55 protein-coding genes and 1 pseudogene are annotated in these 51,332 nt (G+C 37.8%); 19 read left to right on the plus strand and 37 right to left on the minus strand.

The window, feature by feature from the left end; translation table 11 throughout:
- Positions 1-77: 77 nt before the first annotated feature.
- Positions 78-272 carry a hypothetical protein gene (locus M3226_RS10430; RefSeq protein WP_098526974.1) on the minus strand — a complete coding sequence of 65 codons (195 nt, stop codon included), beginning with the start codon at positions 270-272 and terminating at the stop codon, positions 78-80.
- Between the two features lie 284 nt (positions 273-556).
- Here M3226_RS10430 and M3226_RS32710 point away from each other — a divergent pair, with 284 nt between their 5' ends.
- From M3226_RS32710 to M3226_RS10445, 3 genes are all read left to right on the plus strand, one after another.
- Complete coding sequence (locus M3226_RS32710) at positions 557-685, plus strand: DUF1054 family protein (RefSeq protein WP_374110577.1); 129 nt, start codon at positions 557-559, stop codon at positions 683-685.
- A 70-nt stretch (positions 686-755) separates the two neighbouring features.
- Positions 756-1,373: a YktB family protein gene (locus tag M3226_RS10440; RefSeq protein WP_251565035.1), complete on the plus strand. Its 618-nt coding sequence runs from the start codon at positions 756-758 to the stop codon at positions 1,371-1,373.
- 285 nt (positions 1,374-1,658) lie between these two features.
- Positions 1,659-1,877, plus strand: a complete 219-nt coding sequence (locus M3226_RS10445; RefSeq protein WP_251565037.1) for a hypothetical protein — start codon at positions 1,659-1,661, stop codon at positions 1,875-1,877.
- A 412-nt stretch (positions 1,878-2,289) separates the two neighbouring features.
- Here the strand turns inward: M3226_RS10445 and M3226_RS10450 are convergent, their stop codons facing one another.
- Together M3226_RS10450 and M3226_RS10455 are read right to left on the minus strand one after the other, a co-directional pair.
- Entirely contained in the window at positions 2,290-2,562 is a 273-nt protein-coding gene (locus M3226_RS10450) for a UPF0223 family protein (RefSeq protein ID WP_251565039.1), read from the minus strand.
- Positions 2,563-2,601: 39 nt separating this feature from the next.
- Complete coding sequence (locus M3226_RS10455; RefSeq protein ID WP_251565041.1) at positions 2,602-3,561, minus strand: NAD(P)H-dependent flavin oxidoreductase; 960 nt, start codon at positions 3,559-3,561, stop codon at positions 2,602-2,604.
- 207 nt (positions 3,562-3,768) lie between these two features.
- On the opposite strand from M3226_RS10455, the gene M3226_RS10460 reads away from it, so the two are divergent.
- A complete protein-coding gene (locus M3226_RS10460) occupies positions 3,769-5,241 on the plus strand; it encodes an aminotransferase class I/II-fold pyridoxal phosphate-dependent enzyme (protein WP_251565043.1) in 1,473 nt (490 codons plus the stop codon).
- Positions 5,242-5,292: 51 nt separating this feature from the next.
- Here M3226_RS10460 and M3226_RS10465 read toward each other — a convergent pair whose 3' ends face one another.
- Positions 5,293-5,415 carry a GapA-binding peptide SR1P gene (locus M3226_RS10465; RefSeq protein WP_251565044.1) on the minus strand — a complete coding sequence of 41 codons (123 nt, stop codon included), beginning with the start codon at positions 5,413-5,415 and terminating at the stop codon, positions 5,293-5,295.
- A gap of 274 nt (positions 5,416-5,689) precedes the next feature.
- On the opposite strand from M3226_RS10465, the gene M3226_RS10470 reads away from it, so the two are divergent.
- Entirely contained in the window at positions 5,690-6,124 is a 435-nt protein-coding gene (locus M3226_RS10470) for a DUF1885 family protein (protein WP_251565046.1), read from the plus strand.
- A gap of 36 nt (positions 6,125-6,160) precedes the next feature.
- On the opposite strand, the gene M3226_RS10475 is transcribed toward M3226_RS10470, so the two are convergent.
- The 6 genes from M3226_RS10475 to M3226_RS10500 all read right to left on the minus strand — a co-directional run bounded on the left by M3226_RS10475 (position 6,161) and on the right by M3226_RS10500 (position 12,674).
- Positions 6,161-6,388, minus strand: a complete 228-nt coding sequence (locus M3226_RS10475) for a hypothetical protein (RefSeq protein WP_308211938.1) — start codon at positions 6,386-6,388, stop codon at positions 6,161-6,163.
- Positions 6,389-6,594: 206 nt separating this feature from the next.
- A complete protein-coding gene (gene lpdA / locus M3226_RS10480) occupies positions 6,595-8,010 on the minus strand; it encodes a dihydrolipoyl dehydrogenase (RefSeq protein WP_251565047.1) in 1,416 nt (471 codons plus the stop codon).
- A 4-nt stretch (positions 8,011-8,014) separates the two neighbouring features.
- Complete coding sequence (locus M3226_RS10485; RefSeq protein ID WP_251565049.1) at positions 8,015-9,316, minus strand: dihydrolipoamide acetyltransferase family protein; 1,302 nt, start codon at positions 9,314-9,316, stop codon at positions 8,015-8,017.
- A gap of 117 nt (positions 9,317-9,433) precedes the next feature.
- Positions 9,434-10,411, minus strand: coding sequence for an alpha-ketoacid dehydrogenase subunit beta (locus tag M3226_RS10490; protein WP_251565051.1), 978 nt, complete (start codon positions 10,409-10,411; stop codon positions 9,434-9,436).
- Positions 10,412-10,414: 3 nt separating this feature from the next.
- Positions 10,415-11,530, minus strand: coding sequence for a pyruvate dehydrogenase (acetyl-transferring) E1 component subunit alpha (gene pdhA / locus M3226_RS10495; protein WP_251565053.1), 1,116 nt, complete (start codon positions 11,528-11,530; stop codon positions 10,415-10,417).
- 484 nt (positions 11,531-12,014) lie between these two features.
- Entirely contained in the window at positions 12,015-12,674 is a 660-nt protein-coding gene (locus tag M3226_RS10500) for a YkyA family protein (RefSeq protein ID WP_251565055.1), read from the minus strand.
- 175 nt (positions 12,675-12,849) lie between these two features.
- Between M3226_RS10500 and def the strand changes: the two genes are divergently transcribed.
- The 3 genes from def to rnjA all read left to right on the plus strand — a co-directional run bounded on the left by def (position 12,850) and on the right by rnjA (position 15,734).
- The gene (gene def / locus M3226_RS10505; RefSeq protein WP_251565057.1) at positions 12,850-13,404 is read left to right on the plus strand and encodes a peptide deformylase; all 555 of its coding nucleotides are present in this window, start codon (positions 12,850-12,852) and stop codon (positions 13,402-13,404) included.
- 446 nt (positions 13,405-13,850) lie between these two features.
- Positions 13,851-14,063 carry a DNA-dependent RNA polymerase subunit epsilon gene (locus tag M3226_RS10510; protein WP_251565059.1) on the plus strand — a complete coding sequence of 71 codons (213 nt, stop codon included), beginning with the start codon at positions 13,851-13,853 and terminating at the stop codon, positions 14,061-14,063.
- 3 nt (positions 14,064-14,066) lie between these two features.
- Positions 14,067-15,734: a ribonuclease J1 gene (gene rnjA, locus M3226_RS10515; protein WP_251565061.1), complete on the plus strand. Its 1,668-nt coding sequence runs from the start codon at positions 14,067-14,069 to the stop codon at positions 15,732-15,734.
- Between the two features lie 71 nt (positions 15,735-15,805).
- Here rnjA and M3226_RS10520 read toward each other — a convergent pair whose 3' ends face one another.
- From M3226_RS10520 to M3226_RS10575, 12 genes are all read right to left on the minus strand, one after another.
- Positions 15,806-16,465 (minus strand): potassium channel family protein, encoded by a 660-nt coding sequence (locus M3226_RS10520; protein ID WP_251565062.1) that lies wholly within the window; start codon positions 16,463-16,465, stop codon positions 15,806-15,808.
- A 72-nt stretch (positions 16,466-16,537) separates the two neighbouring features.
- Positions 16,538-17,431 (minus strand): DUF4349 domain-containing protein, encoded by an 894-nt coding sequence (locus tag M3226_RS10525; RefSeq protein ID WP_251565064.1) that lies wholly within the window; start codon positions 17,429-17,431, stop codon positions 16,538-16,540.
- 372 nt (positions 17,432-17,803) lie between these two features.
- Positions 17,804-18,259, minus strand: coding sequence for a TlpA disulfide reductase family protein (locus M3226_RS10530; protein ID WP_251565066.1), 456 nt, complete (start codon positions 18,257-18,259; stop codon positions 17,804-17,806).
- A 60-nt stretch (positions 18,260-18,319) separates the two neighbouring features.
- The gene (locus M3226_RS10535) at positions 18,320-18,868 is read right to left on the minus strand and encodes a peroxiredoxin (RefSeq protein ID WP_251565068.1); all 549 of its coding nucleotides are present in this window, start codon (positions 18,866-18,868) and stop codon (positions 18,320-18,322) included.
- 280 nt (positions 18,869-19,148) lie between these two features.
- Positions 19,149-20,273: an N-acetyldiaminopimelate deacetylase gene (locus tag M3226_RS10540; protein WP_374110581.1), complete on the minus strand. Its 1,125-nt coding sequence runs from the start codon at positions 20,271-20,273 to the stop codon at positions 19,149-19,151.
- Positions 20,274-20,355: 82 nt separating this feature from the next.
- Positions 20,356-21,066: a 2,3,4,5-tetrahydropyridine-2,6-dicarboxylate N-acetyltransferase gene (gene dapD / locus M3226_RS10545; RefSeq protein WP_251565072.1), complete on the minus strand. Its 711-nt coding sequence runs from the start codon at positions 21,064-21,066 to the stop codon at positions 20,356-20,358.
- Positions 21,067-21,134: 68 nt separating this feature from the next.
- Positions 21,135-22,022, minus strand: coding sequence for a LysR family transcriptional regulator (locus tag M3226_RS10550; protein WP_285857792.1), 888 nt, complete (start codon positions 22,020-22,022; stop codon positions 21,135-21,137).
- Between the two features lie 55 nt (positions 22,023-22,077).
- A complete protein-coding gene (locus tag M3226_RS10555) occupies positions 22,078-23,580 on the minus strand; it encodes an MDR family MFS transporter (protein ID WP_251565074.1) in 1,503 nt (500 codons plus the stop codon).
- 57 nt (positions 23,581-23,637) lie between these two features.
- On the minus strand, positions 23,638-24,081 hold the full coding sequence (gene cbpB / locus M3226_RS10560; RefSeq protein ID WP_251565076.1) for a cyclic-di-AMP-binding protein CbpB: 444 nt from the start codon (positions 24,079-24,081) through the stop codon (positions 23,638-23,640).
- Between the two features lie 115 nt (positions 24,082-24,196).
- Entirely contained in the window at positions 24,197-24,433 is a 237-nt protein-coding gene (locus M3226_RS10565) for a YkuJ family protein (RefSeq protein ID WP_251565078.1), read from the minus strand.
- A gap of 219 nt (positions 24,434-24,652) precedes the next feature.
- Positions 24,653-24,895 (minus strand): hypothetical protein, encoded by a 243-nt coding sequence (locus M3226_RS10570; RefSeq protein WP_251565079.1) that lies wholly within the window; start codon positions 24,893-24,895, stop codon positions 24,653-24,655.
- A 74-nt stretch (positions 24,896-24,969) separates the two neighbouring features.
- Positions 24,970-26,181, minus strand: a complete 1,212-nt coding sequence (locus tag M3226_RS10575) for an EAL domain-containing protein (protein ID WP_251565081.1) — start codon at positions 26,179-26,181, stop codon at positions 24,970-24,972.
- Positions 26,182-26,320: 139 nt separating this feature from the next.
- Between M3226_RS10575 and M3226_RS10580 the strand changes: the two genes are divergently transcribed.
- The 5 genes from M3226_RS10580 to M3226_RS10600 all read left to right on the plus strand — a co-directional run bounded on the left by M3226_RS10580 (position 26,321) and on the right by M3226_RS10600 (position 30,531).
- Complete coding sequence (locus M3226_RS10580) at positions 26,321-27,163, plus strand: C39 family peptidase (RefSeq protein ID WP_251565083.1); 843 nt, start codon at positions 26,321-26,323, stop codon at positions 27,161-27,163.
- Between the two features lie 128 nt (positions 27,164-27,291).
- Entirely contained in the window at positions 27,292-28,170 is an 879-nt protein-coding gene (locus tag M3226_RS10585; protein WP_251565085.1) for a metallophosphoesterase, read from the plus strand.
- A gap of 123 nt (positions 28,171-28,293) precedes the next feature.
- Positions 28,294-28,773, plus strand: coding sequence for a YkyB family protein (locus tag M3226_RS10590; RefSeq protein ID WP_251565087.1), 480 nt, complete (start codon positions 28,294-28,296; stop codon positions 28,771-28,773).
- Positions 28,774-29,022: 249 nt separating this feature from the next.
- Entirely contained in the window at positions 29,023-29,223 is a 201-nt protein-coding gene (locus tag M3226_RS10595; RefSeq protein ID WP_251565089.1) for a hypothetical protein, read from the plus strand.
- Between the two features lie 153 nt (positions 29,224-29,376).
- A complete protein-coding gene (locus tag M3226_RS10600; protein ID WP_251565091.1) occupies positions 29,377-30,531 on the plus strand; it encodes an aminotransferase A in 1,155 nt (384 codons plus the stop codon).
- Between the two features lie 47 nt (positions 30,532-30,578).
- Here the strand turns inward: M3226_RS10600 and M3226_RS10605 are convergent, their stop codons facing one another.
- From M3226_RS10605 to M3226_RS10650, 10 genes and pseudogenes are all read right to left on the minus strand, one after another.
- Positions 30,579-30,758: a hypothetical protein gene (locus M3226_RS10605; RefSeq protein ID WP_251565142.1), complete on the minus strand. Its 180-nt coding sequence runs from the start codon at positions 30,756-30,758 to the stop codon at positions 30,579-30,581.
- 76 nt (positions 30,759-30,834) lie between these two features.
- On the minus strand, positions 30,835-31,722 hold the full coding sequence (locus M3226_RS10610) for an NAD(P)-dependent oxidoreductase (protein ID WP_374110578.1): 888 nt from the start codon (positions 31,720-31,722) through the stop codon (positions 30,835-30,837).
- A gap of 155 nt (positions 31,723-31,877) precedes the next feature.
- Entirely contained in the window at positions 31,878-32,351 is a 474-nt protein-coding gene (locus M3226_RS10615) for a hypothetical protein (RefSeq protein WP_251565095.1), read from the minus strand.
- Positions 32,352-32,600: 249 nt separating this feature from the next.
- Positions 32,601-33,236, minus strand: a complete 636-nt coding sequence (locus M3226_RS10620; protein ID WP_251565097.1) for an FMN-dependent NADH-azoreductase — start codon at positions 33,234-33,236, stop codon at positions 32,601-32,603.
- Between the two features lie 113 nt (positions 33,237-33,349).
- Positions 33,350-33,496, minus strand: a complete 147-nt coding sequence (locus M3226_RS10625; RefSeq protein WP_251565098.1) for a hypothetical protein — start codon at positions 33,494-33,496, stop codon at positions 33,350-33,352.
- Positions 33,497-34,451: 955 nt separating this feature from the next.
- Positions 34,452-36,164 (minus strand): phosphoenolpyruvate--protein phosphotransferase, encoded by a 1,713-nt coding sequence (ptsP, locus tag M3226_RS10630; protein WP_251565100.1) that lies wholly within the window; start codon positions 36,162-36,164, stop codon positions 34,452-34,454.
- A complete protein-coding gene (locus tag M3226_RS10635) occupies positions 36,164-36,430 on the minus strand; it encodes a phosphocarrier protein HPr (protein WP_251565102.1) in 267 nt (88 codons plus the stop codon). Before M3226_RS10635 ends, ptsP begins: the two co-directional genes overlap by 1 nt.
- A gap of 366 nt (positions 36,431-36,796) precedes the next feature.
- Positions 36,797-38,464, minus strand: a complete 1,668-nt coding sequence (locus M3226_RS10640) for a glycerol-3-phosphate dehydrogenase/oxidase (protein ID WP_251565104.1) — start codon at positions 38,462-38,464, stop codon at positions 36,797-36,799.
- 118 nt (positions 38,465-38,582) lie between these two features.
- Positions 38,583-40,071: pseudogene (gene glpK / locus M3226_RS10645) on the minus strand (glycerol kinase GlpK).
- A 48-nt stretch (positions 40,072-40,119) separates the two neighbouring features.
- Entirely contained in the window at positions 40,120-40,314 is a 195-nt protein-coding gene (locus tag M3226_RS10650) for a hypothetical protein (RefSeq protein WP_098526936.1), read from the minus strand.
- A gap of 229 nt (positions 40,315-40,543) precedes the next feature.
- Here M3226_RS10650 and M3226_RS10655 point away from each other — a divergent pair, with 229 nt between their 5' ends.
- Positions 40,544-40,732 (plus strand): YkvS family protein, encoded by a 189-nt coding sequence (locus M3226_RS10655; RefSeq protein ID WP_098526935.1) that lies wholly within the window; start codon positions 40,544-40,546, stop codon positions 40,730-40,732.
- Between the two features lie 87 nt (positions 40,733-40,819).
- On the opposite strand, the gene M3226_RS10660 is transcribed toward M3226_RS10655, so the two are convergent.
- Positions 40,820-40,939 (minus strand): DUF6254 family protein, encoded by a 120-nt coding sequence (locus M3226_RS10660; RefSeq protein ID WP_251565140.1) that lies wholly within the window; start codon positions 40,937-40,939, stop codon positions 40,820-40,822.
- A gap of 146 nt (positions 40,940-41,085) precedes the next feature.
- Here M3226_RS10660 and M3226_RS10665 point away from each other — a divergent pair, with 146 nt between their 5' ends.
- On the plus strand, positions 41,086-41,697 hold the full coding sequence (locus M3226_RS10665) for a CPBP family intramembrane glutamic endopeptidase (RefSeq protein ID WP_251565106.1): 612 nt from the start codon (positions 41,086-41,088) through the stop codon (positions 41,695-41,697).
- 24 nt (positions 41,698-41,721) lie between these two features.
- Here the strand turns inward: M3226_RS10665 and M3226_RS10670 are convergent, their stop codons facing one another.
- Positions 41,722-42,771 carry a YkvI family membrane protein gene (locus M3226_RS10670; RefSeq protein ID WP_251565108.1) on the minus strand — a complete coding sequence of 350 codons (1,050 nt, stop codon included), beginning with the start codon at positions 42,769-42,771 and terminating at the stop codon, positions 41,722-41,724.
- A 539-nt stretch (positions 42,772-43,310) separates the two neighbouring features.
- Between M3226_RS10670 and M3226_RS10675 the strand changes: the two genes are divergently transcribed.
- Positions 43,311-45,440 (plus strand): ATP-dependent Clp protease ATP-binding subunit, encoded by a 2,130-nt coding sequence (locus M3226_RS10675; protein WP_251565110.1) that lies wholly within the window; start codon positions 43,311-43,313, stop codon positions 45,438-45,440.
- Between the two features lie 38 nt (positions 45,441-45,478).
- Here M3226_RS10675 and M3226_RS10680 read toward each other — a convergent pair whose 3' ends face one another.
- Positions 45,479-47,173, minus strand: a complete 1,695-nt coding sequence (locus M3226_RS10680) for a M3 family oligoendopeptidase (protein ID WP_251565112.1) — start codon at positions 47,171-47,173, stop codon at positions 45,479-45,481.
- Between the two features lie 90 nt (positions 47,174-47,263).
- A complete protein-coding gene (locus M3226_RS10685) occupies positions 47,264-47,704 on the minus strand; it encodes a MarR family winged helix-turn-helix transcriptional regulator (protein WP_251565114.1) in 441 nt (146 codons plus the stop codon).
- A gap of 230 nt (positions 47,705-47,934) precedes the next feature.
- Here M3226_RS10685 and M3226_RS10690 point away from each other — a divergent pair, with 230 nt between their 5' ends.
- Positions 47,935-49,170 carry an MFS transporter gene (locus M3226_RS10690; RefSeq protein ID WP_251565116.1) on the plus strand — a complete coding sequence of 412 codons (1,236 nt, stop codon included), beginning with the start codon at positions 47,935-47,937 and terminating at the stop codon, positions 49,168-49,170.
- Between the two features lie 56 nt (positions 49,171-49,226).
- Here the strand turns inward: M3226_RS10690 and M3226_RS10695 are convergent, their stop codons facing one another.
- The gene (locus tag M3226_RS10695) at positions 49,227-49,748 is read right to left on the minus strand and encodes a hemerythrin domain-containing protein (protein ID WP_251565118.1); all 522 of its coding nucleotides are present in this window, start codon (positions 49,746-49,748) and stop codon (positions 49,227-49,229) included.
- Positions 49,749-49,971: 223 nt separating this feature from the next.
- On the opposite strand from M3226_RS10695, the gene M3226_RS10700 reads away from it, so the two are divergent.
- Both M3226_RS10700 and M3226_RS10705 read left to right on the plus strand, forming a co-directional pair.
- Positions 49,972-50,319, plus strand: a complete 348-nt coding sequence (locus tag M3226_RS10700) for a hypothetical protein (protein WP_251565120.1) — start codon at positions 49,972-49,974, stop codon at positions 50,317-50,319.
- Between the two features lie 366 nt (positions 50,320-50,685).
- The gene (locus M3226_RS10705; protein WP_251565122.1) at positions 50,686-50,991 is read left to right on the plus strand and encodes a hypothetical protein; all 306 of its coding nucleotides are present in this window, start codon (positions 50,686-50,688) and stop codon (positions 50,989-50,991) included.
- Positions 50,992-51,332: the final 341 nt, after the last annotated feature.

Below are 51,332 nucleotides of genomic sequence, written 5' to 3' on the forward strand. Positions count from 1 at the left end.
GGAGTTCGTTCAAATCAAGCGATAAATTATTTCTCCATGGTTCATTCCAACTTTGTACTCCTTAGATTATAAATCGATCAAAAAGCCTTTAACCGTAATAATTCCAAGCGGATTTTTTCTAATTTTTGCTTGCACTCTTTCATTTTCTTCTCATTTTTGTCTTCAATGGCCTCAAATAATGTAGCCAATTCATAATCCATTTCTAATCTTAAGACGGCAGTTCTTTCTTTTTCAGTCGCTTTTTTTAGGGATGTATTCATTAATTGCTTCACCTAGCAGCGCCCCCTTTCCTTGTTTTTACTAATTTTTCTGATTTTTTGTTTTACTGTATAATATGAGCCACCTTGATATGTTGCAACAAATATGTGCACTAACCTAGTTGAGCACCAAACTTCTTCAAGTTTTTCTCTTATGCTACAATAATTGACAAACAGTTATGGAGGTAACTAAATGGATTTTGGCAATTTACAAATGAGGATTATAATGTTTTTTTATAGATGGATTAAAAGCACGAATGGAAGCTTTAAAAAGTACTGTTTGACCGAAACTTGAACAATTGGGGGAATACTTTGCACCTTTATTATCTTCCCTGACAGAAGATGAAATGTTCGTCCATGTTGCCAAAAATGCTAGACGGACGATAAACCCTCCTAAGGATACATGGATTGTTCCCAAGTACGATTAATTAAAAGCCCGCTGTTTCTATCTTTTACCCCCATTATAAAAAGATTAAACTTTACGAAGGAGTACTAAAAATGCAATTTCAAGGATTTTCGAAAACAGACTTCGACACCTTTAATATAGAAGGTCTTGACGCAAGAATGGAAGCCATTGAAGAAAGGATTCGACCGAAGTTCCGTGAAATCGGTCAATTATTAACGGACGAACTTTCCGTTAATCTTGGACAGGAAATGTTTTTACATATAGCAAAACATGCCCGTCGAACTGTAAATGCCCCGAAGGATACTTGGTTGGCAATAGCGGGGAACAAACGTGGATATAAACAACACCCGCACTTTCAAGTTGGATTATTTGACGACCATGTTTTCATTTGGTTGGCGTTCATTTATGAATTACCGAACAAGGAGGAAATCGCAAAGACATTCTTGAAGAACTTGAAAACGATCAAAACGAACATTCCAAACGACTTTGTTGTTTCCCAAGACCATATGAAAAAAGGCGCAACATCAATGAAGGATATTAACTTGAAAGAGACACTGGAACGTTTTCGGGACGTCAAGAAAGCGGAATTTCTTATTGGACGACATTTTGCAGCTAATGACCCAATTTTAACAGACGGGAGCGAATTTTTGGACGTTGTAAGAAGTACGTTCGAAACACTTATTCCTTTGTATAAATTAGCATATAAATAGAAAAAAGCGTCTTCCCCCGCTATGCACAAACGGGTTCGGACGCTTTTTCGTTTGCCTTTTTATTTAACCACGTATTGAAATTTTTTATAGCTTCTTCGCTTGGCGTGTTACTTCGAACAACCACCGTTAGTACTTCCTGATGGAATTAACCGTTGCAATAACGATCAAGGTTGTTGCCAAGATGTCAGTCTGAAAGCGATACGGGCTGATATGGAAGACTCTTCGAAAAGGTTGTACAAATAGACCCAAAACGCTCCAAAACATAAAAATGGGGGCGGTAAGGCGTTGATTGCACTTCAAATGGAAGCGTTTGAAAAAGCAAGTCAATGGCTTGAACGAATAAAGGAATTATTTATCGATGAAATGATTGACCGAAAGGAATTCGAAAAAAGGAAAAAAGCCGAAGAACAAAAAATCAAAGCGGCGGAAAAAGAAGTTGAACGGTTATCCCAATCTAATGAATTCATCGACGAAGTAAAGAAGAAAGAACGAGCGAAGCGTTGATCTGAAATTCATTAGAAGGAATTATTTAAAGGCAATCTTTCGATCCGTGAAAAGAATGAAGGATTCAAGAAGTTGATTGAACGAATTGACTATAAGAGGAAAGGTGAAGCAACAATCGACGTGATATACAAATAAAAACGGAGTTGTCATTTTAACACACAAAAACGCTTGGTTAGAAATAAAATTCTTTCTAAGCATTTTTCTTTTTATGATGATTGACTGTTATACCTTTAAAAAAGCTGTTCTATTATGTGGTTATACGTTAGAAAGAAATGAAGTAATTGAATTAGGTGCGGAGGGATTTATAACTCGAATGGATGATGTGTTTACTAAAGTTGCACCTCTTTATAAAATTGCTCAGAATATCAAATAAAAAAGAAAACTCCCGTTGACATGATGGGAGTTTTCTTCTTTATTTCATAATGATTTTATCTCCAGAGGAGGCCTCTTTTGCTTTTTTAATGGTTCGGTATGAAGAATAACCGCTTATTTCTTCAAATTCACCACAAATCGTTTTTTCCTCTGCTTTACTTGGAACAATTTCTTTGAACCGACGATAAGCTTTCATAACCTCATCTCGTTCAATCCCTTTTTCATATGCACTCTCAATTGCTTCAAAAAATTTTACCACATCAACGATTTCTTCGGTTGACCAATTATAATCGATGGGATATTGATATTCCATACACTCACCTGCTTCTCTATGCTAATGTGTATAATACCTCTATTTTCCCCATTTTGCACGAATTTGTTCCGCCTCATTCTTCATCCGATTAAAGAGCTCAGCAACCGTAGGCACATCCTTAATCATCCCCATAACCTGACCTGCCCAAGCAAATCCTTCAGTGGTTTCACCATCATATATGTACCGTTTATTGGCATTTCCACTAATATAATCTTTCAAGTGCTCATAATCCCCATTTTTCCGCTCGATTTCAAGAATTTTTTCTGTCCAGCTATTGGCAATGGCTCTTCCTGGTGCTCCCAGTGTTCTTTTGATGACCACAGTATCACTTTCCGTTCCCTCAACTAAGCTGCGTTTATAAGCTTCATGCGCGTGAACACAGTCCTTGGTCGCGATAAACCGTGTTCCCATCTCAATTCCCTCAGCACCTAAACTAAGGGCTGCCATTAGTCCCCTTCCATCCCCAATTCCACCTGAAGCAATAACAGGGATAGACACAGCGTCCACTACTTGAGGAATTAAAACAAGTGTACCGATATCATCTCTGCCAAGATGTCCGCCGCCTTCCTGGCCGACCACCATCACTGCATCGGCGCCTAACTCTTCTGCTTTTATAGCTTGTCTTCTTGCTGCTACGAGCACGAGAGTTTTGATGTTTGTCCCCTTAAGTTGTTCAAAAATTGGCGCAGGATTTCCACCAGTCATAGATACAACAGGTACTTCCTCTTCAATTGCAACCTGTAGGAAATCTGCAAATGACCTTCCGTGCTGCCCAATGGCAAAATTAACACCAAATGGGTTATTGGTTAATTGTTTTACTTTTCTAATCTCTTCCCTTAACAATTCAGGATTAGGCAGAGACATAGCAGTAATTTGCCCAAGCCCCCCTGCATTTGATACTGCAGCCGCTAAATCAGAATAAGCTAAATAAGCTAACCCCCCTTGGACAATTGGAAACTCAATGTTTAACAAATCAGTAATTCGTGTATCCCAATTCAATTTAAACCCTCCTTCTAGTTAATAAATTGTTAATTCGTGTTAAAAGGTTAATTTTCCTTTCTTTATGAGAAACTAACTAAAGTTAAAATCGATAAAGTTAAATTTAAATCCTTTAAAATACAAAGAAATAATGCTATAATTTCCTTTGTTTTATGTCGAATATAGACGAATAATCTGAGCATTTTTTATAAAGAGGTGTATTTACCATTGTCACAAGAACAAACACCGTTATTTAGCGGTTTAGTAGCACATGCTAAAAGAAACCCAATTCAATTCCACATTCCCGGCCATAAGAAAGGTGCTGGAATGGATACAGAATTCCGCCAATTTATTGGTGATAATGCCTTGTCCATAGACTTAATTAATATCGGTCCTCTTGATGATTTACATCAGCCAAAAGGAATCATTAAACAAGCTCAAGATTTAGCTGCGGAAGCTTTTGGAGCCGATCGAACTTTTTTTTCCGTACAGGGAACTAGCGGCGCTATTATTGCCATGATCATGGCGGTATGCGGACCTGATGATAAAATTATTGTTCCTAGAAATGTTCATAAATCCATCATGTCGGCGATTGTTTTTTCAGGAGCGATTCCAGTTTTTATTCACCCGGAGATTGATAAAGAATTAGGTATCTCACACGGTATTACAACGGATTCAGTTGAAAAAGCCTTAAAACAGCACCCAGATGCGAAAGCCATTTTAGTGATTAACCCAACCTACTTTGGTATTTCTGCAGACCTGAAGAAAATTGTTGAAATTGCTCATTCCTATCATGTTCCCGTTTTGGTCGATGAAGCACATGGTGTCCATATACATTTCCATGATCAGCTTCCACTATCAGCTATGCAGGCAGGGGCAGATATGGCAGCCACAAGTGTTCATAAATTAGGTGGCTCCATGACCCAGAGCTCTATTCTTAATGTACGAGAAGGACTTGTTTCGGCACAGCATGTGCAAACGATTTTAAGTATGCTTACGACTACATCAACTTCCTACTTACTGCTTGCTTCACTAGATGTAGCACGTAAACAATTGGCAACAAAGGGCAAACAGTTAATTGATCGAACCATTAAGTTATCTCAATCCATGCGGAAGAGAATTAATGAAATCGACCACATCCATTGTGTTGGTAAAGAGATACTAGGATCTAAAGCTACTTTTGATTATGATCCGACCAAACTCATTATTTCAGTTAAAGATTTAGGCTTAACGGGTTATGAAGTAGAAAAGTGGTTAAGAGAAAAATATAATATTGAGGTTGAACTATCAGACCTTTATAACATCCTTTGTATTGTCTCACTAGGAGATACAGAGACAGAAGCTGACATTTTAGTTAATGCTTTAAATAATCTTTCAATCGAATGTGAGCATCGCGTTGGGCAAATTGAACCTATCGAAGTTCTCCTTCCAGAAATTCCGGTCCTTGCACTTACACCAAGAGATGCATTTTATTCAGAGACAGAGGTTGTTCCTTTTGAAGAATCAGAAGGAAGAATTATCGCAGAGTTTGTAATGGTATATCCCCCTGGTATTCCAATTTTCATTCCAGGTGAAATTATCACTAAGGAAAATCTTCACTATATACGTAAAAACCTTGAAGCCGGATTACCAGTTCAAGGTCCTGAAGATGATGAAATTAAAACAATTCGTGTCATAAAAGAATATAAAGCTATCCAATAAATAGTCAAAAAAAATAGGATTCCCAAGTGGAATCCTTTTTATTTTAGCATATTATACTTCTTCGTCATGTTTGTGATCATCGCAACAATTGCATTTAGAATAGAGCACGGTTACTTTTTCATCTTCAAAATGATCAATAGTAGAATTACATGATTGGCATACAATAGTACCCATTTGTTCAATCCCCTTTTCATTTGAATGATTATAAATTTGAAACGCTTTCTAATATCCTTAATTCAATAATAATATATCACATTAAACTTTTCAAGCCTAAATTGTATGTCACATTAATAAATTTTTAATTAAAAAGGAACCTAATTTAGGTATTAACTAGTTCTAATAAAATATATAGAATAGTTGCTTATTTATTTAATGTTTAATGTTGTCAGAGCTTTTTAATCAGTGCTAGAATAGAATTGCAAAAGCTTGGAGAAAAGGGGGAATGGTGATGGCTATAAATGCATTTATTAAACTCGTGCCCTCATCTGTTAAACAAACAATCACAATCGAAGAAGTAAAAGAATTATTTCATTATTATAAAAATATTACAGCAAAAACAGGTGCCCAATTAAACTGGCAGTATGGGGAATCAGCATTTCCATATGATATCAAAGAAACAGAAGCAAGTAAGGGAATGGCATTTTATTTGCATTCTGACCACGAACGCTACAATGCTATTTTAATTGGTGTTGATAAGGAAACTGTAAAAGAGGAAGATGGCACAGAAAGAGTGCAGCAATACATACAAGTAACATTACCGGAACAATCGACACATGGAGATAAAGGAAAGGCGAATGAATTCTGCAAATTCCTTGCCAAAAAACTACAAGGAGAACTTCACCTCTTTAATGACAGAGTCATGTACTATTATCCAAGAAAATAAGACTGAAAAAGACTCCAACTCTCGGGCGGGGTCTTTTTAGTGTACAAAAAGAGCCAGAGTATAATGGATAGATGTATAGATCACCAGGCTTAGGGCTGTAATAAACAGTGTTTTTCTCACTGATTTGGTCACATAGTTTCCTAGCATTAATGCCAGGTAAAAAAACACAAAAAACATCATTACCTTATAAATGAGTTGATCGTGCTTTGAAAGCCATTCAATGAGTGTATAACCGCTCCAAATAATAAATTGTAATATAATCACGAGATAGACCTTCATTTTTATCACCACGCAAAAGACATTGATCTTTTAGTTAAGAACAAAGACATTGGCTAGTGTTTTAAATATATGTTTAATTATTAGCAGTTAGATATTATTTACAGAATTCTTTTAATTCCTCCTCCCTTTTCTAAATAATTTCGCTACTAATGAAAAAAGTCCTTTCCATCTTACTGGAAAGGACCTTTTAATTACTTCATAATGTGAATTGGAGTTCCAAGAACCACTTCAGCAGCTTCCATGGTAATTTCTCCAAGAGTTGGGTGAGCATGGATCGTAAGTGCTAAATCTTCTGCTGTCATACCAGTTTCAATTGCTAAACCTAATTCAGCAATCATATCTGAAGCACTCGCCCCAGCTATTTGAGCACCAATAACTACTCCATCTTCTGCGCGAGTGATTAATTTCATAAATCCTTCGCTGCTATCAAGAGATAACGCACGGCCATTTGCAGCAAATGGGAATTTCGCCGCTTTTACCTTAATGCCTTCTTCTTTAGCTTGTGCCTCTGTATAGCCAACTGAAGCTAATTCTGGATCAGAGAATACTACGGCAGGAATACCTAAGTAATCAATTTCTGACGGATGACCAGCAATTGCTTCTGCAGCAATTTTCGCTTCATAAGAAGCTTTATGTGCTAATTGAGGACCGGCAACAACATCACCAATTGCATAAATATTGCTGATATTTGTACGGCATTGCTTGTCAATTTCAATTAATCCACGTTCGCTTAAATTAATGCCAACCTGCTCTAAGCCCATTTCATCCGTGTTTGGACGGCGTCCAACCATGACGAATACATAGTCAGCTTCAATTTGCTTCGCTTCACCTTTTACTTCAAATTTTACTACTACACCATTTTCAGTTTCTTCTACACCCTTAGCAAATGCATTTGTATAGAATTCTGCGCCTCGTTTTTGCATGGTGCGCTTAACTAGTGAAGCCATCTGCTTATCAAATACACCAAGACCTAAAATCTCGTCAGCACCTTCTAGAATGGTCACTTGGCTGCCAAAGTTTGCATATGCACCGCCAAGTTCAATCCCAATAACACCGCCGCCAATAACAACGATTTTCTCAGGGATTTCATTTAAATTAAGGGCACCTGTTGAATTTAGAACGCGTTTAGAATATTTAAAAGCTGGCAATTCAATTGGACGAGAACCAGTTGCAATAATCGCATTTTTAAATGTATAAGTCTGAGCGGAATTTTCATCCATTACACGTAAAGTATTGGCATCAACAAAATATGCTTCCCCACGCGCAATGTTAACTTTATTTCCTTTTAAAAGTCCTTCAACACCGCCAGTTAATTTTTTAACGATTCCTGATTTGAATTCTTGAACCTTAGAAAAATCAACTTTTACGTTTTCAGCAGTAATACCGAATGATTCTGAATGTACCGCTGTTTCATAACGATGTCCTGCAGCAATTAATGCTTTAGATGGAATACAACCTACGTTTAAACATACACCGCCAACATATTCCTTTTCTACAATCGTTACTTTTTGACCCAGTTGTGCAGCGCGAATAGCCGCAACATATCCTCCAGGACCCGCACCGATGACTATAGTATCTGTTTCAATTGGGAAATCTCCAACTACCATTTTCTTACGCCTCCATTAACAATAGTTCTGGATCGTTTAATAAACGTTTAATATGATTCATTGCATTTTGCGCAGTCGCACCATCGATCATACGGTGGTCAAAACTTAAAGATAAAGCTAATACTGGTGCAGCCACAATTTCACCATTACGAACGATTGGCTTTTCAGCAATACGGCCTACACCCAAGATAGCTACTTCCGGATGGTTAATTACTGGAGTAAACCATTGTCCGCCTGCAGATCCAATGTTCGAAATTGTGCAAGAAGCACCCTTCATTTCATTTGGAGCAAGTTTACCATCACGAGCTTTACCAGCTAATTCATTAATTTCATTCGAAATAGCAAATACAGATTTACGGTCAGCATCTTTTACAACCGGAACTAAAAGACCTTTTTCTGTATCAGCAGCGATACCAATGTTGTAATAATGCTTATGAATAATTTCACTTGTCGCATCGTCAAGAGATGTATTTAGTACTGGGAACTCTCTTAATGCACTTGTTAATGCTTTTACGATATATGGTAAGAATGTAAGCTTGATACCTTTTGCAGCTGCAACTTCTTTGAACTTTTTGCGGTGTGCCACAAGCTTAGCTACATCGATCTCATCCATTAATGTAACGTGTGGAGCAGTATGCTTAGAGTTAACCATTGCTTTTGCAATTGCTTTACGGATACCGCTCATTTTTTCACGCGTTTCAGGATATTCACCTTGTGGAATTGGAGCAGCAGCTTTTGGTGCTTCTGTCTTAGCTTCTTCTGCAGCAGGTGCTGTTACTTCTGCAGCAGGTACAGCTGCACCGCCGCTTAAGAACGCATCAATATCAGTCTTAAGAACACGTCCGTTTTCTCCAGAACCTGTAACTAAACGAATTTCTACACCTTTTTCACGAGCATATTTACGGACAGAAGGCATAGCAATAACACGACGATTAGGATCAGCCTCAGCTTGAGGAGCCTGAGCTGCTGGTGCTGCATTCTCTTGTGCTGGTGCTGCAGCAGGAGCCTCAGCTTGCTTAGGAGCTTCCTCAGCATGCTCATCGCCTTTAAATTGTAGGTTTTCGTATCCAGGCGCATCGAAAGTAACTAGAACTTGCCCAACTGTTGCGACAGTTCCTTCTCCAACAAGCACTTCTTGAACTGTACCCTCTACTGGGGATGGAATTTCTACTACGGCTTTATCATTTTGAATTTCACATAGGACATCATCTTCTTGGACTTTATCACCTGGCTTTACAAACCATTTGACGATTTCACCTTCGTGAATACCTTCACCGATATCAGGCATTTTAAATTGAAATGACACAGAGATTCATCTCCTATTTTCCATGTATTTTTTAACAATATAAAAAAGAAGAACATTGGGAAAAGATGACTTTTCCCAATAATCGCGTTTTATCTCAACACTCGACAGAAGTGATGATTAGAAAGTTAATACTTTTTTAGCAGTCTCAATAACATCTTTGTAGTTAGGAAGCCACACTGATTCAGCTTGTGGGAATGGGAATACTGTATCTGGTGCAGCAACACGTAATACAGGAGCTTCCAAGCTTAAAATAGCACGATCGTTAATTTCAGCAACCACATGTGCTGCCACACCAGCTTGTTTTTGTGCTTCTTGGACAACAATTGCACGGCCAGTTTTTTCAACAGAGGTAATAATTGTTTCAATATCAATTGGGCTTACTGTACGTAAATCAATAACTTCTGCAGAATACCCTTCTTTTTCTAGTTCTTCCGCAGCTTTTAATGACTCATGGACCATTGCACCGTAAGTGATAATGGATACATCAGTACCTTCGCGTTTCACTTCAGCTTTTCCTAATGGAATGGTGTATTCCTCTTCAGGAACTTCTTGACGGAATGAACGGTATAATTTCATATGCTCAAGAAAAATAACTGGGTCATTGTCACGAATGGCTGAAATAAGCAGACCTTTTGCATCATAAGGCGTTGATGGAATAACAACTTTGACGCCAGGAGTTTGAGCCATAAGTCCTTCTAAGCTGTCCGCGTGCATATCAGGCGTATGTACGCCTCCGCCAAATGGTGAGCGAATGGTTACAGGAGCACTATATCTTCCTCCTGAACGATAGCGTTGACGAGCTAATTGACCTGCAATGGAGTCCATTACTTCAAATACAAAGCCGAAAAATTGGATTTCTGGAACTGGACGGAAACCTTGTAAGCTTAGACCTACTGCTAAACCACCGATTCCTGATTCAGCTAGGGGCGTGTCAAATACACGGTCTTCGCCAAATTCCTGGTGCAGCCCTTCAGTTGCACGGAATACACCACCGTTTACGCCTACGTCTTCACCGAATACTAACACATTCGGGTCATTACGTAATTCCGTACGTAATGCATCTGTAATTGCTTGAATCATTGTCATTTGAGCCATGGCTTACTTCGACTCCTTTTCTTTATATAATTCATATTGTTCTTTTAAGGTTTGCGGCATTTCTTCATACATAATAGACATTAAATCTGTCACCTTTTGTTTTGGTGCAGCATCAGCTTGTTTAAGCGCTTCTTTAATCTCTTCTTTTGCTTGTTCAATTACTTCAGTTTCTTTTTCTTCACTCCATAGTCCTTTGTTTTCAAGGAACTTACGGAAACGTACAAGTGGATCTTTCTTTTCCCACTCATTATCAAGATCTGCTGTACGGTAACGAGTTGGGTCATCCCCAGCCATGGTATGTGGACCATAACGGTACGTTAATGTTTCAATAAGAGTAGGACCCTCGCCATTAATTGCACGCTCACGAGCTTCGCGAGTTGCAGCATAAACCGCTAACGGATCCATACCGTCTACGACGATTCCAGGGATACCAGCTGCAACAGCCTTTTGTGCTAATGTTTTAGCTGCAGTTTGCTTTTCACGTGGTGTTGAAATGGCAAACTGGTTATTTTGGATAACAAAGATAGCTGGTGCTTTGTATGCACCTGCAAAGTTGATACCTTCATAGAAATCGCCTTGAGATGTTCCACCGTCACCTGTATAAGTAATGGCAACAGCCTTAGTTCCACGTTTCTTGAAACCAAGTGCAACCCCAGCAGTTTGAACATACTGAGCACCAATGATGATTTGTGGGTGAAGAACGTTAACACCTTCAGGGATATTCATACCTTGAAAATGTCCTCTAGACCATAAAAACGCTTGTGATAATGGTAATCCGTGCCAAACAATTTGCGGTACATCACGGTAACCAGGCAAGATAAAATCTTCAGTTTCAAGCGCGAATTGAGAAGCAAGCTGGGATGCTTCTTGCCCTGCTGTTGGTGCATAGAAACCTAATCTTCCTTGACGGTTTAAAGAAATTGAGCGCTGGTCAAGAATTCGTGTGTAAACCATTCGGCGCATTAATTCTTGGAGCTGTTCATCAGTCAAGCTAGGCATTGCTGCTTCGTTGACAACCTCACCTTGTTCATTAAGGATTTGAAGCGTTTGAAATTGTTCTTCTACAGCTTCGAGTGCTTTCTTGGCATCAAGCTGGGCGTTCTTTAGTTTAGAAGCCATTGTGTCATCTCTTCCTTTCTATTTAAGGCCTATTTTTTAAAAAATAAAATCCACTATTTTAGATTACCCCAAAATTGCGATGAAACATTATTTGAAAGCAACTGGTCATTGGTTCATCTAGTTTGATATTACATAAGTTTTGAGGCCTGAATATGGATGGATACATACTATGAACTAGTGTCTCACAGAATAGATAAGATAAAACGAAAAATTCAGTTTCTAAAATATTTTATTCTGTATCACTATTTTATGTAACATCATTAGTACAACTTTTATCACACTTATGAGTGTACAACTTTTACTTTATGTCGTCAAATACTAAGTTTTATTATTTTTCATTAAATAACGTTTTTTTTAAAACTATCCTGAAATAAAACTGTATTACCCGATAAGCCAAACTGTTATATACAATTTCACATTTTCGACACTTGTTATAATATAGAAAAAATCGACTGTAGGTCAGCCGATTTTGGGATAATTTCCTTTACTTTGTCTTTATTCCTGCCTTCTTATATAATGAAAGTTTTTTTTCATTATATTGTTCGGTATATTTATTAAACAGTTCATTGGCCGCATATACCTTTTTATAAGAATCATTTAGCTTATTAATTTGAGCCTCTAGATCTTCTAGGGGCAGATTTTTATTTTTAAACATCTGATATAATTCTTTATCATATTGAAGAGACTCAGAGTATTGTTTATACAATTCTCTATGTGCTTCATATCTTTTCATCATAATATCATAAAGGTCATTAGCAGTTTCCTTCAGTTCGGGATCATCTAATTGATCTTTAATGTCAGCAACTTTAGCAAATTCCTGTTCTGATTCTTTAAGGCTAGTTGTTTCTTTCTCAAAAAGTTCTTTTCGTTTCTCGGCTAAGTCAAGAGCTTCATCTGAAAGTTTAACAATCTGATCATATTCTTTCATTCCTTTTTGAATAATTTGATCATATAGTTCCTTTTCCTGTTTTTCTAATGTAACTAATGGTTCTTGCTGTTCTTCAAATCCCTTTTCCTTATTTACAACATCTTCTAAGATAGTATACATTTCATCGACGGGGGTCTTTTTTTCTGTACATCCTGATAAAATAAAAATAATAACGGTAACAAATATTAGGATGCTGCCTTTTCTATTGAATAACAATTTCAAACCTCCTTACTTTGCAATTCCTACTATATCTGTATAAAGTTTATTTGACAATATCTAACTGTCATAAGACAGATAGATATCAAAAAGTAAACATTTATTAACATTTTGGCTTTTGTTTGATAGACTTATGCTGGTGACTAACTTTATGGAACTTTAGGAGTGAATGTTCATGCTAACAATGGAGAATATCATTCGAGACGGGCATCCTACCCTTCGAAAAGTAGCGGCAGAGGTATCCTTACCGCCATCCGAAGAAGATAAACAAATTTTAGCCAGTCTTTTAGAATATGTAATAAACAGCCAAAACAGCGAAATTGCCGCAAAATATGGCCTGCGTCCTGGGATTGGATTAGCTGCTCCGCAAATAAATGTGTCAAAAAGAATGATTGCCGTTCATCTTATTGACGAAAAAGGAACTCTATACAGCTATGCCTTATTTAACCCAAAAATCGTCAGTCATTCGGTCGAAAAAGCCTACCTTCAAACCGGTGAGGGCTGCTTATCTGTTGATGAGGCCATTCCTGGATATGTACCAAGGTATGCAAGGATTACTGTAAAAGGAGTGACACTTGAAGGAGAAGAGGTCAAACTTCGTCTGAAAGGACTGCCAGCAATCTGTTTTCAGCACGAAATTGATCACTTAAATGGTATCATGTTTTATGACTATATCGATAAAAAGGATCCTTTCAAACCGGTCGAAGGAGCAACGGTAATTGAAAGATAAGACACTGGCCTTTTCCCGAGGCCGGTGTTTTTTGTTTATTTTTATTCCATCTTATACCATGAAAGATTACCTATTTTCCTCATATAATAATAGTAAAAAATTATCTACAGTAAAAAAAGTTCAATTATCTGCCATTGCTCGCTTTACTTTGGACAAGGTTCGTATAAAATAAAGGTAAGGAGATGATCCACTATGTTAAAGAAGCTAAGGAAAAAGCTTTTAAAACAGTGGAACGATTTACTTAGAAAAAAATCCATTGCCTAATTTTTTAGAGGGCCCTTCAACCTTGCGAAGGGCTCCTTCATTATTGTACATTATAGTAATATGATTTACATTTACATACTTTTCATATATGGTCCACGGAGTCTCCAAAGAAAATAAATGAAAAAGATGAAAATATTTTATATAATAGAAAAAGTTATGATTCAGTAAGGAGCGAATTTGTCATGATATTTAAAGTTTATTATCAAGAGAGAATTACAGAAGTTCCAGTTAGAGAGAACACTAAAACAATTTTTGTTGAAGGTGAATCCGTAAGAGATGTCCGGAAAAAAATCGCCGATCGCGGTTTTAATGTTGAACATGTACAAGAAGTTACAGGTGCTTATTTAGAATACGAACAACAAAATGAAGACTTTAAAGTATTGGAGATTGGATAATTTATGAAATTTGTAAAAAATGATCAAACTGCTGTATTTGCCTTGGGTGGTTTAGGTGAAATAGGCAAAAATACGTATGCAGTTCAGTTCCAAGATGAGATTATATTAATCGATGCGGGTATAAAATTCCCTGAGGATGAATTATTAGGGATCGATTACGTTATCCCAGATTACACCTATCTGGTAAAAAATGAAGAAAAAATTAAAGGATTATTTGTAACCCACGGACACGAAGACCACATTGGCGGGATCCCCTATTTGCTTCGTGAAATAAATATTCCGATATATGGCGGCAAACTTGCCCTTGGGTTAATTAAAAATAAATTAGAAGAGCACGGATTATTACGAAATGCTAAGCTGATTGAAATTAAAGAAGATGATATCATAAAGTTCCGCAAAACATCCGTAACGTTTTTCCGTACCACCCACAGCATTCCTGATTCCTATGGTATTGTCGTAAAAACCCCTCCAGGACAAATCGTCCATACAGGTGATTTTAAATTTGATTTTACCCCGGTAGGTGAACCAGCTAATTTAACCAAAATGGCTGAAATAGGCAAAGAAGGGGTTCTATGCTTATTATCGGATAGTACCAATAGTGAAATCCCTGATTTTACAATGTCTGAACGCCGTGTGGGTGAAAGTATCGATGATATTTTCAGAAAAGTAGATGGCCGGATTATCTTTGCAACCTTCGCATCGAACATACACAGACTACAACAAGTAGTAGAAGCTGCAGTTGTGAACGGGAGAAAGGTTGCTGTGTTTGGCCGGAGCATGGAAGCGGCCATTAATATTGGGATAGAGTTGGGCTATATAATTGCCCCTAAAGAGACATTTATTGAAGCAAATCAAATAAACAGACTACCTGCAGATAAAGTGACAATTCTTTGTACAGGCAGTCAAGGTGAACCAATGGCTGCCCTATCGAGGATTGCCAATGGTACCCACAGACAAATTCAAATTATTCCTGGCGATACTGTGGTCTTTTCATCCTCGCCTATTCCAGGCAATACTATTAGCGTAAGCAGGACTATTAATATGTTGTTCCGTGCTGGGGCAGAAGTGATCCATGGTAAGTTAAGCAATATTCATACTTCCGGACACGGTGGACAAGAAGAGCAAAAATTAATGCTCCGTTTAATTAAACCTAAGTTCTTTATGCCAATTCACGGTGAATATCGGATGCAAAAAATGCATGCCAAACTCGCTGTTGATTGCGGGGTTGAGGAAGAGAATTGCTTCATTATGGATAATGGTGAAGTACTTGCGCTATCTGATAGCACTGCACAGGTTGCTGGAAAAATCCCATCCGGTTCCGTCTATATCGACGGCAGCGGTGTAGGAGACATCGGAAATATTGTTTTAAGAGACCGCCGTATTCTTTCTGAAGAAGGCTTAGTGGTTGTTGTAGTGAGTATTAATATGAAAGAATTTAAAATATCATCGGGTCCGGACCTCATTTCCCGGGGATTTGTTTACATGAGGGAATCCGGAGATTTAATAAATGATGCTCAGAACCTGATCACTAAACACTTAAATAAAGTAATGGAACGAAAGACAAGCCAATGGTCTGAAATTAAAAATGAAATAACAGATACACTCGCACCATTCCTTTACGAAAAAACAAAACGCAGACCGATGATTTTACCAATCATAATGGAAGTATAAGAAAAAGCGGAAGAGCCATGGCCCTTCCGCTTTTTCTTATTGTCTACGCCTAGGGGCGCCGAAGCTTTTCTTTATTCTAAGACTTTTTTCTCAAACCGATCGATATCAAGATCATTCCCAATGACTATTAATACATCATTACTTTGTATGGTTTCTTTTGCTTGTGGGGAAACAATAATTTCTTCACCTCTTTTTATCGCCACAATATTTAAACCGTATTTCTTACGAATATCTAAATCCATAATAGTATTTCCCGAGAGCTTACTATTTGCTGCAATCTCGACAATACTATGTTCTGCAGACAGTTCAAGATAATCAAGCACACTATTAGATGCCATATTGTTCGCTATCCGCTTTCCCATATCTCTTTCAGGATGAACGACTTGATCCGCACCAATTTTCCGCAGTACTTTTCCATGATAATCATTTTGTGCTTTAGCGGTAATCCGAGCTACCCCTAGTTCTTTTAAAATAAGAGTGGTTAAGATACTTGCCTGTATGTCATCACCAATGGCGACGATCACATGGTCGAAATTACGAATACCCAAACTTTTCAGGACATTTTCATCTGTTGTATCACCGACCACTGCATGTGATGCAATCATGCTATATTGATTTACTCGTTCTTCATTGATATCAATACCAAGTACTTCCAATCCTTCTTCACTTAATGTTTGGCATATGCTCCCGCCAAACCGACCAAGTCCAATTACTGCAAAACTTTTTTTCATGTAGCAAAACTCCCCTGTTCGTTCAGTCAGTAAACTCTATAAAACACGTTAATACCCTTACTCCCGTTTGTTCTAGCTCTTTTTTTTATTATAATATAGATATACAAGAAAGCCTAATAGGACGAAAATAATCAAGATTGGCAGGTTTCCTAAAATAAAGACAACTATCCCCGAAAGTGCAGCCAACATTAGATTAGTACTGTTCATAAATTGTTTTTTTATTTTTTTCCATGTATTTAATTGATTCTTTTCAAGTTTAGGGACTACCACTTTTGTTTCATATAGGTTGATGCTAACTGTCGATAAGGACGTCTGATTTTCTAAATACTTCATTCTTCCGTCAATAACCTCTATTTCCTCTTGAACAGAAGCTAAATCGGCAGAAATCTTTAGTAAATCCTCTGTTTTAGCTGCATTTTTCATAAAGCTAAGGAGGCGCTCTTCAACGGCTCTTTTCGACTGCAACCGCGATTCAAGATCGACATATTCCTCAGTCACATCTTGCCCGTTAATATTCCGTTTCAGAATCTCGGCCGCCTGCCCCTCGGCATCATTTAAAAATTCCTGAAAATGAGCTTGTGGGATTCTCAATTTCATACTGCCGCTTACTTGTTCAGTCCCATCTTTGGTTACACTGGATTCTGCTATATACCCTCCGTATTTTTTAGCTTTTTCTTCTAAGTTTTGCACAGTATACTCATAATTTTTTACACGCAGCTCAAGTTCTGCCTGATATATGACCATCTGGTTGTTAGCCTTAGCATTTGCTGTATTTATAGATTTTTCCGTTTTAGGAAGCTCAGTTGAGGTCAATGACTTTTCACTTTTTGCTGACTGCGCCGAGTCCATTACTCCTTTATCCGAACTCATTTTAGCACTTTCATTTTTACTAGTCGAACTGCAGCCAGCCATTCCGAATAACATAACCATTAGAAAAAAGGAAAATGCCGTTTTAGACAATCTCATTTGCCTGCCCCCTCTTATAGCTATTTAAAAATACCGACGTTTATTTAAAGAGAAGGTTTCATGATTATTTTAAATAAAAGGCTCTGTTAAATTTGGCTGTTGTGATTTCCGCTCCAGCCGCTCGCTTTCCGCGGACGTGCAGGTAAGCCTCGTCGGCGCATTAGCGCATGTGGGGTCTCACCGGCAACGTACTTCCGCAGGACATTGATTTTACATCCTCGAATCCATCCACGCACGAAGGAAATGCGTTAGCATTTTCGAGGAGTCGAGCGCCTTCCGCTACAATCAACAGCATATTAAAAAACAGCAATATCGTTTAACAGAGCCCAAAAAAAGAACTGTTCTTGATGTGAACAGCTCTTCTCATAAAATTTATTCTGTTTTTTCCATTTCATCCAGTACCCGATTAACACGCTTTTCGAGCATTTTCATTCCGCTTCCGCCTGCTTGGAAATGACGAAGCTTGCCTTCACGGTCAAAAACATAGTACGCTGGAACGTATTGATTCTCAAACGCCTCTGTTAGTTTATGTTCACTATCAACAATAATCGACTGGGTAATTCCATGCTCAGCAGCCACTTTTTTAATTTCCTCAAGATTCAAATCGTCTTCTGAACGAGGCATATGAACAGCGACTACATTTAATTTATCTTTATAATCTTCTCGGAATTGATTTACCTGAGGCATTGCCTCCTTACATAAATGGCAGCTAATAGACCAGAAATGAATTAACGTTGGTTTCTCACCGACTAGCTGGTCTTTCGTAACCTGGCTGTTTAACCATTCTGTTGCCCCAGTTAATTCCGGCATTTCATCTCGTAACTTCATGACTAACCCCCTCTGTTTAAAAAAGACCTAACGCATCAGGTTAGGTCTACCCTTAATTAATTAAACATTTAATGTAGCTTGTCCAGGCTTCCAGTTGGCAGGACAAAGACCACCTGTTTGTAATGCTTGAAGGACACGTAATGTTTCATCTACATCGCGGCCGATGTTGTTGTGGTTCACAACTGAATATTTTAATTCACCTTCTGGATCGATGATGAATAGACCACGAAGGGCAACACCTTCTTCTTCAATTAACACACCATAATCACGTGCAACCACATGATTAGTATCAGCAGCTAATGAATAATTTAATTGGCCAAGACCATTATTTTTACGGTCTGTGTTAATCCATGCAAGATGTGTATGAATCGTGTCAGTAGAGGCACCTACCACAACTGCATCTAGATCGTCAAACTCTTCAAACCGGTCAGACATTGCAGTGATTTCAGTTGGACAAACAAAAGTAAAGTCCATCGGATAGAAGAACAATACTGTCCATTTATCGTTTTTCATGTTTTCTTCAAGGCTGACTTTTCCAAATTCTTTGTTTGGTAATACAGCCTCCATTTCAAAGCGTGGTGCTTGTTTACCTACCATACGTTCTGGCATTAGAATCCCTCCAAAAAAGATTATTTAAATGAGTTTTCGAATAGCAATTGATTGTTTCTAACCTTTATAATACTCATTTTCGGACATGCCTGCATTGGACCAATATTAAATTATAATTAAGTAAAATATATACTTACTATTAATTATAATCTAAAATTCCCTTTAGTCAGTTTTTCCTATTTTCACAAGAATAAACGACAATATGTATCATAATTCCTGATTAATTTTAATATAATTAACCATTCAAAACAAAGGAATATGACTTTACAGTCAGCCCCGATTAATTGCCTTTAAAAGAAATATAGCTAGTTAAAACCCTTACAGCGACATCAATAGCATTTTCATTTGGATTAAGTTTAGCATGATGAAGTCCAAACGGTGAATCTACGCCCAGCCAAAACATTAATCCAGGTATTTCTTTAAGCATATATCCAAAATCCTCACCCGTCATAGCCTCCCGACATTCTACCACTGTTACATCTGTTTTATTTCTTATATAATCAATAAATTCCCTTGTAACAGATTCAGTATTGTAGACTTGATGATACATGGCTCCATAATCTATTACAGTCTCACACTCATACCCTGTTTCAATCCCTTTAACAAGCGCTTCGATTCGATGCTTCACTTTTTTCATAGCTTCAGGTGATAATGTTCGGATGGTTCCCTCAAGTCTTGCCTTCTCGGCAATTATATTTTGTACAGTTCCACCTGTTATTTTTCCAATCGTTATCACGGCACTATCTAATGGATCAACATTTCTAGAAATAACCGTTTGCAGCTGGTTAACAAGAGAACAAGCAGCGATTACCATGTCATTGGTTTGATGCGGGTAGGCAGCGTGCCCGCCTTTTCCCTTTAGATCTATAAACAATTCAGATGTATTAGCAAATAGTAAACCTTCTTTTAGAGCAATGGTTCCAACAGGATATTCTGGAGCAATATGAAGAGCAAATATTAAATCGGGCATCCATTCTTGCATTTCTTCCGATTTTAGCATTGGTTCTGCTCCCCCTGGGCCTTCTTCGGCCGGTTGAAACACAAACAGAAGATTATCATTAATAGGGTTTTGGATGAAGTAAGACAGAACTCCTAAAGCAATTGTCATATGGAAATCATGGCCGCAGGCATGCATCCTTGCTTCGTGTGAAGAGGAAAAGGCTAATCCCGTTTCTTCGGTAATAGGCAGACCATCAATGTCTGTTCTATATCCAATTGTTTTTGAAGGATTTAGTCCATGAACCTTTATTAGTAATCCCGTTTTCCACTTTTTTATAGAAATTCGTTCTTGTGGGAATGAATCTATAATTGATAATAGATAGTTTTGAGTTTTAAATTCTTGAAAACCAAGTTCCGGAATTTGATGTAGATCCCTGCGTATTTCGATTAACGATTTCATGTAGATATCACCCTTTCTATCCCTATAAAAGAAGCGTGGATTAAGGTCCACGCTTTCACAATCAAAAACCATTCATATGCTGATCCGACTATAATTGACGAAGCTCTTGCATGATTTCTGTTTTTGATTTTGTTTTTTCATCAATATCTTTAATTTTCTTTGCGGGTGTACCTGCAACAACTGTATAGGGCGGAACATCCTTCGTTACAACTGCTCCTGCAGCAACAACAGAGCCCTTCCCAACTTTTACACCCTCTAGCACGACTGCATTAGCACCAATTAGAACATCATCTTCAATGATAACAGGTTGTGCGGAAGGCGGCTCAATTACTCCAGCTAATACCGTTCCTGCTCCAATATGACAGTTCTTACCGACAGTTGCTCTTCCGCCAAGGACTACCCCCATATCAATCATTGTTTTTTCGCCGATAACTGCACCAATATTGATGACCGCTCCCATCATAATAACAGCATTATCGCCAATTTCTACCTGATCACGAATAGTGACACCTGGCTCGATTCTCGCATTAATGTGCTTTGTGTCTAACAATGGGATGGCTGAATTTCGTCGGTCATTTTCCACCACGAAATCCTCAATTTTACCTTTGTTAGCTTCTAATGCTGTATTAATTTCAGCCCATTCACCAAAAACAACGCCTGTATTTCCATTAATAAACGCTTTTGCGTCGTTTCCAAAATCAATACCTTCTAAGTCACCCTTTAAATATACCTTAACTGGTGTAGATTTTTTACTATTAGCAATAAAAGCAATAATTTCATGTGCATCCATTTTTCTCACTTGCCCCCTAATCATGTACTAAAAAATACTTTAACAAACAAAAGAACTGAAAACAAGAAAAAACAACCTTATTCTTCAGAAGATTCGGCGATATATTCTTTAATCAGTTCCATAAACGCGTGAACTTGTTTTAGTTGAAATGCAGACTCATATCCTAATAACCAGGTATCTCGTTTAAGCGGTAAATTATTTTCATCAACTAAAGGTATTTTAAAAATATCCCGGTCTGCTTTCCTAAGTGTAATAGATGGCAATATGGCATAACCAATGCCATTGAAGGCCATCTGTTTGCATGTTTCGATTTGATCCACTACTACAGTTCTTTTTGGAGACGTTTTATAATTTCGCATCCACCAATCTTGGATTTCTTGATAATAGTTAGAATCGCTTTTAAATTGGATAAATGGACGATCAGTCTTTAAAACTTGCTCCGGTTTGGTAATTTCCCGGTCGACAAGATAGAGCGGGTCATTAAAAAGGTGTACCTTTACCCCTTTCCAATCCGGAGTCCCCCGGATAATCCCAATATGTACCTGATCATCATACAAACATTTTAAAATGTCACTGCTCCAGCCTGTTACTAAGGAGATTTTCACTTGTGGATATTTATCAATGAATTTCTTTAAAACCTCTGGAAGCCAATTCTGGCCTACGATTGATGCAACGGCAATTTTTAATGTACCGGAAACACCTTCATGAAGAGAATCGATCGTTTCACGGACCTTCTCCTGTTTTGTTAAAATTTCGTTGACAAAGTCAATTACATGCTCACCAGCAGGCGTTAGGGATAACCCCTTTTGTGAACGAATAAAAAGCTTGGTTCCCCATTCCTTTTCAATGGTTTGTAAACGTTGTGAAAGAGCAGGCTGTGAGACAAACAGCCGCTCTGAAGCCTTTCTCATATTCATTTCCTGTGCTAAAACTGATAATAACTGAAATTCTGATATGGAGGACAAAGTCAAAACCTCTTTACTATTTTTGTTGAATTACTTAATTTGTGAATGTGAAAGACTATGATTCCATTTTCTTTTTAGGAATAAATAATATTAGCAGCATACTGATTACGGCAAATGTCAATACAACATAATAAACAGAGTGTAAGGAGAAGGTCAGCCCTTCCTGCAAAATCCTTTTCACAGAGACAGTCAATTGATTTCGTTCAGCTACCTTTAAAAGCTTATTGGCATCATCAACGGTTAAAGACTTGTTATTCTCAGTAAAGAAATGAGCCATACGGTTATTCAGGATACCACCTAGTAATGCTGCACCAATGGTATTTCCTAAATTCCGCATAAACATATTGGCCGCAGTTGCAATTCCTCTTTGCTGCCATTCTACGGTACTTTGAATGGAAACAATAAAGGCGGTGGAAGTAAAGCCCATTCCGGCACCTACAAGGAAAGAGCCGGCAGCAGCCCAAACGGGTCCTGCCGAAGACGACATAGTTACAAAGACTACACTGCCCACTACTAAAAAGGCGCCCCCAATAATGGAAGTCTTTCGATAACCCATGCTAATTAACATCTTCCCAGAGAGGGTGGAGGCAATCGGCCAGCCGATTGACATAGTTGTTAAGGTAAACCCAGCCACAATCGGTGTTTGTTCCATCACACCTTGAACAAAGGTTGGTAAAAAACTTGATATCCCAATTAAAATAATACCTGATGTCAGGGATGTCATATTTGCAACAAAAATCGATCGTTCCTTCCAGATAGAAAACGGCATAACCGGTTCAGTTGCTCTACCTTCTTGAAATACAAAAGCTATTAACGCTAAGGCAGTTATGCTCATCAGCCCCATCAATTGCCATGACCCCCATGACCAGCGGCTCCCGCCTTCAATAAGAATAAACATAAGTGATGAGATAGTGATTGTTAAAAGAAACGCACCTAAATAATCTATCTCGTGCCTTTTCTTTACAACATCTTCATGCAAGAATAACCAGAGTCCAACCAATGATAGGAGTCCAAGAGGAATATTAATCCAAAATACATAATGCCAGCTGACATATTGAACAAGTAAGCCGCCGACAGCGGGCCCCGTAATGGCTGAGATCCCCCATACGCTAGAGAGATAACCCTGAATTTTGGCCCGTTCCTCAGTAGTATAAATGTCCCCTACAATCGTTGTCGCTATTGGCGTAACAGCCCCAGCACCAAAACCCTGAATCAACCGAAAAATAATCAGGGTTTTCATGGAACCAGCAAGCCCACAAAGAATAGATCCAATTAAAAAAATTATTATTCCTATGGATAGAATAGGTTTTCGACCAAATAAATCAGATAGTTTTCCATAAATGAGGACCGTAACTGAGTTCATTAAAAGGTATGCGGAGAAGACCCAGCTATAAAGGGTAAAACCACCCAAATCCGCAACAATTGCCGGCATTGCTGTCGAAACAATTGTTGCTTCAATTGCCCCCATAAACATGGCGAGCATTACCGAAGCAAGTACTAGTGACTTTTTAGTCTGCTTTTTTTTCTGAGTTCCAAACGCTTCAATATCAATACTCATTGCACACCTCTCATCCTAAAAAAATAGAGCCCCCAAATGGGAGCAGAAAACTATTGGTTATTTCTTGAACCTCTTGACCACTTTATTTAATTGATTTAATACGGTACTTCTTGGTAGAATTCCTTCAAAAAAACCATCTTCATTTTCAACACAAAGAAATGGATGATTGACTAATAAATCTAAACACTGACTAATAGATTCAGAAATTCCCACTCGAGGAATCGAGCTTTTCATTACCTCTTCTACCCGCTTATTTTCAAGCTGCTCAAATTCTATTCGTTCAAGCCCTAAAATGGAATCCATGATAATAGGGGTACTAATGAGCCCATGCAGCTTGTAATGTGGATCTAGGACGGGTATGGCAGTATATCCACTCTTCGTTAATACCAGTAAGGCATGCTCGAGGTTATTTCCAATTTGCACATGAGCAACTCGCTCGGAAGGTACCATTAATTGTTTAATTGTTAATTCTAAAAATTCCCCGCTAGGAAGACTAATCATAAGTAGAATACTCCTCAATAAATGTTTTTCTACAGACTTATTTTATCACAGTTTCCAGGAGTCCGCGTTAATTTTAAAACCGTTTTCCATAGAAAAAAGGAACCGTGATAGGCTCCTACTGAATTAAATCAAAGATTTCAATTGTAATCATATCAATGTTATCAAATTGGTATCTTTTTGGCTTTTCCTTCTCGTTATATATTTCCAATTCAAATGTTTCTGTTTTTGGATGAAAGGTAACTTGACATTTTCTTTCACCATTTACTTCAAAATAACGTTGTGCAGGTTCACCAGTTGTGGATTGTTCCTGAAGGTTTTTTAACCTTGTTAATATACCTTGTAGCTGTGACATACAATTATCCTCCTTTTAACACAAACAAACTGTCTACAGTTATGTTTTGCATTTGGCATCTTTCTATCCTTCTCGATTGATTTCAAAATTTGACAGTCAAATTTTTATGCCAATATTAACAGAATAAGATAATAGGCTCCATTTGTCCAAGTAAAAATGTAGAAATCGTGATTTTTTTAACAAAACATGAAAAAAAGGCCTCTTTTAACAGGAGACCTATCAATAAAATGTGATGGCAAAAAAAAGGATGATAAACAATAGTAAAGCAAAAAAGATTCCATAGGCTATGAAAATTGGATTTCTTGTATAAATATTTTTTTGAACCGGTTTAGAGATCTGCTGATCATGACCTAAGTTCCCAGAGACTGCCTTATGCTGTCTGGCAACTGAAAATGAATAAAGGAGGGAAAATGCAAGCACTCCAATAATCACAATGGCTAAGATATCGACAAAAAGATTCATAAACAAGACTCCTTCTAAATGGGTGTTATATTTAAAATCCCACTCCATAAAACAATCTATACCATCTAGGGAACTTACAATAATTGGTCATGTTCAAATAAATATCGATAGGAAATATCAATAAATAGATAATCGTGTTCATTCATTGGGAAAGAAAATGTACGAATCGTTTCGCCTGTCTCAATATCACCATACAAATCGGATAATCTTCCTTTTTGCTCATGCCGCATCTTGATAATATTTTCCAAAAAATACGGCCTCCAGCTCCAATTTTTATTTAAGTATACAGATTGGGTCGTCCAGCCATTTTCCCCTTTAAAAATATTAGCTGATTTTTGAAATCCATCCTCATCACATACATACATCCGAAAAGCTATATCATCCATTTCCTTAATTAACGCTTGAAATAACGCTTCATAACTCGCCTTTTTATTTTTGTTCACAATATCCTGAACCATTGTTTGAAAATACTCCGCCGTGGTATAGACAGCTTCTAATTTTCGCTTCTCATAAGCAATGAAATCATGAAATTTCTCCTTTAATCGATATTTGAGGAGATCACGATTAATAAAATCCTCTGTGGGAGGATGTAAGTAAAAACCTTGATAATAATGTCCGCCATTTTTCCATGCAAACTGAAGCTGATAACTCATTTCAATATTCTCAAAAAGAAGAGTGGCCCCTATTTTCCTTGCCAAGAGTGATAGGGAGAACAAGACATCAGTAAAATTCACACCGATAGCTGTTGATTTTAAAGCTTGAAGATTTATTTTTAAAATATCAGGCTCAAGCTGTCCAATCCGCTCAAAGTAGTGACTTTCGTCGCCAATACTTGCCATCGCAATCTTCAGACCATACGTTCGATAATAATGGAGGAGATGATCGAATTGATCTAAATCCCCTTGATAATTTCGGTCGGAAATCTCCAAAATTATCCGTTTTAAACTCAATCCCTTTTTTTCAAACTCTAAAAGTTCTTGTAAAAACGGTTCCCCATGTCTGTACATTAATAACTCTGCATTTCGGTTTAGAAAGATTAGGACATCCTCGTCAAGATTCAACACCTTTTCGAGTGCCTTTTTAACGACTATTAGGTCCACTTCATATTTATATTCATCCGGAATTTGATCATCATGAAAAAATGCTCCCAGGCTGATGACATTTCCATTTGCTTGATATCGTCCCAATACTTCGTAAGCTATAACGCTTTGCTCATCCGCATTAAATATCGGTTGAAAATAAGGAAAGACATTTTCAAGATCCGATAATATTTCCAATGCATCCATCCGATTTCCTCCATATAATTTTTCTCATTATACGATACGCTTCATTTCTGCTTCTCGTTCTTTTCCAACAGGATACCATTATAGCATCGTTGATACAATCATAACCTATATTCAAGGCTTCCATAAAGGAGGTAGTTTTGTGAAAAGCCTATGTTTATTAGCAGCTTTACTAACAATGTTTGGCTGCAGCCACTCGAATACGATTTCAAAGCAGCAAGTTTTAGAGAAGGCAAGTTCTTCCAACATGACTAGTAATAGTAACTTGGAAACATCACGTGATAAGATAGATAGTAAATCTTACTCCATAAATGATATAAAGGAGCAGGTAACCAATGTTGAAGGTCAGCAAAAAGCTGATCATTCCGTTAGTACCACTCCAAGAAAGCAGTCTACATTACTAAATGTCGTGTTAATTAAACAAAATCCAGAATTAAGATATGGCTGTGAAGTGACCAGTTTGGCAATGGTCTTAAATTATGCTGGAGTTAAAACAGATAAAATGGATTTGTACCGAAGAATTCAGAAGGATCCAGACCCACTTATTAAGTCGGCAAGTGGAAATATTATACGCTGGGGTAACCCTGCCGATGGATTTGTCGGTGACATGACAGGTAGACAGGCAGGCTATGCGGTATTTGATAAACCTATGGTTGCCTTAATCAATCAAAAACTTCCGGGGAGAGCGGTAAATTTAACAAATCTGCCTTTTGACCTGGTATTAGCGCATGTTTCGTCAGGCTATCCAGTGGTGGTTTGGACAACCGGAGATTACCGCCTTCCAGATCGTTGGGAAAGCTGGTATCATGGAAAGCAATTCATCAAGACACCGCTTGATTTGCATGCAGTGGTCTTAGTAGGATATGATCCAAATTATGTATTTTTGAATGACCCTTTGTCAGGACGAAAACAAGTACGGGTTAATAAAGAACAATTTATTAGATCATGGAAAGCTTTGCAATCACGTGCGGTTAGTTATAAGTAGTAAGCAGTCTTTTTTGACTGCTTTTTTAGCATTTTTTCACTTTTTTTGAATAAACACATACAAATAACCTTTTTATTGTAATAAAGATAACTATTGAGGCTAGTATAAAAGGCAGGATGGTTGAAATTATGGTTAGAAAGAAAACGAGAAGGACGTTTTTAAAAAAGATAATGGGTTCTTTCCTGACGGTTCTCGGAATAAGTTCAGGGGGCTATTATTATGCCAATCGTATTGAGCCGTCCCTGTTAGAATTAAATGAATTGGAAATCAAACATCGATTAATTCCAAAAGGTCTTGAAGGATTAAGGATTATTCAATTTAGTGATACTCATCTTGGCTTTCAATACGATTTATCGCAATTTAAAAAATTAGTATCCAAAATTAATCAATTAAAACCAGACATTATTTTATTTACTGGGGATTTAATGGACGAACCAAACAAATACACCAAATTAAATGATTTGGTCCCCATTTTAAACAACTTACACGCCCCACTGGGGAAGTATTGTATTTTTGGCAACCATGATCACGGCGGCTATGGCTCAGAAATATACCGGAATATCATGGAATCTACCAACTTTAAGGTCCTTTTGAACCAGTCTGTTAAGATCAAATTAAAAGATGGGAGCCGCTTTTATCTGATAGGAATCGATGATGCTATGCTGGGTAACCCTGACTTGCCATTAGCCTTAAAAAATGTACCTAACAATCACTTCAACTTATTGTTATCCCACGCACCAGACCTTGCGGAAACTGCTGCACAATATCCAATTCATTGGCAGCTTAGTGGACACAGTCATGGTGGACAAGTTAAACTGCCAATACTTGGGGCACTAATTATGCCTCCATTTGCACAAAGGTATCCAGAGGGCCTTTATAAAATTGAAGGTAAATATTCCTTAAACCTATATGTTAATAGAGGAATAGGAACAACCCGACTACCGTTTCGTTTTATGGCTAAACCTGAGCTGACGATCTTTACACTTAAATCGTCTTCGTTTACTTAAAAATCCGCCAATTCCATTTTCCTTAAAGTGAATTGAACGAAAAGCCGGAAAATATCTTCAACTTATTTCTATTTTCCTAAAAAATAGGTATAATATAGTTGTAAAAGAATGAAAGGAGTTCATATGTTGAATTACGATCAGAGTTATCCTCGAACCAAATTAAATCTAACTATTGAAAACCTCTCCCAAGCTGTCTTTACCGTGAATCGCCATGCAAAAACAGCTGTTAACCCCAAATTTTTATACAAATTAAAACAGGAATCATTAAAAAAGTTGATTGTTGAAGGAAAAGCTAGAAAAGTTGGCCTCCATTTTTCTGATCATCCACGAAACAGCCAGCAGCAATCTGATGTACTAGTTGAATGTGGAAAATATACATTTCATATTCCTCCCACAAAATCAGATTTTCAGGAACTTCCCCATCTCGGAAAACTAGATGGTAGTGTTAGAAATCCGAAGACGCATATCTCCCTTAACGCTGCAAAAGCCTTATTGCAATCCTATACAGGAATTACTGAACTGGAGAATCAGCCTTCTTACCCTCGAAATAAACAACAAACCTACCAAAAACCTATTTTCAAAAAGTTAGGCGAACGCTACTAATCAATTAAAGCCAGGAAGGTTCCTGGCTTTTTTGACCTTCATAACTATTACAGGTGCTATATGGTCTAACAGAAGCCCCTGTTTATGGCGCTTGTGCTTTTTTAGTGTGAACAAGTTCTTATTTTTGCTACATCTTCTTGAGAATTTTGTGAACAGCTCTTGCAACACATAGACTTCTAAGTGAATCAGAATTACAATATTGTCGGGAAAAGAATTAAGCAGGATAAACTAATAAAGAGGTGCTTTACAATGAAGGGTACGGCTATCCTTTTTCAGGAACGGAATATTACGTTTATTGAAGATGTGGAACATTCCTTTTTCGAAAACATCAAAGAACAATGTGTTTGTAAAAATTACAACTGCCAAATAAATAACAAAGCAGTAGATTTTGGTTCAGTGTCTCCTGTTTTTTGGCACGAGGATGAGATCGATTGGGAATACGGATATTGATCTAAAAATTTATCTAATATACATCAGAAACGGTATGGAAATACAATTCATGCCGTTTTTTTGTTGAGAACATATTAAATACTCAATTGTAGAACTTCCTCCTTAAATAGTCTATAATCATGATAATAATCGTTTGGCGGAAGGAAGTACATAATGGAACACTTAATCAATCATAGAGTTAAGAACATTGAAATCTCCGGAATTAGAAAATTCTTTAATCTCGTTGCAGATTTGGATGACCTAATTTCCTTTACAATCGGGCAGCCCGATTTTCCTACTCCTAACCATGTAAAAGCAGCGGGAATTCAGGCAATTGAAGATAATTTTACCTCTTATACACATAACGCTGGGACACTGGAATTAAGAAAAGCGGCAACTCAATTTGTACAAAAAAAGTATGATTTACACTATCAACCTGAATCAGAGGTCATAGTCACGATGGGAGCAAGCGAAGCCATCGATATTGCTTTCCGTACGATTCTTGCAGAAGGATCAGAGGTTATATTACCCGGACCTATTTATCCAGGCTATGAGCCGATCATACGGATGATGGGGTCGGTCCCTGTGCATGTCGATATACGGAACAATCAGTTCCGGTTTACATTAGAAATGATGAAACCTTATATTACGGACAAAACACGCTGTATTGTCCTGCCTTATCCTTCTAATCCCACAGGCGTGAGTTTATCTAGCAATGAATTAAAAGAAATAGCAGAGTTTATAAAAGATAAGGACATCTTTATCCTGGCAGATGAAATTTATAGTGAACTTACCTTTGAGCATAAACATACTTCAATAGCCAGCTTCATAAAGGATAAAACGATAGTCATTAACGGATTATCAAAATCACACTCGATGACAGGCTGGAGAATTGGTTTTTTATTCGCTCCTGAATACCTCACCAAACATATTTTAAAGGTTCACCAGTATAATGTGTCATGTGCCAATTCCATTGCCCAAAAAGCAGCGTATGAGGCATTGACGGCTGGCATTAATGATGCCGAGGTCATGAAAGAGGAATATAACAAGAGAAGAGAGTATGTTTATATGCGCTTAACAGGCATGGGACTTGATGTAGTAAAGCCAGACGGTGCTTTTTATTACTTTGTAAAAATACCGGACGCAATTCCTTTAAATAGCTTTGACTTTGCCCTGAAGCTTGTTCATGAGACCAAGGTTGCAGTCGTTCCAGGCAGTGCATTCTCGGAATTTGGCGAAGGTTACTTCCGATTATCCTTCGCCTGCTCGATGGCAAATTTAGAACTAGGCCTCAACAAAATGGAATCTTTCTTTAGACAGTGGGTATAAAGAAAACCCTCACAGGACTATACTGTGAGGGTTTATTTTGTGTATTTTTAGCCTTTATACTTACCGTTGTTCTTAGGAGCTTTTTCTTTTCTCGCTTTATCTTTGTGAATTTTATTGGTATCAGCAGAACCCATTTCATGGGCAAATTCTTCATTTAATACCGCAGAGTCAAAGCCCTTTTTATTTTTTTGCTGTGGGTCATTCTTTTTTGTCCGTTTTGCCATCATAATCCCTCCTATCAAGAATTAGTTTCTTGAAGACGGGGGTCATTTATTCGAACCAAATTTTGGCCAATTGACAATGTTAGGACTTCCAATATTTATAAAGAGCATGGGTACCGCTGTTTTCCTCTCCCATTTCCGCTAATTGCTCATACAATGACATAGCTAGCGACAAGCCAGGCACTGGCAGATCCATCCTCTCAGCCTCCGCTAAAGCAATTTTCATATCTTTAATGAAATGTTTTATGTAAAATCCAGGTTCAAAATTCCCTGTTAACATTCTTGGAGCAAGGTTGCTAAGAGACCAGCTTCCTGCAGCTCCAGTGGATATGCTTTTTAAGACATTCTCAGGATTTAATCCTGCCTTCTCTGCATAAATGATGGCTTCACAAACACCTATCATGTTTGATGCGATCGCAATTTGGTTAGACATTTTTGTATGCTGGCCAGCCCCGGCCTTCCCCTGGTAAACTATATTATTTCCAATAAGATCCAATAAAGGTTTGACCGCTTCAAAAGCCTCTTCCTCGCCACCGACCATGATCGACAGTGTTGCCTCCCTTGCACCCACATCTCCTCCAGAAACAGGGGCATCAATGACCTGAATCCCTTTTGTTTTAGCTGCTTCATAAATAGTGCCAGCTAGAGATGGTGATGAAGTAGTCATGTCAATATAATAACTACCTGCCGTACCGTTTGGAATTAGCCCGTTCTCTCCCAAGTAAACCTCCTCTACATCCGTGGGATAACCAACGATAGTAAAAATAACATTGGCCTTTTTGGCCACTGCTTTAGGGGTTTCTGCCCACTCAGCACCTTTTTCTAATAATTCATTAGCCTTTTCCTTTGTTCTAGAATATACTACTAATGGATATCCAGCTTTTAATAAATGTCCTGCCATACTTTTCCCCATTACACCTGTTCCAATAAAACCTATTACGGTATTTTCTGGTACTAACAAAATACTCATCCTCCCTTACTAATTCTCTCCATTTTAGCATTTTTCTGTAGGTCATGCATTTTATACATAAATAAGACCGGAACGTTGAACGTCCGGCCTTAGTGCTCCATCTCCAAATTTATGCACATACTAAGATTGTCCTATATAATAATTATTAAACATGTTTATAACTCGGAAGAGAAATTTGTTAAATAAGCACGGCCTAATACTTCTTTATCATTAAATACTTCAATCGAAACAGCTTGATCTCTCTCTATCATATTTCGAAGATCCAGTATATGCAGGTCCTCTTTTAACGGAAGCGGGTCCATAAAAATATATTTCTCAGGATTCCCTTTTGATTCTATATAATCACCGTTACGAACTTGCTCCTCACCATAAATAATCTCCCTTTTACCAATAGCTCGAGCAAGTTTATCATCATGGATGGTTACCTTTACCTTATATAATTTTTGGCCATCTAATATTTCATTGTTGATTCTGAAACGGAATTGCAGCTCATTATTTTTTGTCAATAACGCATCTGCATAGCGGTTGACAATTAATTCATTTGAATAAAGTAAGCCGCATCCACTTAAATATCCAATACAAACGATTCCGATGATTAAGGTACCTATTATTCGAAAATTTTTGTTCATCGATAACACTCCCTTATACTCTTACCTTGGCCATAATAGAGTGGTAATAAACGTTAAGAAAGGTTAATTTTCGAAAAATCAAGCGTTTGAATTCCTTTTACCATTCACTATCAATAATCGTAAATCCATAGTCAATCCAATCCTCCCTTTTGGCTGATCTACTTTTTATTATACAAAATAATAAGAGGGAATTCTTGGAAAAACAATTAAAAAATGAGACAGTTTTTCTGTCTCATTTCAAGAATTAGATTAAAATGTATGTGCTAAATCCTTGGCTCTCGCAATCGCATTCTCTTTTATTTCCTGAGCCTTTTCCGGCATGGCGTTGTGCCCCTCGACAAATAACCCTTCAAGACTTGGTACACCAAAGAAACCCATCATAACGCCAATGTAGCGATGACCCATTTCCAATTGTGCTGCTGGACCTTCTGAATAGAAACCGCCACGTGCCTGGATGTGTAACGCCTTTTTATCTGGTAATAGTCCGACAGGTCCCTCTTCAGTATATTTGAATGTTTTTCCTGCAACCGCAACAGAATCGAGGTAAGCTTTCATAATAGGTGGAAAAGAGAAATTCCAAAGTGGGGTAACAAATACATATTTGTCGGCTGATACAAACTGATCACTAAGTTCATTCAACCTCCCAACCTTTGCTTTTTCATCAACGGATAGAGTCTCAAAACCTTGCCCGGAACGAAGCTTACCCCAGCCGCTGAAGACATCAGCATCAATATGCGGAATATTTTCTTTATAAAGATCTATATGGACTATTTCATCATTCTGGTTGACCTGTCTATATTCATCGATAAATGCTTTCCCTACTGCCATACTATAGGACTGTGTTTCGTCATGCGGGTGTGCTGTTATATACAAAACTTTTGCCATTTTCATTCACCTTTCATGTTGATTTTCAAGTCATTTTAGTATGAATCAAAATAGCAAATAATAATCAAAAAAGGAATTTGCCAATTTCGGTAAATTCCTTTTTAATCCTTACTTTATTCGGTTGTTTCAAGCGAGTAAGGATTGCGGCCAATATTAAGCCTCATTTCATCAGTCATTTGAAATGGTTCATTAACAAATGCCTCAGTAGCTGCCTGTCCTAGTGGTAAGCTTCCATCATAATGTAGCGGTTTTTGTTCCATCCAACATTCACCTCCATAAACACTTATGATTATCATATGTATTTTTAGGCCCATTTACTTATATATTCTTCTATTTCATTATACCTATATTGGCTGGTTAAAAATAGAAGAATCAAGTTCTTAATAACCACACATTATAACCTATTTTATCCATAAAAATTTTAATAATTTTAAAATTTATAAAAATTCCCGGCCAGAAAAGACGAAAATCGTAGACAACCTTGATAAATCGTTTGTCTTTTTAGGATATGTATTCAAAAAAGGATACTACCACTCACCATCTGATAAAGCTGTGGGGAAGTTAGTTCAATTACTGATACCTACATTAGTACTACGCCCTAAACAACCTACTTTCTTTCGGTCTCAATTCTTCGGCTTTCTGCCTCATTGACTTCTGTTTAGTACATAACGAGTAAATAAGTTCGTATAGCTTTTCTTCCATGGACAGACGGGCTTCGCATCAGTTCCACTGCCTTTTAGGTCAATGTCTGTCTTATCAACTACGTGATAAGTCGCTTGTCTTTGTGGCGTTTCTGACAAGTTTATTCACTACTATCCCCTGCTCTGACTTCTCACCTTCCATAGTCTATTTCTTGTCCATCACAGCTTTGAAAAAAGAGTTACCACCTACGGTGGAGATGATGAGATCTCCTTGGGTCACGTTCATCGCCTTTTCACTCGAAGCCAGTCCTCATAACTAATAAGATATAGAGTGGTATTGGACATCCCCATCCTTTGCAAGGTTAACCCATCTTACCAGCCAACATGGTTACAGCCACCTTTTCCGAGCTTTTCCTTCAAGTCCTCCGCACGAAATCTCACGATACTCGCACTACCTGTCAGCTATACATTTCCGCCACAACGGCATGTTAGGGACTTTCACCCATTAGAGCGATGCGCTGCCAAGCGCACAAAAGACCAACTAAAACACTAGTTGGTCTTTTCGTAAAGATATTTACTTTGTCGCATTATTAACGGCTTTAATAACTTGGTCTGTTGTTTGCATGTTTAATACTTCTTGTGCCAGTCTTTCCATATCGGATTTTTTCAAGTTCCGAATGAGTGAACGAGCCTTCAGGATAGAAGTTGCACTCATCGAAAATTCATCAAGGCCTAAACCAAGAAGGACTGGAATAGCAGTTTCATCACCAGCCATTTCACCGCACATGCCTGTCCATTTTCCTTCAGCGTGCGCTGCATCAATAACCATTTTTACTAATCTTAGGATGGATGGGCTGTATGGCTGATAAAGGTAGGATACACGCTGATTCATACGGTCAGCTGCCATAGTATACTGAATTAAATCATTTGTTCCAATGCTGAAGAAATCTACTTCTTTAGCGAATTGGTCTGCTAGGATGGCAGTAGATGGAATTTCTACCATGATCCCAAGTTCAATTTTTTCAGCTACAGTTTGACCTTCTGAAAGAAGCTTTGCTTTTTCTTCTTCAAGGATAGCTTTTGCAGAACGGAACTCATCTAACGTTGCAATCATAGGGAACATAATCTTTAAATTACCATAACTGCTGGCACGTAATAGTGCGCGAAGCTGTGTACGGAAAAGATCTTGTTCTTCCAAGCATAAACGAATTGCCCGGAAACCTAAGAATGGGTTCATCTCTTTTGGCAGGTCTAAATATGGTAATTCTTTATCCCCACCGATATCCAATGTACGAACAACTACTGGCTTACCAGCCATTCCTTCTAGTACAGCTTTATAGGACTCGAACTGTTCTTCTTCAGTGGGAAGCTGGTCACGACCCATATAAAGAAATTCTGTGCGATATAAGCCAACACCTTCGCCGCCATTTTCAATAACACCTTTTAAATCGGTAGGTGTACCAATATTCGCAGCCAATTCAGCATGGTGACCATCTGCAGAGATTGTTGGTTCATTCACAAGCTTTGCCCATTCGGCTTTTTGAGCTTCATATTCTCCATGGATTTTACGATATTGTTCTACTAATTCAGGGGTTGGATTAATATGTACTTCCCCTTTTAGTCCATCAACAATAACAAGGTCACCATTATTAATTTCCTCTGTCGCAGTTTTTGTTCCTACTACAGCGGGAATTTCCATGGAACGAGCCATTATAGCTGAATGTGATGTGCGTCCGCCAATATTCGTCGTAAATCCTTTAACAAAATTACGGTTTAATTGAGCTGTGTCAGAAGGAGTTAAATCCTCTGCAACAATAATAGTTTCTTCAGCAATCATACTTGGGTTAACTAGCTGAACGCCTAACAAGTGGGCTAATACACGCTTTGTTACATCACGAATATCTGCTGCCCGTTCTTTCATATATTCATTATCCATTTGTTCGAACATCATCACGAACATATCGGCCGTTTCTTTCAAAGCAAATTCTGCATTTACTTTGTCTGATTGGATTTTATCTTCAATTGGTGCATTTAACTCTGGATCGCCTAGAACAAGAAGGTGTGCTTCAAAAATCGCTGCTTTATCTGCGCCAAGGTCTACTTGTGCTTTGTCACGAATTGCTTCCAGTTCAGATTTTGATACTTCCATTGCCTTTCGGAATCGTTCAACCTCAAGCTTAACATCTTCAACCGATTTTTTTTCAAACGATAAATCCGGTTCAACAAGACGGTATGCCTTCGCGATGGCAATACCGTTTGATGCAGCAATACCCTTTAAAAAAGCCATTATTCTGCCAATCCTTCTTTTTTCATTGTATCTTCTAATGCTTGTAATGCATCGTTAGCATCGTTGCCTTCAGCAGAAATTTTGATTTCTGCGCCTTGGCCTACACCTAAAGACATAACACCCATAATAGATTTTAGGTTAACGGTTTTACCTTTATATTCTAAATTAATTTCAGAATCAAATCTGCTAGCTGTTTGTACTAATAAAGTCGCTGGTCGCGCGTGGATTCCTGTTTCTGCAACTACTTTAAATTGTTTTTCTGCCATGCTAATCAAACTCCTTTTAATAAATAGTAAGAATAAAACTTGCCTAATTAAAAATAAACATTTCTAGTCGTTTAGTCAACTAGGAAGCTAAACGATTAGTAAATATAATTAGTTCATTTCGCTTATTTTTCCAAATATAAAAACAATCATACAGTTTTTTTCTTTGGCTAAGCAGTTATTACATACATGCTAGAATAACATCTACGACAATATCAGACAACTACTAATGGTTAGGATTTTGAAATGTTCACAAAAATGTCAAAAACATTCGGATTCTGTCAAAAACTATCGCTTAATTCCCAAAAATATACTATGAAAAGAAAAGGCGTCTAAAGCAGGACAGCTGATACTATGGACGCTTAATTTCTAAATATCATCACCATCTACAGGGAGTTCTGCCGCTTTTAAAGCCTCTTCAAGTGCTAATGAATAGCTGTTTTTATCCTGCTCTGTCCAATTAAACCTCTTTTCCATATAATCGATCACTTGTTTTTTCCACTTCTTTACCGAATCAATATTAAATAAAATGGCCCCGGTCCGCCGATAAAAAAAATCAACGGGAGTAACAGCCATTTCCTCCTCTATTCCATAAATGAGCGAAGCAAATAAAGTGCGAGGCATTCTATATAGTTTATAATCCTCTAGATTTTTCTCCAACAAATTAAAAACAGTTTCAACGTTCGATCCATACAATCTTGTTAATTGCTCTGCTTCTTCGATTGAAAGTCCGGCTTTTAATCCTTTTGACATATTTTCGCCTACATAGTGCTCAAAGTTTTTTGATCCGCCAACATCTCCACCGGAAATCGGCAAAACTTTAGTCAGGCAGCCTGGATATTTTATTCCCTCTTCAGCGTTGAATTGTTCTACTAATAAATCAACAACTGTTTCGGCCATTTTTCGGTAACCTGTTAGTTTTCCTCCTGCAATAGTGATTAAGCTCGAATCAGACTTCCATATTTCATCTTTCCTTGAAATATCGGAGGGATTTTTCCCTTCCTCATGAATCAACGGGCGGACCCCAGCCCAGCTCGACTCAATATCCTCATCGTTAATTTGCACATCAGGGAACATGTAATGAATCGCGTTTATAATATAGCGGCGGTCATTAACTGTTATTTTAGGGTGAACAATATCTCGATCATAAAAGGTATCAGTAGTTCCCACATACGTTTTACCATCGCGTGGAATTGCAAACATCATCCGGCCGTCAGGTGTGTCAAAATATACTGCCTGTTTTAAAGGGAATCGAGATTGATCAAAAACCAGATGAACCCCTTTTGAGAGCTGCAGTGATTTTCCATCTTTTGATTGGTCCAAAAGCCGTAAACCATCCACCCATGGACCAGCAGCATTCACCACTTTTTTGGCATTAATGTTGAAAATTTCACCACTTATTTGATCCTCTCCCATAACCCCGGCAATTTTATTATTTTTATATACAAGCTCAATTATTTTAGTATAGTTACAAGCTATTGTCCCCTTTTCAAATGCCGCTTTTAGTACCTCTATTGTTAAGCGGGCGTCATCCGTGCGATATTCAACATAATAACCACCGCCTTTTAAGTCAGATTTTTTAATAAGCGGTTCCTTTAAAATGGTTTCTGCAGTTGTTAGCATAATCCGCCGCTCTGTTTTTCTTACCTTTGCTAAGAAATCATATATACGTAAGCCAAGCGAGGTTGTGAACTTCCCAAAGGTTCCGCCCTTATAAATTGGAAGAAGCATCCATTCTGGTGTTGTCACATGAGGTCCATTTTCATAAACAATCGCTCGTTCCTTTCCTACTTCGGCAACCATTTTGAACTCCAGTTGTTTTAAATAGCGCAAACCACCATGAACTAACTTCGTTGATCTGCTCGAAGTTCCGGCAGCAAAATCCTGCATCTCTACAAGCGCTGTCTTCATACCTCTTGAGGCAGCATCCAATGCTATGCCCGCACCTGTTATTCCCCCTCCGATAACTAAAACATCGTACTGTTGGCTTCCAAGTTTATGTTGTATTTCCCTACGATCCAATCCAGAAAATTTCATGATCCCTCACTCCCGCTGTTATCCTATTAAAATTTCTTGGGAATAATTAATAAAATAAGAAAAGACCACAAAACATTCCCCCTTACTAAAAGATGCTTTTGTGGTCCTTATTGATATTCTATTTAAAAGTCATTGCTGCGTTTACCGCCTTTTTCCAGCCATTATATAAGGTATTTCTGTTTTCATTTGGCATTTGTGGAGTGAATTTTCTATCAATCGCCCACTGTTTCGCTATTTCTTCTTTACTGCCCCAGAAACCAACTGCAAGTCCGGCTAAGTAGGCAGCACCAAGTGCGGTGGTCTCATTCACGATTGGTCTATCGACAGGTACATTTAGAATATCACTTTGGAACATCATTAAAAAATTATTTCTGACCGCCCCGCCATCGACCCGAAGTGTTGTTAATTCAATACCGGAATCTGCCTCCATAGCGGATAAGACGTCCTTTGTTTGATAGGCAAGTGACTCGAGTGTAGCCCGGACAAAGTGTTCTTTCGAGGTACCACGGGTTAACCCAAATACCGCACCTCTTACATCACTATCCCAATATGGTGTTCCAAGCCCTACAATGCAGGTACAACGTAAACCCCATCAGTGGATGCGACTGTTTCAGCGTATCTTTCGCTTTCTTTTGCTTCTTTAATCATTCTTAATCCGTCACGAAGCCATTGGATTGCTGAACCAGCAACAAATATACTGCCTTCAAGTGCATATTCCACCTTCCCATTAATCCCCCAAGCAATGGTGGTTAACAGGCCATGTTCCGAGCGGACCGCCTTTTCACCTGTATTCATTAACATAAAACAGCCTGTGCCATACGTATTTTTCGCCATTCCCTTTTCGAAACATGCCTGACCAAAAAGGGCCGCCTGCTGGTCTCCTGCCACCCCTGCAATCGGCACCTCTTTACCAAAAAAGTGACTATCTACGGTAGTGGCATAAATTTCAGACGAGGGCCTTACATCAGGGAGCATCGATTTAGGAATATCTAAAATCATTAATAATTCATCATCCCACTTGAGTTCAAAAATATTAAACATCAATGTACGTGATGCATTTGAATAATCGGTTACATGTGCCCTTCCCCCAGAAAGCTTCCAGATGAGCCATGTATCAATCGTTCCAAATAACAATTTTCCCTGTTTAGCCTTCTCACGTGCCCCCTGAACATGATCTAGAATCCATTTAACCTTAGTGCCGGAAAAGTAGGCATCAATGAGTAAACCTGTTTTTTGCCGGAATAAATCATTATATCCCTTTGCTTTTAATTCTTCACAAATATCAATTGTTTGCCTTGACTGCCAAACAATTGCATGATAGACAGGTTCACCTGTTTCTTTATCCCAAACTACGGTAGTTTCCCGCTGATTTGTTATCCCAATTCCTGCGATTTGTTCTGGCTTTACTCCTGATTCTGATAAAACCACAGCTATAACGGACAAAATTGATCCCCATATTTCGTTAGATTGTGTTCCACCCAGCCAGGTTTAGGAAAAAGTTATGTGAATTCCTTTTGAGCTATATGTACAATCTCTCCACGTTGATTAAATAAAATGGCCCGTGAACTTGTTGTTCCCTGATCTAATGACAAGAAATATTCTTCCACTGGCATTCTCCTCTCTTTTTTTAATAAATTGTCTCTATTTAGAAATCATTAACTTCTTGGTTCTTTAAGGTATTGATAAAGGACATCCCCGCCCCTCTGACCAATTCCACGGAAATGTTTAAAATCCTTTCTCTTCACTATTACCTTTCTAAAATCCATAAAATCTTCATTATTTACAAAATACTCAGAAAGTTCCCCTGTCATAAGTTTATCTAATATTTCTGTAACCAATTCTTCTTTCATTAAAACGCACCACCTTTTACATTTATATTTTAATGGAAATAAGTCCTAATCTCCACTGGGATTTTGTAAGCGTTCGCTATTCTTTTTCTGAAATCCCCTTCATATACTTTAATATTCCAAAAGAATTAACATAATTGTCAAATAAAAGCCTTTACGAATTGTAAAAGATAGTGCAAACTGTTATATAAACACTTTATTAATAGTTTTTGAGGATAAAGGAGAGAGACTAATGAGAAAAGCAGAAGTAGGTAATATCATTGAATTTCGCGGTGGCCTGCAAGGTATAGTTGAAAAGGTAAATGAAAACTCTGTTATAGTCGACCTAACAATTATGGATAATTACCGTGATCTTGAATTGGATCAGCGGACAGTTGTAAATCATAAAAACTATAAAGTGGTAAAAGAAAGCGCTTATTAAGTGATAGATTGGTAGAAATGGCAGTAATTTACTGCCATTTCTATTTTTAATTAGAGATATCTCGCCAAAAGGCGAGATTTTTTATGTTTATTTTCCTTGGTCAGTTTCTTTAGAGATCTGCTTTAAAGACTTGACTTTACCATGAGGATTCTGATCCTGTTTACGAACTGTCCATTCCCTTTCATGCTGACTTTGAGATTTACTCAACTTGCTCACTCCTTTCCTCCTTATTTTTTTCATTTGAGTATGTTCTTATCACTAGAAATAAACAAAATGTTTAAAGAAATCATTTCCTTTTGAAAAACATATTTGTTAAAATAAATTTTATCGATTTAGAAAAGGAGCTACTTAGGATGGGAAAATGCTTCCTAGATCTACGACTTATTCTTGGTTTCATCATTGCACACGCACTTATATATTTTTCATTCCATGATAAAACAATATTTTGGTATATTTTTTCTGGATCAATCCTTATTCTCATAGCTTATGCCATGTTCCAAGGAGAAGTGGATGACGAGGCTTCATTTGCCAAATATATATTTTATGGAGCTTTATCAGGTTTCTTGTTATATTTTATTTTTTGGTTTGGATTTAAGGGAATTCAACTATTGGACCTTCCTTTTGAAAAAAACATTAATCACTTGTACCGCTGGTATGCCCCCCACGCTTTTTGGCATTATATTGCCCTTATATTGGTTGCCGCACCAGGGGAAGAACTTTTCTGGCGCGGATTTATACAAAAAAGCCTTTTAAAATATTTCAAACCAATTTGGAGCATTCTACTCGGTGCAGTTCTTTACGCATCTGTTCATATTTATTCAGGTTCTTTCTTGTTAGTTTTTGCTGCCTTTGTCTCAGGGTTTGCTTGGGGAGGACTATATTATTGGAAAAGAAGCATGCCGCTTGTTATTGTTTCACATCTCATTTTTGATATTATGATTTTTATGATTGTGCCGTTTACGTAAGAACAGCTGTCAGTTGACAGCTGTTTATTTTTTTAAATCGGAATTAAGAGGTTTCATCCACAGCAATATAAAAAAGGTCATGCAGATATACCCGAACAAGGGGTATAAATAGGATAATAGCGTACCATAGTTCACAAGACTTACGAGATAGGACACCAAAAAAATAGCTGTTACAGACATAATGGTAGGAATCGATAAATATTGCTTCATTTGACGGTCAAGCCCGAAGACATTGCCAATCACCGATGTGAAAATTTCACCATAAATGACAAGAACAAAAATCCAATACAGAAACGGTGCAAGGTTTTTCATAACAATCGCCATTGGAATATTGTACTGCTCTAAATTGGGCAGCATGATTAAGGTGAAATGACTCGCTGTTAATATTAATGTTAAGGCAGCACCTCCGAGAATTCCACCCCATTTAATCGTCCAATCATCTTTTACCTCGGTCGCAATGGGTACTAAAACCGCCTGGGCTAAACCTAGATTCAATGCAACATAAGAAAAAGGAGCTACTACACTTTTCCAGCCATCCTCAGCATGGGGTATAAATAATAATTGATCCATAAAATTCGGCATCTGTACCGAGAAAATCATAAGGATTACACTAAAACTAATCATTAATGGAACTACAAATGTATTCACAGCAAAAAGCCCTTTTGTCCCCACTAACATCACAAGAATCGAAAGAATGATGGTCAAAAAAACACCAATGTTTTTCGATAGACCAAGTTGTTCTTTAAACACTGCCCCAGCACCAGAAAGCATCACAGCGCTAACGCCAAGAAGCATAAATAGCATAAAGACATTGATAATTCGGCTTGGCCATTTACCGAATAAATAAGCATTAAACTCTTGGTACGATTTTGCATCTATATAGGCGGCCATCCTCATAAGTTTTGAACCCAATATGATAAAGAGATAACCGCTCATTATTATACTGATTAAACCGAAGAAACCGAATCGTGAGAAAAACTCAACAATTTCTTTTCCTGTTGCAAATCCGGCCCCTACTACAGTTCCCACATAAACTGCAGCAATTTGAAATGCATGAGTCCACCTCTTCTTCACCTCATCTCCCCCTTATCATCAATATATGTGAGAAGGGACAAACAAAGACGAGCTTTTTCGTATTTACGAAATAGATTTACGTTTAGACACGTCTAGCTCCAGCGCCTAGGGGCTCGGGGTCATGAGCTTATCCAGTTGCGGCTCCTTGGGACTCGAGTCAAGCCCCCCCTGAAGAAGGCAAAAGCGCCTTCTTGCAGGGTGCGTCTTATGCCTTCGTCCCAGGACAGTCGCCTCCACATTTAGGTCAATACGTCAAGAAGGCTAAAGAGCAGCCTTCTCGCCGTATCGACTTATGCCTGGCTACAGAAAGCTACCGCTTTATGTACGCATTAAGGGAGACTAATCGCTGGCTTCGCTTTACTTGCCAGTCGATAAATCTCCCTATATCGCCCCTGATCAAGGCGCTTCCGCTTTTGTATTTGGAAATGATTTCTTTAAACAAACTACTTGAAAGTCAAAAAAGGTCAGAGTATACTATGGTCATAAGGTCAAAGATAGTCAAAGTCAAATTAATGATAAAAATAGGAGGTAATTTGCTTATGCTTTGTCAACAATGCCAGCAAAATCAGGCCAATGTACAATTAAGTTTGAATATTAATGGACAACGTAAGGAAATGAAACTCTGCCACGAATGCTACGCAAAAGAAAAGCAATCTCTAGGTGCAGGATTTGGTTCAAACATGAATTCATTTCCTAACTTTCCATTTGATAACTTTTTTATCGCAAAAGGATTCCCACACGCTGAAGAGACGATGGATCATTCCCATAACGGTTTTATTGATCAGTTTGGACGAAACCTTAGTACAATGGCAAAGGCAGGTTTAATTGACCCTGTCATTGGTCGTGATCAAGAAATTAAACGTATAATTGAGATTTTAAATAGAAGAAATAAAAATAATCCAGTCTTAATTGGTGAGCCTGGTGTCGGAAAAACGGCGATTGCTGAAGGTCTAGCGTTGAAAATAGCCCGTGGAGATGTTCCCGGCAAATTACGCAATAAAGAGGTTTACTTATTAGATGTTGCCTCACTTGTTGCAAATACCGGTATCCGTGGTCAATTTGAAGAAAGAATGAAACAGTTAATTTCCGAATTACAGGAACGAAAAAATATTATTCTCTTTATTGATGAGGTTCACTTACTTGTTGGCGCCGGATCCGCTGAAGGTTCAATGGATGCAGGGAATATTTTAAAACCAGCCCTTGCCAGAGGCGAGTTACAGGTTGTCGGTGCTACAACTTTAAAAGAGTACCGTCAAATTGAAAAGGACTCTGCCCTAGAACGCCGGTTCCAGCCGGTTCATGTTCTTGAGCCGACTCCAGAAGCAGCAATTGAAATTTTAAAAGGTCTACAAAAGAAATATGAAGACTATCACGAGGTCACTTATTCTGAAGAAGCTCTTCACGCTTGTGTACATTTGTCACAACGCTATATTCAAGACCGCTTCTTACCTGATAAGGCCATTGATCTGCTTGACGAAGCTGGTTCTAAATTAAATCTAACATCGGATTACAAAAACACTGAACAAGTTGAAAAACGATTAAAAGAGATTGCTCTTGAAAAAGAAGAAGCACTTAAAAATGAACATTATGAAAAAGCAGCTCTACTCCGAGATGAGGAAACAAAACTTGAAAAAGCAGTAAATGCCGACTCAACTGGAACTAGACCTGTTGTTACAGTTTCTGATATTCAAAAAATCATTGAAGAAAAAACAAAAATTCCAGTCGGTAAACTCCAGCAAGACGAACAGCTGAAGATGCGTGAATTAGAAGCTAACCTTAATAAAAAGGTAATCGGTCAAGATAAAGCTGTGAAAAAAGTAGCTAAAGCAATTAGACGCAGCCGTGCAGGCTTAAAATCAAAGCAACGTCCGATTGGTTCCTTCCTATTCGTAGGTCCTACTGGGGTAGGTAAAACCGAGCTGACAAAAACGCTGGCCGAAGAATTATTTGGCAGCAAGGATTCGATGATTCGTCTCGATATGAGCGAGTATATGGAAAAACACAGTGTCTCTAAATTAATTGGTTCTCCTCCAGGCTATGTCGGCCACGATGAGGCAGGACAATTAACGGAGAAAGTCCGCAGGAATCCATATAGCATTATTTTGTTAGATGAAATTGAAAAAGCACATCCAGATGTTCAGCATATGTTCCTGCAAATTCTTGAAGACGGCCGTCTTACCGACAGTCAAGGTAGAGTGGTAAGCTTTAAAGATACCGTTATTATTATGACAAGTAACGCAGGCGTAGGTCATAAAACTATCCACGTAGGTTTTGGAGCTAGCGATGCAATTGAAGAGGCAAGCATCCTAGACTCCCTTGGCAGCTTCTTTAAGCCGGAATTCCTAAACCGTTTCGACAGCATTATTGAGTTTAATACTCTTGATAAGGAACATATCTTGTCAATTGTCGATTTAATGGTCCACGAATTACAGGAAACATTAAAGGAACAGAACATTGAATTAAGCATTAAGAAAGAGGCTAAAGAGAAATTAGCTGAACTCGGATATCATCCAGCGTTTGGTGCACGTCCGCTCCGCAGGGTCATCCAAGAACAGCTTGAAGATAAAATTGCAGACTTTATCTTAGAAGATCCTGATGCTAATAAATTAGTAACTATTCTAGATAATGGACAACTAAGGGTTGTTTCTGAAGCTGTTTCAGTTAACTAATACTAAAAAGCGAAGCCACTCCCGGCTTCGCTTTTTAGTTATAATTTTTGATCCTCTACTGAAGTTAACCATTCCTCGATGAATCCAACAACGGACTCAACACATCCATCTTCAAACGGCGAGATTAGGTTGGCTGCCTCAACAAGTTTTGTGAAAGATAGACTGCCGCCAAGATTACAAAGCTTTACATAATCTGCCCATGCCTCTTCCCTGTTTTCTATTGACCGCTTCCAGAATTGGAAGGCACAAATTTGTGCAAGCGTATAGTCAATATAATAAAATGGTGAATTATAAATATGACCTTGTCGCTGCCAAAAGCCGCCGTTTTCAAGATAGACATTTCCATCATAATCTTTATGCGGTAAATACTTCTTCTCAATTTCCCGCCATTGACGTTTCCGTTCCGCAGGAGTGGCAGCAGGATTTTCATAGACCCAGTGTTGGAACTCATCTACAGAAACCCCGTAAGGAAGGAATAACAAGGCCCCGCTGAGATGCGTAAACTTATATTTGTCGGTATCTTCATTAAAAAATAATTCCATCCATGGCCATGTAAAAAATTCCATACTCATCGAATGTATTTCAGCTGATTCATAGGTTGGCCAGTAGTATTCTGGTATCTCAAAATGACGGCTTGAGTATACCTGGAATGCATGGCCTGCTTCATGTGTTAAGACATCAATGTCACCGGATGTTCCGTTAAAATTTGAAAATATAAAAGGAGCCTTATAATTCTCAATAAATGTACAATAGCCACCTCCCGCTTTTCCTTTCTTGGCAACTAGGTCCATTAAATTATTTTCCTGCATATAGCTAAAGAAAACCCCTGTTTCTTTAGAAAGGTCTTCGTACATTTTTTGTCCATTTTCAATAATCCATTTCGGATCACCCTTTGGAACAGCATTTCCTGATTGAAAATTAAAACCCTCATCATAATATTTTAATTGGTCGACACCTATTCTTGCTTGTTGCCGTTCCTTTAATTTAGTAGCTATCGGTACAATAAAATCCTTCACCTGATTCCGAAAGTTTGCCACCATTTTTGCATCATAATCGGTTCTCATCATACGATAATAAGCAAGCTCTACAAAGTTTTTAAACCCTAATCTTTGGGAAATCTCTGTCCTTACTTTGACCAAATCATCATAAATTCGGTCTAGATGTTCTTCATGTTCCGCAAAAAATCCAAATTTCGCTTCACTTGCTTTTTTTCGCATGTCACGATCCTTAGATTCAGTGAATGGGTCTATTTGGGCAAGTGTTCTTTCCTCACCTTCAAAATGAATCTTAGCTGAGGCGAGCAATTTTGTATATTCAGTGGACAAACGGTTTTCCTTTTGTAGTAATGAAACAATTTCAGGTTTAAACGTTTTTAATTGTCCTTCAGCTAGGGCAAAAAGTTGGGTTCCCCACTTTTTTTCTAACTCGGGACGAAACTTCGAGTCAACCAATGCACGGTAGTACTTTGTCACTAAACCCTCCACTTCTGGCTGAATTTCGTCCATATAATCTTGTTCTTCTTTATAAAATTTATCATTTGTGTCAATAGAGTGGCGGATATAACAAAGATTAAACATTGTGCCTAAATCATTTCTCAACTGATTAATTTCTTCCATAAACCGGCTTTGTGCCTCGACTGTATCTGCATGTTTAAAGCCTTCCAATACCTTATCAAACTTGGCCCTAACTTCGTCTAAATTTGGTCTTATATATGTATAACTTTCAAAGCTCATTTCATAAACCCCTTTCCGGTTGTTTCAATTCTTTCCATTCGACACTATTAATAATATTCCTCCAATAAAAAAATACGACCAATGGCCGTATTAAAACTTTCCTGCCGGAATTCCTACCTTTTTCAGTAGCTCTATAGCAGTTGTTTTCTCAGATTCAGAAAGTCTTGACATAAGTGTATCAATTTGTTTTGCATGTTCGGGAAAAATCTCTTCAATAAATGCTTTTCCTTGCTCTGTGATTTGAGCATATGTTACCCTACGGTCATTTGGACAGGCAATTCTTCTTAGAAGTTCTTTTTGTTCGAGTTTGTCGACTACATAGGTTATACTGCCACTAGCAAGAAGTATTTTTCCGCCAATTTGCTGCATTGGCTGATCACCTTTATGATAAAGAAGCTCTAACACCGCAAATTCGGTTGGATTCAAACCATTTGCCTGAATAGCTTTATTTACATGTTCATTAATCGCTTTATATGCTCTAGAGAGGACTATAAATAATTTTAATGACTTTTCAACTGATTCGTTTTCCATAAGAAACTCATCCTTTTAAGTTTTGATAAGATTGGGTAAGAGTTCATCCAATAAATTATCTTGATTTCAAAATTAATTATAAAAAATTTTTTAGCCTATGTCAAACTCTCCCCTGTATCATCTTTTCTAAATATTATTAATTTTTAATTTCGAAAATAGAAATAATTGTTTTTTATTTTAGTAAATAAGTAGTAAGATAGGGAAAACAATACAAATAAAGAAGGGATTATATGAGTCAACCAGCTGCTTTATCTGCAAAGGATTCAAAAGCCTCGGAATCAACCATGTTCAAAATTTTGTTTATTATCGGCCTCTGCCATCTATTGAATGATGCCATTCAAGCAGTTGTACCGGCAATGTTCCCCATATTAGAAAAGTCAATGGGATTAAGTTTTACCCAGTTAGGAATCATAGCCTTTTCTTTAAATATGGTTTCGTCAGTTATGCAGCCAGTCGTCGGTTTTTATACAGACAAAAAACCCATGCCCTTTGCTCTGCCAATCGGTCTATCTTTTACTTTATTCGGTATCCTTGGATTAGGATTTGCGGGGAATTTTGGACTTATTGTCCTGTCCGTCATTTTCATAGGACTTGGCTCAGCCGTGTTCCATCCTGAAGGTTCCCGGGTCGCTTATATGGCTGCAGGAAGCAGACGAGGGCTCGCACAATCTATTTATCAAGTTGGGGGTAATACTGGTCAGGCATTGGCACCGGTGATTACAGCACTAGTATTGGTTCCCCTCGGGCAAATTGGCGCATCTTGGTTTACCATAGTGGCTGCAATTGCGGTGATCTTACTCATTTATATCGCAAACTGGTATCAACAAAGATTGCTAAATGCTCCGCGAGTAAAGAAAAAGGATTTAAATAAAGAAAAAGGCCAGGGCTTGTCACGAGAAGTTAAAATCACATTGGCATTAATTTTGTTGTTAATCTTTGCAAGAACTTGGTATACTTCCGGAATTACAAACTTCTATACCTTCTTTGCTATCAAAGAGTATGCTTTATCCATTAAGGAATCTCAAGTATTTTTATTTGCATTCTTAGTAGCAGGTGCGATTGGGACTTTTTTTGGCGGTCCGCTTTCGGATCGTTTCGGAAAGAAAAACATCATTTCCTTTTCCATGTTAGCGACTGTTCCTTTTTCGATTCTGATTCCGCATGTACCGCCAACATTAGCCTTTTTCTTCCTTATTCTTACAGGGTTTATCCTAATGACAAGTTTTTCGGTTACGGTTGTGTATGCCCAGGAGTTAGTTCCAGGCAAGATTGGTACGATGTCCGGTTTAACTGTGGGTCTAGCGTTTGGAATGGGAGCCATAGGCTCAGTAGGACTTGGATCGATTGCTGACTGGGTTGGATTGCAGTCCATGATCACTTGGTTGGGCGTCCTTCCATTATTGGGGTTAATCGCCTTCCTGCTTCCAAGTGATCAAAAGGTTTGGGAATGGAATCAACGAGGATGATGTCATGGGGTTCCATTCCCCAAAAATAGAAAAGGATGGCACTGCCCATCCTTTTCTTAAATCTCTTTGATCTTCTGTAATAATTCAGCCTTTTCCACATCGGAAAGCATTCTTTCAGCCATTGGAAATAATACATTTTCTTCCTTGTTAAAGTGATCAGTTAAGATAAAGTATGCATTTTGAACTAATTCAGCTAGTTTCTTCTTTTCATCAGTTGTCGATTCCCCAACTTCTGCTTTATCAAGGAAGGCACCAATATTAGATTTTGCCTGATCATGTTCATACTCCATTACAGCTATTGGCCCAGAAGTAGTACCTATATAAGCTCCCATCATGGGAAATAGAACACCCTCTTCTCTTTCAGACAGTGGATCCAATTCACCCTTAAACTCTTTGACCTTTATGATTAATTCATGAAAATTTCCTTCTACTTCAATTCCTTGATCAATTTTTTGTGTTAAACTATACAATCCATCCATTCTCTCTCTCAATGGAGGATGTTCACTTTTTAAACGGGCAATACCTTGGCTTAACTCTCCCTGGACCGGACCGCCAAAACCACTCATGCAGCTGCTCATTTCCATCACCTCTATATTGTATTTGTGAGTTCAGTATATTAACAACTGATTGAGAATGTAGTGATACAGGTCACTTTTACAAAACATTTATTTACAGTAAGGTGTAATTGTGATAATTTAGTGAAAAAGTTATAATTTTTTGAAAAGTTTTAACAAATATCACACAAATATGGGGGTATGGTTTCATATAATATAGATATACCTATAAGGGAGGGTAATATAGATGAAAACTCCAAATTATCATGATTTTTATGAAAAGGCATTAATTCCAATCGGTATAAATGACCTCCAATCTTTACAAAAGTCCGATGCCTATTGTTCTGTCAAACCTTTTACCCATTGGCTGATTGCTGTGGAAGGAGTACAGCTGCCACAACCCCAAATTTATTATCATTGGAAAGTGAGTATCTATCCAGCAACAGACGAAGGTGATTTTAATTGGAAGGCTCCTTATTACTGTTCACCCAATATGGAATTAATTGATTATGCAAATACATTGGCCTCCTCATTAGTTCAATCAAGTAAAAAGGATGAACTTTCCTCCGCTGCTTTATTAGAGAAAATAAGTTAAATCCACTTCATAGTAACCCTCTGCTTTACCTTCTTTTTGCTCCCATTTGTGAAAAAACTTACATATCGTTTCAAAAGTGTAAACACCCTTAACTTGCATTGGCAATCAGTATTTTATTTCTTACTACTCCATAGTAACCGATTTTTCATTATTTGGGATTTTACATTATACTAACGTCCCCTTCATACAAGTATTTCCCCTCTTATTTTATCCGGTACTCAGCCAGATGTTTTTTTATGGATGTTTTACTGTCTTACCTTTCATTACGTTTGTTAATTCCTTGTAAAGGATTCTACCATAGCATTCTATACTCACCTTCTAATGAATAACTTTAACTGTAAATAACTCTTTAGGAGGCATTAATCTATGGCAAGTTTAAAGGATAAGTTTACTATTGATGACACTAAAGAACTCAACGCCAGGATAAATCGTGTTCTGTACCAAGTTACACATGCAAATACAACAACAACAGTCGGTGTTTCTGAACTACAATTAATTGGCGTTATTGACCACTTGTGCAAAGTCTCAAGTATGCTTTGTGACATGCTTGAGCAACAGTTGGATGGTCATATAGAAACCTTTGATCCTTATAGTTTTATAGACCGAGGATTAAGGACTGTTGAAAACGGGGTAAGCAATTTCATAAAGATTAAAAGAATTGATGTCGATTAATCTACCTAGGGAGCTTAAAAAGAATCTTCTTATTTCACAAAGAATTGTCAAAGTGCTTGAAGAATGATGAGGACAGATTGGTCAGGAACTACGTCAAAGTTGACCGCATGAACCGTTTATGAGGACAAAAAGAACTTGATACAAGCCTTAGTTGTCCTCATGGACCTTTCATGAGGACAAAAAGAACTTAATACAAGCCTTAGTTGTCCCCATGTGGTACTACGTCAAGAAAACGGACAAAATAAATTGAGACTTTTTTATTTAAAACCCCTATCGCGCTTCGCTTGCTGACCTGTTAGACTAGTGAGCCTTTTCCAAAGGCTCACTAGTCTAACAGGAAA

Source organism: Neobacillus cucumis (genome assembly GCF_023715505.1).

Excerpts from the sequence above, each read along its gene's own strand:
- M3226_RS10620 (WP_251565097.1), bottom strand. The coding sequence starts at position 33,236 with ATGGCAAAAGTTTTGTATATAACAGCACACCCGCATGACGAAACACAG.
- M3226_RS10685 (WP_251565114.1), bottom strand. The coding sequence starts at position 47,704 with ATGGAAAACGAATCAGTTGAAAAGTCATTAAAATTATTTATAGTCCTC.
- cbpB (WP_251565076.1), bottom strand. The coding sequence starts at position 24,081 with ATGATTAGTCTTCCTAGCGGGGAATTTTTAGAATTAACAATTAAACAA.
- def (WP_251565057.1), top strand. The coding sequence starts at position 12,850 with ATGCTAACAATGGAGAATATCATTCGAGACGGGCATCCTACCCTTCGA.
- M3226_RS10600 (WP_251565091.1), top strand. The coding sequence starts at position 29,377 with ATGGAACACTTAATCAATCATAGAGTTAAGAACATTGAAATCTCCGGA.
- ptsP (WP_251565100.1), bottom strand. The coding sequence starts at position 36,164 with ATGGCTTTTTTAAAGGGTATTGCTGCATCAAACGGTATTGCCATCGCG.
- M3226_RS10655 (WP_098526935.1), top strand. The coding sequence starts at position 40,544 with ATGAGAAAAGCAGAAGTAGGTAATATCATTGAATTTCGCGGTGGCCTG.
- M3226_RS10605 (WP_251565142.1), bottom strand. The coding sequence starts at position 30,758 with ATGATGGCAAAACGGACAAAAAAGAATGACCCACAGCAAAAAAATAAA.
- M3226_RS10615 (WP_251565095.1), bottom strand. The coding sequence starts at position 32,351 with ATGAACAAAAATTTTCGAATAATAGGTACCTTAATCATCGGAATCGTT.
- M3226_RS10450 (WP_251565039.1), bottom strand. The coding sequence starts at position 2,562 with ATGGAATATCAATATCCCATCGATTATAATTGGTCAACCGAAGAAATC.
- M3226_RS10680 (WP_251565112.1), bottom strand. The coding sequence starts at position 47,173 with ATGAGCTTTGAAAGTTATACATATATAAGACCAAATTTAGACGAAGTT.
- M3226_RS10705 (WP_251565122.1), top strand. The coding sequence starts at position 50,686 with ATGGCAAGTTTAAAGGATAAGTTTACTATTGATGACACTAAAGAACTC.
- M3226_RS10520 (WP_251565062.1), bottom strand. The coding sequence starts at position 16,465 with ATGAAAAAAAGTTTTGCAGTAATTGGACTTGGTCGGTTTGGCGGGAGC.
- M3226_RS10535 (WP_251565068.1), bottom strand. The coding sequence starts at position 18,868 with ATGCCAGAACGTATGGTAGGTAAACAAGCACCACGCTTTGAAATGGAG.
- M3226_RS10635 (WP_251565102.1), bottom strand. The coding sequence starts at position 36,430 with ATGGCAGAAAAACAATTTAAAGTAGTTGCAGAAACAGGAATCCACGCG.
- M3226_RS10595 (WP_251565089.1), top strand. The coding sequence starts at position 29,023 with ATGAAGGGTACGGCTATCCTTTTTCAGGAACGGAATATTACGTTTATT.
- M3226_RS10590 (WP_251565087.1), top strand. The coding sequence starts at position 28,294 with ATGTTGAATTACGATCAGAGTTATCCTCGAACCAAATTAAATCTAACT.
- M3226_RS10470 (WP_251565046.1), top strand. The coding sequence starts at position 5,690 with ATGGCTATAAATGCATTTATTAAACTCGTGCCCTCATCTGTTAAACAA.
- M3226_RS10555 (WP_251565074.1), bottom strand. The coding sequence starts at position 23,580 with ATGAGTATTGATATTGAAGCGTTTGGAACTCAGAAAAAAAAGCAGACT.
- M3226_RS10700 (WP_251565120.1), top strand. The coding sequence starts at position 49,972 with ATGAAAACTCCAAATTATCATGATTTTTATGAAAAGGCATTAATTCCA.
- M3226_RS10575 (WP_251565081.1), bottom strand. The coding sequence starts at position 26,181 with ATGGATGCATTGGAAATATTATCGGATCTTGAAAATGTCTTTCCTTAT.
- M3226_RS10465 (WP_251565044.1), bottom strand. The coding sequence starts at position 5,415 with ATGGGTACTATTGTATGCCAATCATGTAATTCTACTATTGATCATTTT.
- M3226_RS10650 (WP_098526936.1), bottom strand. The coding sequence starts at position 40,314 with ATGAAAGAAGAATTGGTTACAGAAATATTAGATAAACTTATGACAGGG.
- M3226_RS10625 (WP_251565098.1), bottom strand. The coding sequence starts at position 33,496 with ATGGAACAAAAACCGCTACATTATGATGGAAGCTTACCACTAGGACAG.
- M3226_RS10610 (WP_374110578.1), bottom strand. The coding sequence starts at position 31,722 with ATGAGTATTTTGTTAGTACCAGAAAATACCGTAATAGGTTTTATTGGA.
- M3226_RS10570 (WP_251565079.1), bottom strand. The coding sequence starts at position 24,895 with ATGAATCTTTTTGTCGATATCTTAGCCATTGTGATTATTGGAGTGCTT.
- M3226_RS10585 (WP_251565085.1), top strand. The coding sequence starts at position 27,292 with ATGGTTAGAAAGAAAACGAGAAGGACGTTTTTAAAAAAGATAATGGGT.
- M3226_RS10690 (WP_251565116.1), top strand. The coding sequence starts at position 47,935 with ATGAGTCAACCAGCTGCTTTATCTGCAAAGGATTCAAAAGCCTCGGAA.
- M3226_RS10490 (WP_251565051.1), bottom strand. The coding sequence starts at position 10,411 with ATGGCTCAAATGACAATGATTCAAGCAATTACAGATGCATTACGTACG.
- pdhA (WP_251565053.1), bottom strand. The coding sequence starts at position 11,530 with ATGGCTTCTAAACTAAAGAACGCCCAGCTTGATGCCAAGAAAGCACTC.
- M3226_RS10675 (WP_251565110.1), top strand. The coding sequence starts at position 43,311 with ATGCTTTGTCAACAATGCCAGCAAAATCAGGCCAATGTACAATTAAGT.
- rnjA (WP_251565061.1), top strand. The coding sequence starts at position 14,067 with ATGAAATTTGTAAAAAATGATCAAACTGCTGTATTTGCCTTGGGTGGT.
- M3226_RS10665 (WP_251565106.1), top strand. The coding sequence starts at position 41,086 with ATGGGAAAATGCTTCCTAGATCTACGACTTATTCTTGGTTTCATCATT.
- M3226_RS10565 (WP_251565078.1), bottom strand. The coding sequence starts at position 24,433 with ATGTCACAGCTACAAGGTATATTAACAAGGTTAAAAAACCTTCAGGAA.
- M3226_RS10695 (WP_251565118.1), bottom strand. The coding sequence starts at position 49,748 with ATGAGCAGCTGCATGAGTGGTTTTGGCGGTCCGGTCCAGGGAGAGTTA.
- M3226_RS10510 (WP_251565059.1), top strand. The coding sequence starts at position 13,851 with ATGATATTTAAAGTTTATTATCAAGAGAGAATTACAGAAGTTCCAGTT.
- M3226_RS10525 (WP_251565064.1), bottom strand. The coding sequence starts at position 17,431 with ATGAGATTGTCTAAAACGGCATTTTCCTTTTTTCTAATGGTTATGTTA.
- M3226_RS10440 (WP_251565035.1), top strand. The coding sequence starts at position 756 with ATGCAATTTCAAGGATTTTCGAAAACAGACTTCGACACCTTTAATATA.
- lpdA (WP_251565047.1), bottom strand. The coding sequence starts at position 8,010 with ATGGTAGTTGGAGATTTCCCAATTGAAACAGATACTATAGTCATCGGT.
- M3226_RS10640 (WP_251565104.1), bottom strand. The coding sequence starts at position 38,464 with ATGAAATTTTCTGGATTGGATCGTAGGGAAATACAACATAAACTTGGA.
- M3226_RS10530 (WP_251565066.1), bottom strand. The coding sequence starts at position 18,259 with ATGAAGTTACGAGATGAAATGCCGGAATTAACTGGGGCAACAGAATGG.